The organism is Bacteroidota bacterium, from assembly GCA_025059945.1.
Taxonomy (GTDB): domain Bacteria; phylum Bacteroidota; class Rhodothermia; order JANXDC01; family JANXDC01; genus JANXDC01.
On the sequence record JANXDC010000001.1, the window covers coordinates 1 to 56,009 of the forward strand.

General features: G+C 63.5%; 51 protein-coding genes and 1 tRNA gene (1 of these 52 running past the window's edge). 28 read left to right on the forward strand and 24 right to left on the reverse strand.

Features of this window, described 5'->3' with window-relative positions; genetic code table 11:
* Window positions 1–572: 572 nt before the first annotated feature.
* Window positions 573–716, reverse strand: a complete 144-nt coding sequence (locus tag NZ993_00005; GenBank protein MCS7154182.1) for a hypothetical protein — start codon at window positions 714–716, stop codon at window positions 573–575.
* Between the two features lie 32 nt (window positions 717–748).
* Window positions 749–821: transfer RNA gene (locus NZ993_00010), tRNA-Asn, on the reverse strand.
* Window positions 822–959: 138 nt separating this feature from the next.
* Here NZ993_00010 and dcd point away from each other — a divergent pair.
* From dcd to NZ993_00025, 3 genes are all read left to right on the forward strand, one after another.
* On the forward strand, window positions 960–1,541 hold the full coding sequence (gene dcd, locus NZ993_00015) for a dCTP deaminase (GenBank protein MCS7154183.1): 582 nt from the start codon (window positions 960–962) through the stop codon (window positions 1,539–1,541).
* A gap of 65 nt (window positions 1,542–1,606) precedes the next feature.
* Window positions 1,607–2,110, forward strand: coding sequence for a low molecular weight phosphotyrosine protein phosphatase (locus tag NZ993_00020; protein MCS7154184.1), 504 nt, complete (start codon window positions 1,607–1,609; stop codon window positions 2,108–2,110).
* A 17-nt stretch (window positions 2,111–2,127) separates the two neighbouring features.
* Complete coding sequence (locus NZ993_00025) at window positions 2,128–2,973, forward strand: fructosamine kinase family protein (protein ID MCS7154185.1); 846 nt, start codon at window positions 2,128–2,130, stop codon at window positions 2,971–2,973.
* On the opposite strand, the gene NZ993_00030 is transcribed toward NZ993_00025, so the two are convergent.
* From NZ993_00030 to NZ993_00045, 4 genes are read right to left on the reverse strand one after another with little or no spacing between them, the layout of a single operon-like run.
* Entirely contained in the window at window positions 2,917–3,771 is an 855-nt protein-coding gene (locus NZ993_00030; protein ID MCS7154186.1) for an alpha/beta hydrolase, read from the reverse strand. The two genes, NZ993_00025 and NZ993_00030, sit on opposite strands and share 57 nt — an antisense overlap.
* A complete protein-coding gene (locus tag NZ993_00035; protein MCS7154187.1) occupies window positions 3,758–4,507 on the reverse strand; it encodes an HAD hydrolase-like protein in 750 nt (249 codons plus the stop codon). Before NZ993_00035 ends, NZ993_00030 begins: the two co-directional genes overlap by 14 nt.
* Entirely contained in the window at window positions 4,504–5,301 is a 798-nt protein-coding gene (locus tag NZ993_00040) for an SAM-dependent chlorinase/fluorinase (protein ID MCS7154188.1), read from the reverse strand. Before NZ993_00040 ends, NZ993_00035 begins: the two co-directional genes overlap by 4 nt.
* A gap of 55 nt (window positions 5,302–5,356) precedes the next feature.
* Window positions 5,357–7,663: a right-handed parallel beta-helix repeat-containing protein gene (locus NZ993_00045; GenBank protein MCS7154189.1), complete on the reverse strand. Its 2,307-nt coding sequence runs from the start codon at window positions 7,661–7,663 to the stop codon at window positions 5,357–5,359.
* Between the two features lie 248 nt (window positions 7,664–7,911).
* On the opposite strand from NZ993_00045, the gene NZ993_00050 reads away from it, so the two are divergent.
* On the forward strand, window positions 7,912–10,854 hold the full coding sequence (locus NZ993_00050; GenBank protein MCS7154190.1) for a M1 family metallopeptidase: 2,943 nt from the start codon (window positions 7,912–7,914) through the stop codon (window positions 10,852–10,854).
* Window positions 10,855–10,860: 6 nt separating this feature from the next.
* Here the strand turns inward: NZ993_00050 and pgeF are convergent, their stop codons facing one another.
* From pgeF to NZ993_00065, 3 genes are read right to left on the reverse strand one after another with little or no spacing between them, the layout of a single operon-like run.
* Window positions 10,861–11,607, reverse strand: a complete 747-nt coding sequence (gene pgeF / locus NZ993_00055; protein MCS7154191.1) for a peptidoglycan editing factor PgeF — start codon at window positions 11,605–11,607, stop codon at window positions 10,861–10,863.
* 2 nt (window positions 11,608–11,609) lie between these two features.
* Complete coding sequence (gene aroE, locus NZ993_00060) at window positions 11,610–12,458, reverse strand: shikimate dehydrogenase (protein MCS7154192.1); 849 nt, start codon at window positions 12,456–12,458, stop codon at window positions 11,610–11,612.
* A 14-nt stretch (window positions 12,459–12,472) separates the two neighbouring features.
* Complete coding sequence (locus NZ993_00065; GenBank protein ID MCS7154193.1) at window positions 12,473–13,864, reverse strand: tetratricopeptide repeat protein; 1,392 nt, start codon at window positions 13,862–13,864, stop codon at window positions 12,473–12,475.
* A gap of 146 nt (window positions 13,865–14,010) precedes the next feature.
* Here NZ993_00065 and NZ993_00070 point away from each other — a divergent pair, with 146 nt between their 5' ends.
* Genes NZ993_00070 through NZ993_00080 form a run of 3 tightly spaced genes read left to right on the forward strand, consistent with a single transcriptional unit; the run spans window position 14,011 to window position 17,027 of the window.
* Window positions 14,011–14,937: a cobalamin-binding protein gene (locus tag NZ993_00070; protein ID MCS7154194.1), complete on the forward strand. Its 927-nt coding sequence runs from the start codon at window positions 14,011–14,013 to the stop codon at window positions 14,935–14,937.
* 16 nt (window positions 14,938–14,953) lie between these two features.
* Window positions 14,954–15,760 carry a dienelactone hydrolase family protein gene (locus tag NZ993_00075; GenBank protein MCS7154195.1) on the forward strand — a complete coding sequence of 269 codons (807 nt, stop codon included), beginning with the start codon at window positions 14,954–14,956 and terminating at the stop codon, window positions 15,758–15,760.
* Window positions 15,761–15,782: 22 nt separating this feature from the next.
* Window positions 15,783–17,027 (forward strand): beta-lactamase family protein, encoded by a 1,245-nt coding sequence (locus NZ993_00080; GenBank protein MCS7154196.1) that lies wholly within the window; start codon window positions 15,783–15,785, stop codon window positions 17,025–17,027.
* Between the two features lie 19 nt (window positions 17,028–17,046).
* On the opposite strand, the gene NZ993_00085 is transcribed toward NZ993_00080, so the two are convergent.
* The 5 genes from NZ993_00085 to NZ993_00105 are packed head-to-tail and all read right to left on the reverse strand — an operon-like array spanning window position 17,047 to window position 21,932.
* Complete coding sequence (locus NZ993_00085) at window positions 17,047–17,715, reverse strand: ABC transporter ATP-binding protein (protein MCS7154197.1); 669 nt, start codon at window positions 17,713–17,715, stop codon at window positions 17,047–17,049.
* A 48-nt stretch (window positions 17,716–17,763) separates the two neighbouring features.
* The gene (wecB, locus tag NZ993_00090) at window positions 17,764–18,897 is read right to left on the reverse strand and encodes a UDP-N-acetylglucosamine 2-epimerase (non-hydrolyzing) (GenBank protein MCS7154198.1); all 1,134 of its coding nucleotides are present in this window, start codon (window positions 18,895–18,897) and stop codon (window positions 17,764–17,766) included.
* Window positions 18,894–19,826: a polysaccharide deacetylase family protein gene (locus NZ993_00095; GenBank protein MCS7154199.1), complete on the reverse strand. Its 933-nt coding sequence runs from the start codon at window positions 19,824–19,826 to the stop codon at window positions 18,894–18,896. Before NZ993_00095 ends, wecB begins: the two co-directional genes overlap by 4 nt.
* Window positions 19,804–21,150 (reverse strand): FAD-dependent oxidoreductase, encoded by a 1,347-nt coding sequence (locus NZ993_00100; protein ID MCS7154200.1) that lies wholly within the window; start codon window positions 21,148–21,150, stop codon window positions 19,804–19,806. Before NZ993_00100 ends, NZ993_00095 begins: the two co-directional genes overlap by 23 nt.
* Window positions 21,141–21,932 (reverse strand): glycosyltransferase family 2 protein, encoded by a 792-nt coding sequence (locus NZ993_00105; protein ID MCS7154201.1) that lies wholly within the window; start codon window positions 21,930–21,932, stop codon window positions 21,141–21,143. The genes NZ993_00100 and NZ993_00105 overlap by 10 nt, the downstream gene beginning before the upstream one ends.
* Before the next feature lie 206 nt (window positions 21,933–22,138).
* Between NZ993_00105 and gatB the strand changes: the two genes are divergently transcribed.
* From gatB to NZ993_00130, 5 genes are read left to right on the forward strand one after another with little or no spacing between them, the layout of a single operon-like run.
* Window positions 22,139–23,611: an Asp-tRNA(Asn)/Glu-tRNA(Gln) amidotransferase subunit GatB gene (gatB, locus tag NZ993_00110; GenBank protein MCS7154202.1), complete on the forward strand. Its 1,473-nt coding sequence runs from the start codon at window positions 22,139–22,141 to the stop codon at window positions 23,609–23,611.
* On the forward strand, window positions 23,608–24,972 hold the full coding sequence (locus tag NZ993_00115) for a hypothetical protein (GenBank protein MCS7154203.1): 1,365 nt from the start codon (window positions 23,608–23,610) through the stop codon (window positions 24,970–24,972). The genes gatB and NZ993_00115 overlap by 4 nt, the downstream gene beginning before the upstream one ends.
* A gap of 10 nt (window positions 24,973–24,982) precedes the next feature.
* Window positions 24,983–26,305 (forward strand): TlpA family protein disulfide reductase, encoded by a 1,323-nt coding sequence (locus NZ993_00120; GenBank protein MCS7154204.1) that lies wholly within the window; start codon window positions 24,983–24,985, stop codon window positions 26,303–26,305.
* Window positions 26,305–27,084, forward strand: a complete 780-nt coding sequence (gene tpiA, locus NZ993_00125; protein MCS7154205.1) for a triose-phosphate isomerase — start codon at window positions 26,305–26,307, stop codon at window positions 27,082–27,084. The genes NZ993_00120 and tpiA overlap by 1 nt, the downstream gene beginning before the upstream one ends.
* 7 nt (window positions 27,085–27,091) lie before the next feature.
* Entirely contained in the window at window positions 27,092–27,310 is a 219-nt protein-coding gene (locus NZ993_00130) for a Trm112 family protein (GenBank protein ID MCS7154206.1), read from the forward strand.
* 3 nt (window positions 27,311–27,313) lie between these two features.
* Here NZ993_00130 and NZ993_00135 read toward each other — a convergent pair whose 3' ends face one another.
* Window positions 27,314–28,852: a YifB family Mg chelatase-like AAA ATPase gene (locus NZ993_00135; protein ID MCS7154207.1), complete on the reverse strand. Its 1,539-nt coding sequence runs from the start codon at window positions 28,850–28,852 to the stop codon at window positions 27,314–27,316.
* Between the two features lie 108 nt (window positions 28,853–28,960).
* Window positions 28,961–29,608, reverse strand: coding sequence for a TetR family transcriptional regulator (locus NZ993_00140; GenBank protein MCS7154208.1), 648 nt, complete (start codon window positions 29,606–29,608; stop codon window positions 28,961–28,963).
* A gap of 162 nt (window positions 29,609–29,770) precedes the next feature.
* Between NZ993_00140 and greA the strand changes: the two genes are divergently transcribed.
* Together greA and mtgA are read left to right on the forward strand one after the other, a co-directional pair.
* Window positions 29,771–30,241: a transcription elongation factor GreA gene (gene greA / locus NZ993_00145; protein MCS7154209.1), complete on the forward strand. Its 471-nt coding sequence runs from the start codon at window positions 29,771–29,773 to the stop codon at window positions 30,239–30,241.
* A gap of 3 nt (window positions 30,242–30,244) precedes the next feature.
* On the forward strand, window positions 30,245–30,922 hold the full coding sequence (gene mtgA / locus NZ993_00150) for a monofunctional biosynthetic peptidoglycan transglycosylase (protein ID MCS7154210.1): 678 nt from the start codon (window positions 30,245–30,247) through the stop codon (window positions 30,920–30,922).
* Window positions 30,923–30,924: 2 nt separating this feature from the next.
* Here mtgA and NZ993_00155 read toward each other — a convergent pair whose 3' ends face one another.
* Window positions 30,925–32,019: an LptF/LptG family permease gene (locus NZ993_00155; GenBank protein MCS7154211.1), complete on the reverse strand. Its 1,095-nt coding sequence runs from the start codon at window positions 32,017–32,019 to the stop codon at window positions 30,925–30,927.
* Between the two features lie 108 nt (window positions 32,020–32,127).
* On the opposite strand from NZ993_00155, the gene NZ993_00160 reads away from it, so the two are divergent.
* Window positions 32,128–33,375, forward strand: coding sequence for a hypothetical protein (locus tag NZ993_00160; GenBank protein MCS7154212.1), 1,248 nt, complete (start codon window positions 32,128–32,130; stop codon window positions 33,373–33,375).
* 39 nt (window positions 33,376–33,414) lie between these two features.
* Here NZ993_00160 and NZ993_00165 read toward each other — a convergent pair whose 3' ends face one another.
* The gene (locus NZ993_00165; protein ID MCS7154213.1) at window positions 33,415–34,725 is read right to left on the reverse strand and encodes an MgtC/SapB family protein; all 1,311 of its coding nucleotides are present in this window, start codon (window positions 34,723–34,725) and stop codon (window positions 33,415–33,417) included.
* Window positions 34,703–35,971, reverse strand: a complete 1,269-nt coding sequence (gene lysA / locus NZ993_00170; protein MCS7154214.1) for a diaminopimelate decarboxylase — start codon at window positions 35,969–35,971, stop codon at window positions 34,703–34,705. Before lysA ends, NZ993_00165 begins: the two co-directional genes overlap by 23 nt.
* 241 nt (window positions 35,972–36,212) lie before the next feature.
* Here lysA and deoC point away from each other — a divergent pair, with 241 nt between their 5' ends.
* The 8 genes from deoC (at window position 36,213) to trmB (ending at window position 44,718) form a co-directional block, all read left to right on the forward strand.
* Window positions 36,213–36,881, forward strand: coding sequence for a deoxyribose-phosphate aldolase (gene deoC / locus NZ993_00175; GenBank protein ID MCS7154215.1), 669 nt, complete (start codon window positions 36,213–36,215; stop codon window positions 36,879–36,881).
* Window positions 36,881–37,441 (forward strand): SPOR domain-containing protein, encoded by a 561-nt coding sequence (locus NZ993_00180; protein MCS7154216.1) that lies wholly within the window; start codon window positions 36,881–36,883, stop codon window positions 37,439–37,441. The genes deoC and NZ993_00180 overlap by 1 nt, the downstream gene beginning before the upstream one ends.
* 42 nt (window positions 37,442–37,483) lie before the next feature.
* A protein-coding gene (gene prfB / locus NZ993_00185) for a peptide chain release factor 2 (protein ID MCS7154217.1) occupies window positions 37,484–38,627 on the forward strand; the annotation gives its coding sequence in 2 pieces (ribosomal slippage) (window positions 37,484–37,549 and window positions 37,551–38,627; 1,143 coding nt in all).
* A gap of 2 nt (window positions 38,628–38,629) precedes the next feature.
* Window positions 38,630–39,307 (forward strand): endonuclease V, encoded by a 678-nt coding sequence (locus tag NZ993_00190; GenBank protein MCS7154218.1) that lies wholly within the window; start codon window positions 38,630–38,632, stop codon window positions 39,305–39,307.
* Between the two features lies 1 nt (window position 39,308).
* Entirely contained in the window at window positions 39,309–40,883 is a 1,575-nt protein-coding gene (gene nadB, locus NZ993_00195) for an L-aspartate oxidase (GenBank protein ID MCS7154219.1), read from the forward strand.
* Window positions 40,884–40,959: 76 nt separating this feature from the next.
* Window positions 40,960–42,444 (forward strand): carboxypeptidase, encoded by a 1,485-nt coding sequence (locus tag NZ993_00200; GenBank protein ID MCS7154220.1) that lies wholly within the window; start codon window positions 40,960–40,962, stop codon window positions 42,442–42,444.
* Window positions 42,445–42,526: 82 nt separating this feature from the next.
* Window positions 42,527–43,936, forward strand: a complete 1,410-nt coding sequence (locus tag NZ993_00205) for a sigma-54 dependent transcriptional regulator (protein ID MCS7154221.1) — start codon at window positions 42,527–42,529, stop codon at window positions 43,934–43,936.
* 8 nt (window positions 43,937–43,944) lie between these two features.
* The gene (trmB, locus tag NZ993_00210; protein MCS7154222.1) at window positions 43,945–44,718 is read left to right on the forward strand and encodes a tRNA (guanosine(46)-N7)-methyltransferase TrmB; all 774 of its coding nucleotides are present in this window, start codon (window positions 43,945–43,947) and stop codon (window positions 44,716–44,718) included.
* Here trmB and NZ993_00215 read toward each other — a convergent pair.
* On the reverse strand, window positions 44,690–45,274 hold the full coding sequence (locus NZ993_00215) for a MarC family protein (GenBank protein MCS7154223.1): 585 nt from the start codon (window positions 45,272–45,274) through the stop codon (window positions 44,690–44,692). The genes trmB and NZ993_00215 overlap by 29 nt on opposite strands.
* A 38-nt stretch (window positions 45,275–45,312) precedes the next feature.
* Between NZ993_00215 and NZ993_00220 the strand changes: the two genes are divergently transcribed.
* The 4 genes from NZ993_00220 (at window position 45,313) to NZ993_00235 (ending at window position 50,738) form a co-directional block, all read left to right on the forward strand.
* A complete protein-coding gene (locus NZ993_00220) occupies window positions 45,313–46,968 on the forward strand; it encodes an exonuclease domain-containing protein (protein MCS7154224.1) in 1,656 nt (551 codons plus the stop codon).
* Window positions 46,969–46,999: 31 nt separating this feature from the next.
* A complete protein-coding gene (locus NZ993_00225; protein ID MCS7154225.1) occupies window positions 47,000–49,096 on the forward strand; it encodes a thiamine pyrophosphate-dependent enzyme in 2,097 nt (698 codons plus the stop codon).
* Window positions 49,096–50,082: an NAD(P)H-quinone oxidoreductase gene (locus NZ993_00230; protein ID MCS7154226.1), complete on the forward strand. Its 987-nt coding sequence runs from the start codon at window positions 49,096–49,098 to the stop codon at window positions 50,080–50,082. The genes NZ993_00225 and NZ993_00230 overlap by 1 nt, the downstream gene beginning before the upstream one ends.
* Window positions 50,083–50,189: 107 nt before the next feature.
* Window positions 50,190–50,738, forward strand: a complete 549-nt coding sequence (locus NZ993_00235) for a hypothetical protein (GenBank protein MCS7154227.1) — start codon at window positions 50,190–50,192, stop codon at window positions 50,736–50,738.
* A gap of 9 nt (window positions 50,739–50,747) precedes the next feature.
* Here the strand turns inward: NZ993_00235 and NZ993_00240 are convergent, their stop codons facing one another.
* The 4 genes from NZ993_00240 to NZ993_00255 are packed head-to-tail and all read right to left on the reverse strand — an operon-like array spanning window position 50,748 to window position 55,228.
* On the reverse strand, window positions 50,748–51,785 hold the full coding sequence (locus NZ993_00240; GenBank protein ID MCS7154228.1) for a glycosyltransferase family 2 protein: 1,038 nt from the start codon (window positions 51,783–51,785) through the stop codon (window positions 50,748–50,750).
* 40 nt (window positions 51,786–51,825) lie between these two features.
* The gene (gene glmM, locus NZ993_00245) at window positions 51,826–53,184 is read right to left on the reverse strand and encodes a phosphoglucosamine mutase (protein ID MCS7154229.1); all 1,359 of its coding nucleotides are present in this window, start codon (window positions 53,182–53,184) and stop codon (window positions 51,826–51,828) included.
* A 15-nt stretch (window positions 53,185–53,199) separates the two neighbouring features.
* Window positions 53,200–53,679: a thioredoxin family protein gene (locus tag NZ993_00250; protein ID MCS7154230.1), complete on the reverse strand. Its 480-nt coding sequence runs from the start codon at window positions 53,677–53,679 to the stop codon at window positions 53,200–53,202.
* A 4-nt stretch (window positions 53,680–53,683) separates the two neighbouring features.
* On the reverse strand, window positions 53,684–55,228 hold the full coding sequence (locus tag NZ993_00255) for an aldehyde dehydrogenase family protein (GenBank protein ID MCS7154231.1): 1,545 nt from the start codon (window positions 55,226–55,228) through the stop codon (window positions 53,684–53,686).
* A gap of 261 nt (window positions 55,229–55,489) precedes the next feature.
* On the opposite strand from NZ993_00255, the gene NZ993_00260 reads away from it, so the two are divergent.
* A protein-coding gene (locus NZ993_00260) for an FAD-binding oxidoreductase (protein ID MCS7154232.1) crosses the window boundary here: on the forward strand, window positions 55,490–56,009 show its start. Its footprint extends 713 nt past the window's final position; only the first 520 of its 1,233 coding nucleotides appear in the window; the start codon lies at window positions 55,490–55,492; its stop codon lies off the right edge, out of view.

Below are 56,009 nucleotides of genomic sequence, written 5' to 3' on the forward strand. Positions count from 1 at the left end.
CCAAATCGTGGCCCCGCGCCTCTGCATAACATTCCAATACCAAGACCACAAATCCGGCTCTAACAACCGGTGCGTTTTGTGTAGCGCCGCATGGCCGTTAAGGTAACCCGCGGTCTCCAAGGCCGTCTCTAAATCAGTACCCTGCCTTCTCCCTGGCAGGCTAGCTCTGTTATACACCAAAAAAAGCGATTCAGGGCGGTCTGTGTGGCCTATATGGCTGACTACTGTAAAATCCCCCCAATCTCTTTTCCTGTTGTACGAAGAACATGCTGGGCCCTGGGCCTAGCTCCTTACGCAGGGCAGCCTAGTTTTTTTCATCCTTAGGCCCACAAGGGGCCAAATGCAAAACGTTAAGCTGCTCAGCAAGGCCCCTGGTGAAGTTTGTTCCCCCACCCGTACCTAGGGTGTAATGCTGCGTAAGCGTGCGGTGTACAGCATGAACCTGCCTCCCTTCTTTAGGTGTGCCAGCTTAACCTGGCTAGCCGCAAATAAATTAGGCCCCCAGCAGGGGGGGCGTACAGAAAACAAATCCCTGGCCTGTGGCCAGGGGCTTTCCCGGGCTAGGCTAGCCGTTAGCCAGTTTTGCGTATGACGACGTGCGCCTCCGGCGTGGCGATGATCATACTGGAGATCTCCTGCATGCAGACCTCAAGCACGTCATTCCCGCCGCTTCGGTAAACATTCCCCTCCCTGGTCTCTAACGGCTGGTACACCACAGGGGGCCCTCGTAGGGCCCCCCCTTTGCTTGCTCCCCGGGCAGGACTCGAACCTGCAACCCAGCGGTTAACAGCCGCTTGCTCTGCCAGTTGAGCTACCGGGGAAGGACGGAGGCAAAAATAGACCCAGAGCCTCCGGGTTGTCAATATGCCCCAAACGACCGGGGGCTCTGGAGGGCCGGATTGCCGCCTTCGCCCTGAGCTTTCGATATTTGGGGGCCTCGGGTGATCTGGAGGTAAGGCGTGATCAAAAACGACCGGTGGATCCGGCAGATGGCCGAGCGCGGCATGATCGAGCCCTTCGAGCCCCGTCAGATCCGCCGCGTAGATGGCCTGCCCGTGTTGAGCTATGGGCTTTCCAGCTACGGCTACGACATCCGGCTTAGTCCCACGGAGTTTCGCGTCTTTCGCCGTATCCCAGGCCGGATCGTGGACCCCAAGAACTTCGATCCCGAACACTTGGAGCTAGCCCCTCTGCACGAAGGCCCCGAGGGCAAGTACTTTATCTTGCCCGCCAACTCTTATGGGCTGGGCGTCTCCAAGGAGCGCCTGCAAGTGCCGCCGAACGTCACCGTGCTGGCCATCGGCAAAAGCACCTACGCCCGCTGCGGGATCATCGCCAACATCACGCCTGCGGAAAGCGGCTGGCGCGGATACTTGACGCTGGAGTTCTCGAATGCAAGCTCTGCGGACTGCAAAATCTACGCAGATGAGGGCGTTGTACAGCTGATCTTTCTGGAAGGTGAGCCCTGCGAGGTCACCTACGCCGACCGGGAAGGCAAGTACCAAGATCAGCCCATGCGGGTGATCCTGCCGCGCGTGTAGGCCGGATCCTCAATTCCCAAGAAGGCGTATAGAAGCGGGTCCGCTTTAGTCTGAGGAAGCGATCGATGAACCGTCCGATTCGCGTGCTCTTCGTCTGTTTGGGCAACATCTGTCGCAGCCCTATGGCCGAAGGGATCTTTCGCAAGCTCCTTCGGGAGGTCGGCCTGGAGGGGCGCTTCGAGGTAGATTCGGCCGGCACCGGCTCGTGGCACGTCGGCGAGCCTGCGCATCCGCAGACGCGTCGCATCCTGCAGGAGCATGGGGCCGATTTTCCCCATCGAGCCCGGCAGTTCGGCCCGGAGGATCTGGAGTACTACGATCACATTTTGGTCATGGACAAAGAAAACCTGCGGAACGTGCTCTACTGGGATACGGCAGCTCAGCACGAGCACAAGGTGCGCTTGTTGCGCGCATTTGATTCCGATCCCGAAGACTACGAGGTGCCCGATCCCTGGGGCCAAGGGCGCAAGGCCTACGAACACGTATACGCGATGTTAGAGCGTTCCTGTCGGAACCTGCTCAAGGTCCTCGTGGCCCAATACGCCCTAGAACCCCTTCCGGTTCAATAGCCAAACAGGCCCTGACCGTGCTGCTTGCCGAGCTGCGGGCTTGTCTTGGGGGGACCCCGCGCCGGATGCGCCCCTTGCGAGGGGGCTGCATCCACACCGTGTTGGCCGTGGAGCTTGAGGGAAACGAGACGGTCGTGGTCAAGCAAAACGCCGATGCGCCTCCGGATCATTTTGCGGCCGAAGCCGACGGGCTGCGGCGTCTGGCCGCAACAGGCTTAGTGCGCACGCCCGAAGTGCTGGCGGTGCATCCTCGTGGGATCGTGTTGCGCTATATCGCCCCCGGTCCGGAGACGGATCATGGATGGGAGACTCTGGGTCGGTCTTTGGCCGCGCTTCACGGCGTTCGCGGCCCCGGCTTTGGGTATGAGCGCGACAACTACCTGGGGCTCTGGCCTCAAGCGAATGGGTGGACGGCCGACGGCTTGGCGTTTTTCCGGGAGCGCCGCCTGGAGCCCCTCCTGCGGACGCTGCCCTTGTCGGAGCAAGAGGCGCGGGCGGCGCGGTGGCTATTGGATCACCTGGAGGAGCTACTTGCGGGGTGCGCCGAGGAGCCCGTGCTTTTGCACGGGGATTTGTGGTCGGGCAATGTACACTTCGACGCCCACGGGCGGGCCTGGTTGCTGGATCCGGCCGTTTATTACGGCTGGCGGGAGGCGGAGTTGGCCTTCACGCGTCTTTTCGGAGGGTTCCCGGATCGGTTTTATCGCGCCTACGAAGAGGCGCATCCCCTTAAGCCGGGCTTCTCGGAGCGCATGGACCTGTACAATCTGTATCCCCTCTTGGTGCACTGGAAGCTCTTCGGCGCCTCATATCGGTCCTCGGTGCGGCTCCTGTTGCGTCGTTACGTACCCTTCGCCCTCTAACTTGATCGCCCCGAGCACAGCTCCCACGAAGGCCTCTGGCTGCTCGCGCATGGGCAGATGTCCGGCCTCGGGCACCACAATCACCCTTGCCCTGGGCAGGCGCTTGCGGATCCTGCTTGCCCAGCGCAAGGGCAGCAGCCGATCGGATGCACCCCAGAGCAGGGTTACGGGCGTTTTGAGGCGATCTGAAAGGTTGCGGCGCAGGCCCCAGCGATCCAGATCCATCCATCGGGAGGAGCGCACAAGGGCCGCCAACGTGTCCCGATGGGATCGGCGCTGTTCGGGGTCCGCATCCGGCAAAAGCAGGCGCAGGAGCAGATGGGCCATGACGGGATGCGAGAAAAAGCTCCTGAAGACCGTGCCCAGCCCGGGCACGTGGGCCAAGAGCGGAAGCTTTTCAGCGGGATGCCAGCCGGCGGGCGCGACCAGGATCAGGTGGCTGAGGCGCTGGGGATGCCAGAGGGCTTGCGCCAAGCCGATTTTTCCGCTCAGCGAGTGCGCCACAAGAGGGGCTCGTTCGATGCCCAGCGCCTCTTGAAAAGCGCATAGCAGGCTTACGTATAGCGGAAGGCTGTAGCAAATGTTCCGAGGCCGTTCGGATTCGCCGAAGCCCAAAAGATCAAGCGCATAAAGCGTATAGCCGGCCTCGGCCCAGTATGGGGCGGTCATCCGGTACAGGCGGCCGCTTGCCCCAAAGCCGTGAAGACCAACGATGGGGCGACCTTCCGGGGCTCCCGCCCGGTAGAAGCGATGGCGGAAGCCCTCAAGCCTTATCGTGAAGGCCTCAAAGTCCCGCATCCTGTGGGGTGCCGTCTAGCAGCGCAGCGAGCGCCACTTCGGGAGGTTCTAGGCGCTCGAGCACGCGCCAGGCCCCGACTTGCCGAAGCGCCTCGGCCCCGTAAGGACCCGTGGCCACGGCCAATACGCGGACCCCGTACGGAAGACCGCAGCGTACGTCGTATTCGGTGTCCCCGACTAGCAGGGTTTCTTGGGCCGTGAAGTTTCGCCGCGCATAGGCGGCGGCGCGGGCCCAAGCGATGGGCAAAAGCCGATCGCGCTCCGCATCGTCGCTGCCGAAGGCCCCTAGCAAGGGGGGGTCCGCATCGTTCGGGGTCTTCCGCTGTCGCGGAAAGTATTCTAAAAGCCCCGCCGCCGCTAACTTCAGCCGAGCGCCGGCTTCGAGGTTGCCCGTAAGCAGGCCTAAAAGCACCTCAGTACGCGCTCGCAGGCCCTCTAAAAGCGCGCGCACACCCGGCAGCACCTCTACGTGTTCGGGCCGCAGCTCCTCGGCCAGACACACAAGGTATCGCCTGAGGGCCTCCGGCAGTCCAGCCGCGATCTCTTCTTCGGGCACCCCGCCTAGACGGGCCAGGTCCCGGAAGATCTGCGGATCGGTCTTGCCCGCAAACGCGTAGCCCTGAGCGGAGATGCGACGCCCGAAGACCTCCTGCAGGATCGTTTCCACCAGGGGTCGGCTGCGGCCGCGCACGCGCAGCAGCGTTCCGTCGATGTCGAACAAAATAAGCCGCTTCATGGCTCCCAGGACACCAGAACGCGCTGGCCCACCTTAAGGTCGAAAACGCCAGCGGCTGAGCCCTCTCGGATGGCCAGTTCGATGAAGCCGGCGCTGCCCACAATGGCCAGGGCTTGTCCCGGATCGACCGCCGCGTAGGCGGGCACAAGGCCCCGGCAGCGCAGGTCTTTGGCGGTGAACACGGGCGTTCGATTTGGGGGGAGGTCTTCGGGCCGGATGTTGGTGATGAGGTTGCCGAAGCGATCGACGTGCAAGATCTGGCCCACTATGTACGCATCGCCGCGAATCGGCCGCGTCCACTGCGCCGGGGTAAGCTCCCGTATGGGGCTTCCGAGCGCTTCTAGGGGCACTCCGTTGGCCAGATGTGCAGCCACGGGGGCGAAGATATCCCGGCCGTGAAAAGTTCGGCTGACTTCGGGCCGAAACCATTCGGGTCGATCGAGCACGACGGCCTCAAAGGGCGACTCATCGAGCAGAAGCTTTAGCAGCCCGTTATCGGGGCCTACGAAGTAGTAGCCGTTGGCCCGCACGGCTACGGGACGCCGTTGGCTTCCGACGCCCGGATCGACGACAAACACGTGTATGGTCTCGGGGGGAAAGTGCGCGTAGGCATGCCGCAGCACGAAGGCTCCGTGCAGGATATCATGGGGCCGGATCTCGTGCGATAGGTCCACAAGGTGCACATCGGGGGCCCGGCATAGGATCTCCCCCTTCATCGCGCCCACGAAGTAATCGGCGGTGCCGAAGTCCGTTAACAGCGTGATAATGCGAGCCATGCGAACCCGAATGCCCATGCGCGCTTCAAGATAGGTCTCTTAAGCCTCCGGCGACAACGCGCTGCGTTCGGGCCTAGGGCCGGCCCAACCATAGAAGCGGCTGCTGTTTGCTGGGGCGACCGTCTACTAGGAGAAGCGCCAGATACCACCCTGCGGGTAGTCCTTTGGGGGAGCAGCGGATCTCATGAGCGCCCGCCTCATAGGTGCCCTCTAGGAATCGGCCCACAAGACGGCCCAGCACATCATAGAGGAGCAGCTGCACCCGGGCGGTGCGAGCCAGTTGCAGGCGCACCGTTATCGTATTTCGTGCCGGGTTGGGAAAAAAAGCCGGGTTTGGAGTTACGGCAAGCTCGCTTTGTCGGGACCAGCCCGTCGGGATGACCGAAGCAAGTTCGCGCGATTCGCTGTAAATCGATTGCCCTGGGCCCATCTCCAGACGGATCCGGTAATGGATACGCGCCCTAGCCGGCACAGGATCAAGATAACGTCCCTCGGGCTCGAAGCGTAGCCGTGCGACCGGAAAGAACGGCTCTTGATCCCGGGCGCGCTCGATAAGAAGGTGCGAGAAGCGGACGTCCGTTTGAACGCGCCAGCGTATGACGGCCGTCGTATCGTCTTGTCGGCTCACCTCCAGGGTGATCCGGCTCAAGAGGGTCGAGGTCCCCAGCACTTCGATTGCGCCCAGATCGGGCGCGGCTCCGTAGTAGGGAAGGCCTACGTCTCGACCGGCATCTAGAGCGGGGCTATTGGGGGGAGGTTCAAAGGCGCTTTGCCATTCCGATAGGCCGTTTCGTCCGACTAAGAAGGGACGCAATGCGGGATCGACATATCGGCTGTGGAGGTCTTGTCCGCTTATGGCTTGGTAGGCCTGCCAGGATAGGTCGGATTCATGCCATCGGACGACGGGGCCGCCGTCTGCGCGCCACCAGAGGTTGTAATCGGAACGAAAACCCGATCGGGCTTCGCCGTATACCTTCAGGGCCGGCGTTTGGGTCGTGCTCACGGCCAGGCAGTTCGTCAGCCGCACCGTGGTCGGGGCGTTGTCCTGGGGGATGTCGTTGACGAACCAGCCTGAGGCGAACTCCGCCATCAGAGTCGGTAGGTGCGTGTTATTACCCCAAGAGGTGCAGTGCAAATACTCCACCTCTTGCGCGTCCAGGGCCTGAAAGCCCGCCGAGAGGTTATCAAAGGCGATACAGCGTACGTATTGGATACGCCGACTAAAGCGATCCGCAAAGAACCCCCAGGCTCCGTAGCGGGTGCGCACAGCGGGGTCACGGCCGATCCCGTTGGAGAACGACACGCAGTCTGAGTACGTAACGTCCTCAACGTCCTCGAACGTCGAAAAGCCCGATTCGTCGTCGCGGAGCAGCGCGTTGTGATGCGCGATGGCGCGTTGGACTTGCACTTGGCGCGTGCGCACCAGGTTTACGCCCCCAGCTCCGCAGTGGCTCACTTCCAGGTCCTCGATAAGCACGTTTTCGGCGTTGCGGATCAAGATGCCCACGTCTTTTGCGCGCGTAACGGTAAGACGACGTAAAATAATGCCTACGTGTTTGCGGGACTCGTTTGCCTGCAGGAGCATACCCCGCATCCCCACGTCGCGGATCACCACGTCCTCGACCACTAGTCCCCGTTGCCCCTCGTAGGCCCACACAAATCCGTCGCTGTGGCTTTTCTCGATGATGAGGTTTCGAAAGGTCCAGTAGCTGGAGTGCCAGATGAGCACGGTGCCACGGTTGTCCTCATAGGCGGCTGGGCCGTTTGAGCCCCGCAGGATGAGGTTTTCGATCACGATATGGTGCCGATAGCCGCCGTCGCTGACGACGCAGTCCCGGCTGTCGTATTCGATCTGTTTGGTGTCGGGATGGCTATCGTCGAAAGTGCGCACGTACAGGTAGCCGTTCTGGTAGGCCCACTGCCCGGGTCCATTTAGCGCCCCGAGGTCGGCTCGGCGCTGCAAGGGTTGCAGGTTTTCGAAGACCTGCCGAGGCTCCCAGCCTTCCCAAGGAGGGAGCACGGGGCAGCGGTAAATCCGACCCCGGTAAAGTTGCCATCCTGTGGCCACCTCAAGGGAGGTTACGACGACCTCCCCCAGCCGACGGGCTCGAAACGTAATCGGCGCACCGGGTCTGCCGCTTCGCCGCGGAAAGAGCACCTCCCGGTATACTCCGGGTAGCAGGATGACCGTATCCCCCGGGCCGGCCACAGTGGCCGCTTTGCCAATAGTGCGAAAGGCCCGTTCCGGACTCCTGCCGTCGGCTCCGTCGTGACCCGATGGACTTACGTAATAGATTGTCTGCGCCAGCAGGGCATCCGTGGACCCCAACAGCGCCCAGACGATAAGCAGGATCCACGCGCGTGTTCGAATGCGCCTCATGGCGACGTTCTTCTAAAGACCTTCTGGTCGCTTGCCACTGCTCCCCGAGTCGTCTTTCTGCTTCGCCTCGTGGGGCTTGAGTGCCAACAAACCTGAGAGCAAAATAAAGGCCAGTCAGGGAAGAGTAAAGCCTCTAGATTCGGGGTACAGGGGGGTCGAAATCGCGTAAGTCAATAAATCGTTACACCTCAAAGCCGCGCTCGTAGCGTTTCTTCGTTGCGGGGATTCGAAATAGGGAGCCAGAACACATGCGTCGATGGCTATTGCTGTTGCCTGTTGTGCTCGTGACGGGGACCGTTGAGGGAGCCCGTCCGGAGCGATGGCAACAGCGGGTTCGCTACCAGATGGAGGTGACCCTAGATCCCGCTACGCACCGGATGCGGGGATGGCAGCGTCTGCTCTATTACAACCACAGTCCAGATACGCTCCGGCGCCTGTTTTATCACCTTTATTTCAACGCCTTTCAGCCGGGTAGCATGATGGACGTACGCAACCGTACCATAACGGATCCGGATGCGCGCCTGGAGCGCATCCGCCGCCTCAGGCCTGAGGAGTACGGCTGGCACCGGGTGCGCGAGCTCACCCAGGACGGCAGTCCGGTATCCTGGCGCCTGCGGGAGACGGTCCTAGAGGTGACGCTGAACCGTCCCCTTGCGCCGGGGGATTCGACCGTGCTTGAGATGCGCTTTGAAAGCCAAGTGCCCCTTCAGATCCGCCGCAGCGGCCGGCACAACGCCGAGGGCGTCGACTATTCCATGGCCCAATGGTACCCGAAGCTTGTCGCCTACGACGCCGAGGGATGGCATCCGGACCCTTATGTGGGCCGGGAGTTTTATGGCATCTGGGGCGATTTCGAGGTGAAGATTCGGCTTCCGGCCCACTACGTGGTCGGGGCCACGGGTGTACTCCAGAACCCCCAGGAGGTGGGACACGGCTATGCGGGCGATCCCGACATCGACGGGCGGCCCCGAAGCCCTCAGGACACGTTGACGTGGCACTTTCTGGCCCGCAACGTGCACGATTTCGCCTGGGTCGCAGACCCCGAATTTCGGCATGAAGTCGTGCAGGGCCCGGAGGGCATCCGGATTCATCTGCTCTATCTGCCCGAGGTAGCCCCGCGATGGCGCCCGATGCGCCAATGGGTGCCGCGCATTTTGGAGTTCTGCATCCGCACCTTCGGCCCGTATCCGTACCCGCAGCTTACGGTTGCTCAGGCCGGAGATGGGGGGATGGAGTATCCGAACATCGTCTTCATCACGGGCCGCCGCAGCCCGATGAGCCTGCTCGGCGTCACGGTGCACGAGATTGTGCACAATTGGTTCTACGGGCTGCTGGCCAACAACGAAAGCCGGGAGGCCTGGCTGGATGAGGGCTTTACGAGCTGGGCTACGCAGGAGGGGATCGCCTACGTGTTGGGTCTTAAGCCGGATCATACGGGTTCGTATGTGGCGTACCTGCGCACCGCCTTAAGCGGTCTGGAGGAGCCCATGGCCCTGCACAGCGATCATTTCGCCACGCATCAGGCCTATACGACGGCGGCTTACGCCAAGGGCGCCGTCATCGTGGAGCAGCTGCGTTCTGTGATCGGACCTGAGGCGCACGCGCAGCTGATGCGCCGCTACTACGAAGCCTGGCGTTTTCGACATCCCACGGCCCGCGATTTCGCCCGCCTGGCTGAGCGCGTAAGCGGCATGGAACTGGACTGGTACTTTATGCAGTGGCTTTACACGACGCGCAAGCTCGATTACGCTGTAGAGCACATGCGTCGTCGGCCGCTCCCGGACGGCCGCTGGGCTGTGGAAGTGCGGCTGCGCAACCGAGACCTGGCGCTGGCTCCGGTGGACTTGGCTTTGCGGCTGGCCGACGGTTCGATTCAGCGGGTCCACATACCCCAGCTCATCCAATGGGGGCACCGGCCCTTGGCTGCCCGAGAACGCCTGGGCGATCCTTGGCGCTGGACGGATCCCGTCTACGTGTACCGGGACACTCTGCCGGCCCGGCCCGTGCGCGTGGAGCTGGATCCTGAGCTTCGGCTGCCGGATTACAACCGGCTCAACAACGTGTGGGGTCGCCCCGGCCCGGTGCGCTGGTCCTTTCTTGAGCCCGTAGAGCCCGGTTGGAGGCACTACCACGTAGCTTGGCGTCCAGCCTTCTGGTACGCCTCGCACACGGGCCTGCGCCTGGGTCTGGATCTGGATGGGGCCTACTTGTTTGGAGATCGCGCCATAAGCGCCACGGCTTGGATCCAGTCGGGTCCCCTCCGCAAGCCGCGGCCCGGCCTAGAGGCGCAGGCGAGCGCAAGCCGGCAGTTAAGCCCCTACGCGCAAAGCGCGCTGCGCTGGGCTCGGCTCTGGGGCATAATGGAGCTGCGCTGGACGGCCCAGCTTCGGCATTCGGTCTTGCCCGGGCCGCGCAGAGGCGCCCTAGAGCTCATGCTCACCTATCAGCACGCCCCTCAGAGCCGCTTTCGGGGTCCGGGCTTTCAATGGGAACCCCGTCAAGAGCTTACGCTGGGGCTCGCCCTGCAGGAGTCGGACCGGTTCGGAGGCGGAGGCCGGCTGCAGCTAGAAGGCTCAAACTCGGGGCTGCGGGCCATGCTGTGGCGGCAATGGGTATGGCCGCTAGGCCAAGATGCGCTCATCGGAAGACTTCTTGCGGGGTCAGCCGGCTCCCGCATTGCAGCCCACAAGCGCTTCCTGCTGGGCCTGGGCACCCCTGAGGCCCAGTGGCGCAACGCGGCTTACGCGTATCTGTCGAACGCCGGCCAGCCGATCCTGCAAGATAGCTACGCGCCCGTACACGGCTACGGGCCCGTCGGGCGCGGAGCAAGCCGGTGGCAAAGCGGCACTCATGTGCTGAGCGCAAGCCTGTCCTATGTACGTTCTGCCCCTCTGGGCAGAGGGGAGCTTATCAGACCGCTTCGGCTTGAGCTTATGGGAGCCCTGGGTGCGCTATGGAATGGCTCCTGGCGCGATCGGCTTCGCTCGGCCGCGGGCTGGCAGCTAGAGGTGGCGGCCGCCCTCGGGTATCGGATCCGCGAGTTTGCCCGCTTGTCGCGATGGGTGGCTCAGTCGGAGCTGCTGCGGACGCTAGAGGTGACGGTGCGCCTGCCCCTGCTAGCCGGGCACCTCTCGGAGCCGGTTCTCAAGGTTCAGCAGCCGTACTTGGGGCTGCTGGTAGCCCCCTGGTAGGGCGCTTTAGGCGGATCGGCCTATGAGGCCCATCATGCGTCCGGTGCGCCCTTGAGCGCCGCGATGCGAAAAAAAGCGCTCCGGATCGTCCAGGGTGCAGGCGGAGGAGACCTCCAGGTGCTCTGGATCCAGCCCGAAGGCCAGGAGCGCGTCCCCCAAGAAGCGCTTCAGATCCACGTGCGCTCGTCCGTTGGGTCCAGGCAGCACAACGGACTCCGGAAAGCGAGCGGCCACTTCGGCTCCGACCTCAAAATGGCAGGCCCCGATCGCCGGGCTGATGTAGGCGCGGATCCGCTCGGCCCGAGCGCCTAGCTCTTGCATGAGCCGCAGGGTTTCGAAGAGCACCCCAGAGGCCGCTCCTCGCCAGCCGGCGTGAGCCGCGCCGATCACCCCCGCTTCGGGGTCGGCCAGCAGCACCGCCGCGCAGTCGGCCACGGTCACGCCAAGCAGCAGCCCGGGCCGGTCCGTTACAAGAGCGTCCACGCCCGGCACATGCCCGGGCTGGCGCACGAGCGCGACCCGGTTTCCGTGCACCTGTCCGGCCGTGACCCAACAAGAAAGGGGCATCGCCAGCGCCTCGGCCACACGGCGGCGGTTTTCCCAGACGCGTTCGGGTGCATCTGCTGTGTTGAGCCCCAGATTGAGCGTATCAAAGGGCGCGGGGCTTACCCCGCCGCGGCGCGTGGTGAAGGCGGCCACGTACCCGGAGAGCTCGTCAAACAAGCGGGGCCGAATGAGCGCCAGATCGGGCATCGCTACAGCAGGCCGTCGAGAGCTGAAGAGACGACCTCTAGGGGCATTTCGCGTCCGGTCCAGAGCGTATAGGAGGCCGCGGCCTGATGCACAAGCATGGCCAACCCGTCGACGATCTCCACCCCGCTGGCTGAGGCCTCCCGAAGCCAATGCGTCAGCCGGGGTCGGTAGACCAGATCAAAGGCGATCTGTCCAGGTCGGTAAGCGGAGGGATCGGTCCATGGGGAGCCGTCCTCCTGGGGGCTCATGCCCAGGGGGGTGGCGTTGACCAGCAGCTGCGCTTCCTGTACGTCCTGGCGGGCTTCCGCCCAACTGCAAACGCGCCAGCTAACGGCCGGGCCATAAGGCTCTAGGTGCGCCTTGAGCGCGCTCGCCCGTTTTAAGTTGCGCGCCACAAGCGTGATCCGGCTAACCCGGTAGGCCGTAAGGAGCCCGTATACGACCGCTCGGGCCGCGCCGCCAGAGCCGAAGACCACGGCGCCTCCACCGCTAATGCGGTCCTCGTAGGGCGCAAGGGCTCGCACGAAGCCCCATACATCCGTGTTTTCGGCCCATAGCCTGTTGCCGTCGTTTACGATCGTGTTGGCCGCGCCCACGGCCTGGACCGTATCCGAAAGAGCGTCCACCCAGGGCAGGACCGCCTCTTTATAGGGGATTGTCACATTGGCTCCGCGAAAGTCCATCGCCCAAAGCCCCAGCAGCACGGCGGGCAGCCGGGCTGGATCCGTCACATCCAGAAGCAGGTACTCATAAGGCAGCCCGTGATGCCGAAAGGCCGTGTTGTGAAGCAAAGGCGAAAGCGAGTGGTCGACCGGATGTCCGATCAGAGCGACGTAGCGGACGGCGGCCATACCGCGTCCGATCCTCAGCGGGGCTCTTCCCAGTGTCGCAGAATAGCGGGAAAGGCGCGGATCAGCTCCTCGCGCAGCGCCGGTTCTAGCTGTGCAGCCGCGCGCAGGGCTTGCAGGCTTTCTCGATACCGACCCAGGTTGTACAGAGCCCGGGCGCGTTGGTAGTGGGCCTGCGCCCATTGCGGCCGCTGCTGCAGCGCCTGTTCGAAGGCATAGAGGGCTTGATCGAAGCGGCCCGTTTCCAGCAAGGTGTCCCCGTAGTCGTACCAGGCCTCCGCGTTTTGCGCATCCAGGTCCAATAGAATCCTGTAGCTTTCTAGGGCTTGTTCTAGGCGTCCCAGGTTGTATTCGGTGTCGGCCCGCGCATACCAGTATTCGGGATTGTCGGGATCCAAGCGGGCGGCCTGGACGAAATGGCGCAGGGCGGATTTGTAATCCTCCAGGCTGTCAAAACAGAGGCCCAGGTTGTAATGCGTCTCGGCGTGTTCCGGGTTTTGGGCCAGGGCTCGCTGATAGTAGCGGATGGCGGCGTGTAGATTGCCCAGCTCTTGATGGCAGAGGCCCAGGTTAAAGAGCGCCCCGAAATCCTCTCCCTCAAGCCTAAGCACTTCTTCGAAGGCCTCTAGCGCCTCCTGGAGGCGGCCCAGCTGCAACAGCACATGGCCTCTGTTGAAGTGAGCGGCGCTGAAATGCGGTTCAATGGCTAGGGCCATTTCGTAGCTCGACAGGGCTTCCTCCAAGCGGTTGAGTTGGCCCAACACGAGGGCGCGATTATACCAGGCGTTTGCCGAGAAGGGGTGTTCTTCTAGATGGCGATCGTAGGCTTCCAGGGCGCGTTCCAGTTTGCCGAGCGCTTCGTAACAGTAGCCGAGTTCATACCACGCCTCGCGGTGCTGCGGATTGCGCTCCGCGTAGTCCTCCAGAAGCGGCAAGGCCTCCTCAAAACGCTCTTGCCGTTCCAAAACGAGCGCCAAATTGAAGGCCGCTTCCTCATCTTGGGGGCTGCGCCGTAGCACCTCGCGAAAGGCCTCCTCGGCCTCCTCAAGACGGCCCAGGCCTTCGAGCGCGATCCCGCGATGCAGATGCAAATCCAGATCTGTGGGGTTCAGATACTGAGCCTGCTCGAGGCTCTCAAGCGCCTCCTCAAATCGGCTCAAATGATTGAGGGCGATCGCGCGCCGGATCAGATGGTCTGAGCTAAAGGGGTATTGCTCGATGAGGCGATCCAGAATCCGCAGCGCCTCCTCGTAGCGCTCCTGCTCCAGGTAATAACTGGCGGCCTCTTCCAGCACCTCGGAGTCCACGTATCCCTCTGCGTCCTCTAGCAGACGCTCAAAGCGCGCCTCTGAATCCCCGTACATCGAGGACTCCGGATCGTCATCGAAGAGGTAATCAAACCAGCTCATGGAAGCCCGCGCGCTCCGAAGACGCTTCCGAAGGTACGACGTCTAAAGTTGAAGCACAAGGCGCGTGCCGGAGTCCAGAGAGTCGATGTGGGGGGATAGCTTGATAAGCCACGGGTGCGTATTTTTCCTTACGCGGAGGAAAAGCCATGCGCGCGGTTTCGCTACTGCCCAGCGCCACGGAGATCGTCTGCGCCCTGGGCCTAGGAGATCATCTAGTGGGGCGCAGCCACGAATGCGATCATCCCCCTTGGGTGCGCGCGCTTCCCGCCCTGACCTACAGCACCATCGCCGCCCCGGGCGAGCTCATCAGCCCGGCGGAGATCGACCGGCGCGTCTCGGAGGCCTTGCAAGAGGGTCGCAGCCTATATGGGCTGGATCGAGAGCGGCTCCTGGAGTTGAGACCCGATCTGATCATCACGCAGGCCCTCTGCGACGTCTGCGCCGTTTCCCTGCCCACCTTGGAGCGCGAGCTGCAGCTTCTGGCGGCCGAGCACGCTATCCGGCTTGTTTCGCTGCAGCCAGCGGATCTGGAAGGGGTCTTGGCCTCTATCCTGGAGCTAGGCGAGGCCCTGGGGGCCCTGGAGCGAGCTCAGAGCGTGGTGGCGAGTTTAAGAGCCCGCCTGCGCGTACTCAACAGAGCCCTTAAGGGCCTCACGCACCGCCCTCGCGTGGTGGCGCTCGAGTGGCTGGATCCCCCCTTCGCGCCCGGTCACTGGGTGCCCGAGCAGATCGCCCAAGCCGGCGGGCTTTGCCTGTTAGGGCAAGCCCGCCAGCCTTCGTACCGGACCTCCTGGGAGGCGATCGCGCAAGCCCAACCGGAGGTCCTCCTGCTGATGCCCTGTGGCTACGGACTGGACCAGGTCCTAGAGGAGGCCGAGGCCCTTCGGCCTCAGCTGGTCGCCTGGGGGCTAGATGCCGTGCCCGTATGGGCTCTAGAGGCCAACGCCTACTTTAGCCGTCCGGGCCCTCGGGTGGTAGACGGGGTGGAGCTTTTGGCCCAAGTGCTGCATCCCGAGCTCTTCGGAGAACCGGATCCGAGCGAAGCTCGGCGTGTGGAATACGTGTGGGCATAAATCGAAGAGGCCAGATATGCGGCGACCTTTGCTGCTTGGGACGCTGCTCTGCGGCCTGCTTTCGGCCGCTTACGGTCAGGATCCCGTTCGGGGGCGTTTGCTAGAAAGCCCGCGGCATCATGAGTGGCTTGCGGTCACATACGGCGATCGCACGGTGTACGCCTACGTGGCCTATCCGGAGCGCCCCGATCGGGCGCCCGTTGTGCTGGTGATCCACGAAAACCGGGGGCTTACGGACTGGGTGCGCTCCGTGACCGATCGGCTCGCCGAGGCGGGTTACCTGGCCGTGGCCCCGGATCTGCTCTCGGGCATGGCCCCAGGCGGAGGGCGGACCGCGGATTTTCCTCATGAGGATGCCGCTCGGGAGGCGATCTATCGCCTCCCCGGTGCGCAGGTGATGGCCGATCTGCGCGCCGTAGCCGAGCGCGCCCGTCGGCTTCCGGCCGCCGACGGGCGCCTGGCCGTCGCCGGTTTCTGCTGGGGCGGCTCGCAGGCTTTCGCCTTCGCCACCGCGTACCCAGATCTGCGCGCGGCCTTCATCTTCTACGGAACGGCACCGGAGGATTCGGCCGCTCTGAGCCGGATCCGCTGCCCCGTCTATGGCTTCTACGGCGGAGCCGATGCGCGGGTCAACGCCACGGTGCCCCGCACGGCCCGTGTGCTCAGCCAAGCCGGCGTACCGTTTGAGCCCGTCACCTACGAAGGGGCCGGACACGCCTTCATGCGCACCGGCGAGCTTCCCGGGGCCACCGAGGCCAACCGCAGGGCCTGCGAGGCCGCCTGGACGCGCTGGAAAGCGTTGCTTAGGCAGGTCTTCGAGTGATCGCCGAAAGGAGGCGCTGCCCATGAAACGGACCTGTTTGGTGCTGGGATTGCTGTGCTCGGCCGGACCCTTCGTCTGGGCGCAGCAGCCGTATTTTCCGGATCCTTGGCCGGCCCCGTGGGCCAAGCGCCCCCCAGAGTTGCTAGGGTTCGATCCGCGTAAGCTACAAGAGGCTATCGCCTTCGCCCGCGCGCAGGAATCGCGTGCTCCGCGCGATCTGGAGCTAGCCCACTACCAAAGCTTCGGCCGAGAGCCCTTTGGAAACCCCGTAGGACCCTTCGCCCCCCGAGGAGAGCAGACCGGAATCATCATTCGGGGCGGATATGTGGTGGCCGAGTGGGGGGAACCGGATCGCGTGGAGATGGCCTTCAGCGTAACCAAGAGCTTTCTGTCCACGGTGGTAGGGCTGGCTCTGGAGCGAGGGCTTATCCGGGATCTGCGGGATCCCGTCTGGCCATATGTGGGCCCCATCTGGCTTTGGGAACCCCATGCGCGCTGGGCGACGGAGCCGTTGGGTCGGATGCGATTGCTCGATCTATTCGGCACCCCCCACAACCGCAAGATCACCTGGGATCATTTGCTGCGGCAGACCAGCGATTGGGAGGGGGAGCTATGGGGCAAGCCCGATTGGGCCGATCGACCTGATCCGAACCCCGATAACTGGATCGGTCGTCCCCGGCACGAGCCGGGCAGCGTCTACGAATACAACGACGTGCGGGTAAACGTGCTCGCCCTGGCCGCCCTGCAGGTGTGGCGGCGTCCCCTGCCAGAGGTGCTCCGGGAGCTGATCATGGATCCGATCGGCGCCTCCTCCACTTGGCGCTGGTATGGCTACCAGAACTCCTGGGTTGTGCTCGATGGCCGTCTCGTGCAGTCCGTCTCCGGCGGTGGCCACTGGGGAGGGGGGATGTTTATCTCCGCTTGGGACATGGCCCGCTTCGGGTACTTGCTTTTACGCAACGGCCGTTGGCGCGATCGGCAGCTGCTTTCTCCCCGCTGGATCGCCTTAGCCCGCACGCCCACGCCGGTTCAGCCCACCTACGGGTTCATGAATTGGTTTCTGAACACAGACCGCCGTCTCTATCCCAGCGCCCCGGAGACGGCCTTCGCGCACTTGGGTAACGGCGCGAACGTGATCTACATCGACCCTGAACACGATCTGGTCGTGGTACTGCGCTGGATTCAAAGCGACCAGGTGGATGCGTTCCTTAAGCGTCTATTGGAGGCCCTTCGCGCTTCGGCGCCCGAGACGGGGCGTACGCGGTAAAGATCTGAGTCCGGCCTCATTATCGTTTGGAGTGAAGACGCGTCCGGTAGGCCTGCAAATCCAGCCGATGCGTACACCAGGAGGCCTCTTCGGCCGTGTTGGTAGCCAGGATCACGATTCGGCCCCGCAAGGCCTCCTCTTCCAGTAGCGCGCGCACCTTGCGTACACCCGATGCGTCCAAGTTCGTGGTGGGCTCATCCAGCAGCAGTACCCACGGCTCCGCCACAAGCGCCGCCGCCAGCCGGGCTCGTTGTTTCATACCGGAGGAGAAGAAACGCAACGGTTCATGCCAACGCGCCGCGGGCAACTCGACACGTCGCAAGGCCGCTTCTAGTTGCTCTCGGCAGGGCCGCACGCCCCGCAGCGCAAGCACCCAGTACAGGTTCTCAAAGGCGGAGAATTCCTCGTACAAATTCGCATACGGCGCCACTAGCCCCACCCAGGACGAGATGGCCGGCCCCGTAACAGAACGCTCCGCATGCACGTAGCGCACCCGTCCTCTTGTGGGTTCCAGCAGGCCTCCGAGGATCTTCAGCAGCGTGGATTTGCCAACGCCATTGGGGCCTAGAACACCCCAAATCTGGCCCGATTCGCAGCTGATTGTCACGCCGTCGAAGATAGGCCGCAGCCCAAAGCTGTGCCCCACCTCGTGGGCCAGCAGCCGGTGTTCCATAGCGCAGGCAAACATAGCGCTTGCCGGCTTCCGGGCGCAACGACCCGGCCCAGGCGCCCGCGCTCAGGCTGAAAGCGCCACGCTGCTGCGCTCAGAGTGCAGTTCAAGGCCGTACAGGTAAGCCGCCAACGCGCGCACGATGCGCTCCGAGGCCCTTCCGTCCCCGTATGCCAAACAGCGGCGGGACATGGCGCGATGCTGGGCGGGATCGGTGAGCAGCCTTTCGGTCCAGGCGATGATCTTGCGTGGGCTTGTCCCCACAAGCTGCGCCACACCGGCCTGCACGCCCTCGGGCCGCTCGGTCGCGTGGCGCAGCACCAGGATGGGTTTGCCCAGATAGGCGGCCTCTTCCTGTAGCCCTCCGGAGTCCGTCAACACCACGTGGGCTTGATCGAGCAGGCGCACCATCTCAACATAAGAGACGGCCGGGCGAAGGTCGACGTTGGGCAGTCTCTCCAGCCAAGGACGGAGCGCCTGCTGCACGATGGGGTTGGGATGCAGGGGCACAACAAAGCGCACATGCGCATGCCTTCTGGCCAGCCAGCGCAGGGCGCGTCCGATGCGACGCAATCCGTCGCCCCAGTTTTCGCGCCGGTGCGCGGTTACAAGTACCAGCGGTTCTTCGGGACGCTCTACCGGACCCAGGTGCCGACGCACCCAACGGAGCGCGTCGATGGCCGTGTTGCCCGTTAACCAGATTCGGTTTTCCGGCACCCCCTCCCGGATGAGGTTCAGAACCGCCTGTTGCGTAGGAGCAAAGTGCAACGTGCTGACCTCGGCCAGCAGCCGACGGTTGACCTCCTCGGGAAAGGGCTCCCACCGGTTGTAAGTGCGCAGCCCCGCCTCTATATGCGCCACAGGGATACCCTCATAGAAGGCGGCCAGGCCGGCCAGGGCCGCCGTGGTCGTATCCCCCTGCACAAGGAGCATGTCGGGCTCAAGTCGCCGAAACAGCCGGGCTAGCCTATGCATCATCTCGCCGCCGAATGCGGCCAAGCCCGCATCGCGCCGCCTGGGCTTTAGCTCGTATGTGATCCGGATCCCAAACAGGGGAAGCAGCGGAGCCACCAGGTCCTGATGTTGGCCGCTAAAGCAGACGATGGGCTCAAGCTGCGGATGTCGCGCCAGGGCCTGGATTACGGGGCCGAGCTTGATGACCTCCGGTCGGGTTCCCAAGATGACCAACACGCGCTTCACGTGACGACCTCCCTCTGTAGCTGCTCCCGCATCCGGATGAGCTGAAGCAGGGGAAGCTCCCCAAGCGGTATGAGCCGGTAAGCTCCGAGCTCGTGCTCCAGCACCCTACGGGCCTCCCGGAGTTTGTAGCCGAGCGGCAGGCGCATGCCGGGATGAACGAGCAACCGCTTGTCTATGGGATCTACGTCGGCGCCCAGGAAGTCGACGGCGTGCAAGACGTACGTCACGTAACCAACCCGATCCAGGCTGCGCCGCATCCACGACCATATGCTTCGGGGCAACACCCAGCGCAAGGTGTGGTAGAAGGGGATCCGAAGCGGGGTCAATACCGTGATGGGGAGTTCAAGAAAGCTTCCCCGCTCGGTGTGCACCAGATACGGGGCGCGCCTGCCGAAGACTTGTTCCCAAAGCGGATGCCACCCCTCAAAGGCGCGCTCCCGCTCCCGGCCCCGGCGGCGGATTTCCAGACGCGCGGCCACAAGCAGGGGCGAAGGATAGGCCGTGGCGTCATACCAGTAGCCGGCCTCCGCGATGCACGCCAGTATGCTGTCGGTCAAATACCAGGATGGGCTTCGAAAACCCACCACCGATCGGCCGGTGAGCTGCTCCAGTACGGAGCGGGCGTAAACGATCTCGTCATATAGGTGCGCCTCGCCTAGGCGATGTATGCCCGCCGGATGCGTCAGAGAATGGCAGGCCACTTCGTGGCCCTCGGCCACGATCTGACGAATTAGGTCCGGATAGCGAAGCGCCTCCTCTACCACCACGAAGAACGTAGCCCGAGCCCCAAGCGCCCGAAACAGCTTCAGCATGCGGGGCAGAGCCTGCTCGTATACCAGGCCGTCGTCTCCGGGGACTCGATAACCGTAGCCTTGCAGATGGGTGGCTATGCTGTCTACGTCAACACTAAGCCCGGCGCACGGCTTCATGTTCTTCCCTCATCGTTTGTGGGGCCTTTAGAGCTAGATCTTGCACCATCCAGCGGGCCACTTCTTCCACCTGAGCCACCATGGCGTTCCAGGACGGGGGGTTGGGGTAGACTTGAGCCGGGGTGGCCAGATACAGCAGACCAGGCAGAAGCACGCCAGAGGGTTTTGTTTCGGCGTAACCCAGTGTGTAGTTGGGTTCCACGAAGGAGGTGCGGAAAAGCCGCATTTCCTCAAGATCCGCTTCCCGCAGATCAGGAAAGAGCGCCCTTAGATCCGCCCAGTAGCGTTCGCGCAGTTGCTCGTCTCCCAAGTGGAACCATTCATCGGAGGCAGGAAGGTAGTTCATGAGGTAGACCAGGTGACGACCGCCTAGCTCTTCGGGTCGGCGCACGTGGGTGGATTGCACGATGCCTTGAAAGCGCACGCCAGAACGCACCACGGGCATCCAGTAGTGGGGGATCAGGGAGCGCTTAAGGATTAAGACCGCGTTCACCACGCCCATGTGGGGGATTTCGGGCAGCTTGAGCAGGTTGGCCAACCTGGGCGAATTCTGTATGATCCGTCGGGCCACCGGATATGGCACAGCCAAGAGCGCCGCATCAAAGCGGTGCGTTTCCGTAGGGGTGTCCACGGAGAGGCTCCCATCCGGATGCACCCACAGCCGTTGCACGGGCTGGTTGAACCGGATCTTAGCTCCTATTCGGTGAAGGTGCACAAGCAGGTGCCGCGTGATGACCTCGTAGCTCCCTCGGATGTAGCCTTTGACCTCCCGGCCAGAGGCCTTCTCGCGCCGAAAGCGGTGCACGTACCAGGCAGCCGGCACTTGCGGGGCGTACTCGGCCCCAAACTTGGCCTCAAGAAGCGGACGATACAGCAAAGCCGTCGCGCGCTTTCCGAAGAGGCGCTCCAACCAGCTCAGCGCCGGCACCGTCTCCAGGGCCTGCGTGCAAGTCCCAAGGCGCATGTACAGAGCGCCCAGGCCAACGCGGATCCGATCGATAACTCGGAGCGGGCCAAACCGAAGCAGGTCCCGGGGCGTGTTCAGCGGATACATGCGGCGCTCGACCATAAAGCCCATTGAGACCTCCGACCAGTACACCCGATCGGCTAGTCCGAGTTCTTCGAGCAATCCCAAGAGCGCCGCATCGCTGGGGATCATGCAGTGGTAGAAACGCTCTACGGGCACACCCCGGAAGGTGAAGTGGGCGCCCAGCCCGCCCGCGGCCGGGGCGCGTTCGAAGACCGTAACTTCATGTCCGTGCTGCAGCAGACGGTATGCGCCCGTAAGCCCGGAGATGCCGGCTCCGATTACAGCTACCCGCATAGTGCCATCCTCTCAATTTCAGTCCAGAACAGGGGAAACCCGCCGATTGTCCGCCCCGCCCAGTTCAGGGGCCAACGGGCGCTCTGCCAAAGCAGGCGGCCGTATTCTCGGATCGCGCGCAGCAGCCGCATCTTGCTCGAACCCGGCTTGCGGTCGTAACGCAGTTCCAGAGGCACCTCCACTACGCGCGGCTCTAAGGGACGCAGCTTGAGCAATAGCTCCGTGGCGCAGGCAAACCCCGCCGATTCCATGAGCCGATCGCCCCACAGCCGGTAGGCCCCGTGGATCAGCCGAGCCCGATAGGCGCGAAATCCGCACGTGTAGTCCCGAACGCCCGGTATAGGGGCGAAGACGGAGAAAAGCCACCGGGCGGCATAGCTTAAGGCCCGTCGACACCAGGGCACGCCGGTGCTGCGGGAGCCGGAGCGGTACCGGGAGGCGATGACGAGCTCCGCCCCCTCTTGCAGGGCCTTGCGCATGGTCTTGAGCGCAGCCGGATCGTGCGTGTCGTCGGCGTCCATGGTCAGGATCACGTCCTCCGGCTCGGTGACGCGGGCCAGGTACCCGAAGCCGGTCCGCAACGCTTCCCCTAGCCCTCGGTTCTCCGGATGCTCCAACACCACCACGCCTGCAAAGGAGCGGGCCACCTCGCCGGTGCGGTCCGTGGAGCCGTCGTTGACCACGACGATCCGAAGATCGGGATCCGCCTCCAGCAAACGGGGGATGAGCCGCCTGAGCGCGGCCTCCTCGTTGTAAGCGGGTAGCAGCACGAACGTCGCCATCGTCAAAACACCTCGGGTTGGATTCGGGGGATTTGGCCGACAAACCCGGTGCCAATGCGCCGGTGGCCTCAAAAACGCGGCTGCAAAGGCCGTGACCTGGGCTTGGTTCTCAGATTGAAACTCGCTTCTGAGACGCTTCAGGAGGCGGTTTGCTAGCCCGGAGGCGACGGTGCTATTTTACAGGGTCACACGACCAGCGTTCTGCCATGTATCCGCATCCGGATTACGAGGCGATCATCGGCCTAGAGGTGCATGCGCAGCTGCTGACCGAAAGCAAGCTCTTCTGCGCCTGTTCAACCGCATTTGGGGAGGCGCCCAACGCGAACGTCTGCCCGATCTGCTTGGGGCATCCGGGTGTGCTGCCGGTGCTCAATGAGCGTGCTGTCGAATTCGCCCTGCGTATGGGGCTTGCCACCCATTGTCGGATCGCCGCCCGCTCCTGGTTTGCCCGAAAAAACTACTTCTACCCCGATCTTCCGAAGGGCTATCAGATCTCCCAGTACGAGACCCCGCTGTGCTCAGACGGCTACGTGGAGATCGAGTGGGAAAACGGACAGCGCAAGCGGGTCGGCATCCTTCGTATCCATTTGGAGGAGGACGCGGGCAAGAGCCTGCACGATCAGGATCCGTATCATACACTTGTGGACCTAAACCGTTGCGGGGTGCCGCTTATCGAGATCGTAAGCGCGCCGGATCTGCGCTCCCCTCAGGAGGCCGTCGCCTACCTGGTTGCGCTTCGCCAGCTGGTGCGCTACCTCGGCATCTGTGACGGCAACATGGAGGAGGGCAGCTTGCGCTGCGACGCCAACGTTTCGGTCCGCCGTCGGGGCTCAGAGCGGCTCGGCACCAAGACCGAGATCAAAAACATGAACTCGTTTCGCTTCGTCGAGCGGGCCTTAGCCTACGAGATTGAGCGGCAAATTGGGCTCTTGGAGCGCGGCCTGCCCGTGGTGCAGCAGACGCTTCTGTGGGATCCGGTTCGGATGGAAACCCGCCCCATGCGGACCAAGGAGCAGGCCCACGATTACCGGTATTTTCCCGAGCCCGATCTGGTGCCGATTTGCGTAACGGAGGCGCTCTTAGAGCGCGTCCGCCAGGCGCTGCCCGAGATGCCAGAGGCCCGCCGGCAGCGCTTCATCGAGCAGTACGGACTGCCGGAATACGACGCCCGGATCCTAACCGAGACCCGCGAGTTGGCCGATTACTACGAGGCCGTTGTAGCCCACACGCAGCACTACAAGGCCGCCAGCAACTGGGTTATGACCCAGGTGCTGCGCGTGCTCAATGAGCGCTCCATCTCCGTTCGGGACTTTCCCGTTCCGCCCGCCCACTTGGCCGCCTTGATCCGGCTGCGGGATCAGGATCTTATTTCCAGCTCCGCTGCCCAACGCATCTTCGAAGTGATGTGCGACGATCCCCGAGATCCAGAAACCCTAGCCCGCGAGCTGAATCTGTTGCAGGTCTCCGACGATGCGGCCATTGAACCCCTAGTGGAGGCGGTCTTGGCCGAGCATCCGGCCGAGGTGGAAGCTTACCTGCGGGGTAAGGTGGGGTTGTTGGGCTTTTTCGTCGGACAGGTCATGCGGGCCAGTCAGGGCAAGGCCAATCCCCAACGCACCCGGGAGCTTGTGCTCCAGAAGCTTCGGTTGCGCGCGGAGGCCAACGGGGCGAACGCATGAGGGTCGGTCCTGCGCTGGGCGTGTTGCTGTGTTACACCCCGTTACTGTGGGCGCAGCCCGAAGGCGGCTCCTTCTGGGTGCCTTTCCGGGGGCAGATCACGATCGATACAACCGTAGATCAGACGCGCAACTACTGGGGCATCCAATTGTGGGTCGTGCGGCCGGATTCGGCTCGCTGGGATACCTTGGCCTATGCGGTTACGGACTCAGCGGGTCGTTTCAGCGTGCTCATCCGGGCCCCCCAGAAGGGGCGCTATCCACTCTGGATTGGCCGATACAACCGGGTGCTCGTACAAGACGGCCTTGTGCTCGCCCCCGGGGACACGATTGAGCTGCGGGCTGTACTGCCCCAATATCAGAGCACGCGCCGCCTGCGATCGCGCGAAAACACGGCTTGGGTGGCTCTGGAAAACACGCGCCTGCAATACAACCAGCTTGTACTCGAGGCCCTGCGGGATAGCGCCGAAAAATCGGAGGCCCGCCTGCAGGGGACCGTGGAGTTGTACGCTGGCATCCTCTGGAGCATCCGCCAGCAATATCCGGGCACCATGGCTGCCCTAGCGGCCACGGCCGAGGCGCTTCGCATCCTGGCGGGATGGAACGACCACAGGTTGCGCCAATGGGCCGAGACGATCCCCCCCGAGGCTCCCGAATACGCATTTGCCTTGGAGGCCGCCTGGGGGGCGGAACTGCGCTTGCGCGGTCTAGAAGCGGCGCGTCGCTACCTGGAGGAACGTCTGGACCGCGTATCGGCCATCCGGGATCAGGCCAATTTGCACCTGCTGCTTGTGCGCGCCCTGGCCGATAGCCATCGCGTTGAGGAGGCACGCCGGCTTGTGCGTGCTTTCTACAATCGCTATCCCCAAGAGGAGGCCGCGCTCGAATGGCTTAAGCAGCTGGAATACGAGCTAGATCACCTGCAGCCAGGCCAGGCCGCCCCGCCCGTAGAAGGGGTTGACCGCGAGGGCCGCCCTGTGCGTTGGGATGAGCTCAGAGGCCGATATATAGTGCTGGAGTTCTGGCATACCCAAGCGCTGGGGTATCTGAACGACCTGCCCTGGATTGATTCCCTGCTCCAACGTTATCCGGAGCGGCTGCGTTGGATCAGCGTGGGCCTGGACGCGGATTCGCTGGACTATGCGGCCGTCTTCGAGGGCCGCGCTCTGCGCTGGTCTCATCTCTATGAGGGGCAAGACGGCCGGGGTCCGTTAGCGCGGGCCTACAACGTGCGCGCCCCGATCACCCGATTTCTGATCGATCCCCAAGGACGCCTGCTGGCCCGCTTTGAGGGGGCGGGTCTGGAGGCGCTGCGCCGCCGTCTGGAGGCGCTGCTGGGTGGCGCTGTTCGTGCACCAAAATAGGAAAAGCGCAGTGCGCAGCTACTGGTTGCTTTTGCCGATCCTGATTGCGGCCTGCGGGCGGCCTCGTATCTCTCCCGTGATCGAAGGCCGTTTTGTGGGCGCCCTGCCCGGACAAGCCTTCGATGTGACGCTGGTGCGCTTTGACCCGGATCGCCAAGACCTGGATACCCTGGCCCAGACACGCACGGACACCACCCAGCACCATTTCCGAATGGCGCTTAGAGGGCTCGCGCCAGACCGCTACGTGTTGCTGTTCTCTTACGGGCCGGCCTTGGTGGCCAACACCTGGGTGATCTTGAAGCGCGACGAAACGGTGCGGCTCGAAATCCGTGTGCCCGAGTTTACGGTGCGCGCCGTAGGCTCCCCCGAAAATGAGGCCTGGCAACAGCTCATGGGGCTGGTCGCGCTCGCCCAGCAAAGCCTATCCCAGAAGACCCAGACCGATACGACCGGCGGGATGGAGCTCAAACAAGAAGCCCTCGCGCAGCGCCGGGCTTTCCTCTCCTTCGCCCAGGAGCACGCGCGCCTGGAAGCCGCTCGGGATGCGCGCTTGTACGCCGTCATGGTGCTATACCCGGCTCTGCCGGATTCCTTCCTGGAGGTGGCCCGGCGAGAGCTCGACCCGAACCACCCCAGCTACGGGGCCGCGCTCGAAAACGTACGCCTGGTGCTAACGGAGCGAAAACCCCCTCGGGAGGCGCTCGCCTACTGGAAGTCCCTGCGCGAGCGCGTGGCCAAAGCGCGCTACACCGCCTCCAAGGCCGCCGTGGAATACCATCTGGCCTCTCTTTACGCCGGAGCGGGGCAGCTGGACTCGGCCAGAGGCGTGCTGCGCGGGCTTGTGGAGCGTTATCCCCAGACGCGTTGGGCTAAAACAGCTCAGGACATCCTCTATGAACTGGATTTTCTGACCGAGGGCGCTCAGGCGCCGGATTTTACGGCCACCGATATCGAGGGCCGATCCGTGTCGCTGCGCCAATTTCGCGGTAAGGTGGTGCTCCTGGACTTTTGGGCCACCTGGTGTCAGCCCTGTTTGGAGGAGCTTCCTAACGTCAAAGCCCTTTGGCGCCGGTATCGGGACAGGGGGTTTGTGATCATCGGCGTATCTCTGGACGAGGACGTGCGGGCTTGGAAGCGCTTCGTACGAGAGCAGCAGCTGGACTGGGTTCATATCGGCGATGGCTCTGGCTGGCGGCATGCGCTTGTGCAGCAGTACCGCGTACAGGCGATCCCCGCTACGTTCTTGCTTGATCGGCAAGGCAAGATCATCGCGCGCAACCTGCGCGGGCCGGACCTGGAACGCGCCGTAGCCCAAGCTCTGGAGGGATCCTGATGCGCACGCCTCTTGTGGCGGCAAACTGGAAGATGCACACCGTGCGCGAGGAGGCCCTCCGACTGGGCGCCGCCATCGTAGAGGGTCTGCGCGCGATCCCCAGCATAGTGGAGGTGGTGCTCTGTCCTCCGTTTGTGTTTCTGGAAGCGCTTCGCCCCGTCTTGGCGGGCTCCGCCGTGCAACTGGGGGCGCAGAACGTGCACCCAGAACCCCAAGGCGCCTTTACGGGTGAGGTCTCCGCGCCCATGCTGCGCAGCGTGGGCTGCGCATATGTCATCGTGGGCCACTCGGAGCGGCGGCGCTACTTTAGGGAAACCGATTCGGAGATCGGCCGTAAGGTGCGCGCTGCTTTGCAGGCGGATCTGAGGCCCATTTTGTGCGTGGGCGAGGAGCTTGCGGAGCGTCGCTCGGGTCGGGCGCAGGCGGTCGTAGAGGGCCAACTAGAAGGCGCGCTCGCGGCTCTATCCGATGAGGCCCTCGATAGGCTTGTGATCGCTTATGAGCCCGTCTGGGCTATCGGCACCGGGCAAAACGCCACCCCAGAGGAGGCCCAAGAAATGCACGCCCATATACGAGCCTGGGCGCGTGCCCGATGGGGGGATGTGGCGGCAAGCGGCCTGCGCATCCTGTATGGGGGCAGCCTGAGGCCCGAAAACGCTCTTGAACTGTTTCGGCAGCCGGATATCGACGGGGGGCTTGTGGGGGGGGCGAGCCTAGAAGCCGCCGCCTTTCTGCGCATCGTGCAGGCGGCCGTTACCGCCTCCGTTTCGGTCCATTAGAGGGGCTATGCTGCCCGCCGAGCTGCTCGAGCTTTTGCGCTGTCCGGCCTGTGCGCGCCACACGGGAGGAAGACTATATTACCACCGCAATGCGTGGCTGATCTGCTGGGATTGTGCGCGCAAATACCCGGTGCGCGACGGGATCGCCATAATGCTCCTGGAGGAGGGTGAGCGCTGGCGTGCGCTGCTTCCTGAAGAGCTTCCCGTGCCGCCCCCTGAGTCCTAGAGCCTATCGAAAGTATCGGTCCCGATCTAGGCTGCGGTATTGGATGGCCTCGGCCAGGTGGACGGGCTGGATTCTTTCGTCTCCGTCCAAATCGGCGATCGTGCGGGCCACCTTGAGGATGCGATCATACGCTCGCGCCGAGAGCCCGAGCCGGGCGATGGCTTGTTTCATGAGCGCCTCGCCCTCGGCTGTAAGCGGGCAGAAGCGGCGTACCAAACGCGTGTCCATGTGCGCGTTGGCGTACACCCCCGCCGTGTCCCGAAAGCGCTCCAGTTGCCGGAGCCGCGCCGCCATGACGCGCTCTCGGATGGCCGCCGAGGACTCTCCATCGATCCGCGAGGCCAAATCGCTATAAGGCACCGGGCTCACCTCGATGTGAATGTCCAGTCGGTCCAGGAGCGGACCCGAAAGTTTGGCCAAGTAGCGTTGAACCTGGCTTGGGGTGCAGGTGCAGTCTTTATATGGATTGCCCAGATGCCCGCATGGACAGGGGTTCATCGCCGCCACGAGCATGAAGTTTGCCGGATACGTAACGGCGGTTCGAGCTCGGCTTAAGGTGATCCTGCGCTCCTCTAAGGGCTGGCGGAGCAGCTCGAGCACGGAGCGGGGGAACTCCGGCAGCTCGTCTAGGAACAACACCCCGTTGTGCGCCAACGATATCTCCCCTGGCATGGGCGTAGAGCCTCCGCCGACAAGCCCGGCGTCCGAGATCGTATGGTGCGGGGCCCGAAAAGGCCGCACGCCGATCAGCGCTGTTCCGGCGGGCAGCTTGCCCGCAATCGAATGAATCTTGGTGGTCTCAAGGGCTTCCTCTAGCGTAAGCGGGGGTAAAATCGTGGGCAGACGTTGGGCCAATAGGGTTTTTCCCGAGCCCGGGGGGCCGACCATGAGCACGTTATGCCCCCCAGCGGCGGCGATCTCCAGCGCTCGCTTGACGGCGTGCTGCCCCCGCACGTCGGCGAAGTCGGGCCCTTCGTGCTGCGCCTCTTGAAAAAGCCTCTGTACGTCCACGTGCACAGGTTCCAGCAAGCGCTCTCCGCGTAGATGGGCCAGCACCTGCTGAAGGTGCCGGGCGGCCAGGACCGATACGCCCTCAACCACGGCCGCCTCGGCCGCGTTTTGGGCTGGAACGATGAGCCGTTGCCCAGACCCTTGACGCGCCAGAACAGCTACCGGCAGCACCCCCCGAACGGGCCGCAGCTCGCCATCCAGAGAAAGCTCCCCCAGGAGCACGTGATCCGCTAAGACCTCCGGCGGCACAAGCCCGTCAGCCGCCAGAATGCCCACGGCAACCGGCAGATCAAAAGCCGAGCCCTCCTTGCGCAGATCCGCAGGGGCCAGGTTGATGACCACATGCCGCCTGGGAAAGCCAAAGCCGCTGTTTTTGATCGCCGCCCGCACCCGTTCTCGGCTTTCCTTTACTGCATTATCCGGAAGCCCCACGACAGTCATGCCGGGTTGCCCGGCCGCAAGGTGCACCTCTACCTGCACGGGCACGGCTTCAATGCCGTATACGGCCCCGCTGCGCACTCTGGCGTACATGCTCTTGATCCTCCCTTTCAGGGGAAAAGGACCGGGGCGGGTGCCGCGGCGTTACGACCCTCCCTACCGTGACGTACCCCAGGCTCAGACCTTGATCAGAGGGGATTGCTAGCAGCCATATGGACTACCCCGAGCTCCCGGAGGATGCAGCATGGCCTTAAGCGTATCCCAGAGGTGTCGGTGCAAGCGCGCTCGAAAAGCCTCGGGATACGGCTCAAGGGAACCCGGCTCCCATCCAAACAGAGCCGAGGCCATGGGTCTGTTGACCAGGGGCATGAGCAAGGCGCCCATGACGGTAAGCCAGACGAGGTCCGGGTCTACGGGATGAAATCGTCCCCTGTGAACGCCTTCGCTCAGGATCGCATACAGAGGCTCTCGCAGGGGTTCAATAAGCTGAACCAACGCTTCGGTCAATTCGGGGCGTTGGCGTAAGGCGAGCTCCCGAAACACGAGCCGGACCAGCAGATGATGATCGTAGAAGGCCCGCATGTAAGCCTCCAGCACGACCCGGAGCCGATCCCAGAGATCCATGGGCTCCGCTCTGCTGGCGGCCCATAAGGTGGCGCGCAACGCCGTGGAGCGCTGAGCCAGCAGAGCGGCTAGTAGGTTCACCTTGGATCCGAAATAGTAGTGCACCAAAGCGGGGTTAACGCCAGCCCGCTCGCCGATCGCCCGCACGGAGGTGGCATCAAAGCCGTATTCGCCAAAAAGCTCTTCGGCCGCTTTAAGCAACCGCTCCCGCGTCGCGCTGCTCATGGCCTTATATTAAGCATCTGTTCGCTTGACAGGCTAAATCAGCTCTTGTTTGGCCATCCCCTCCCGGTGTAATTTTGTCCACGTACAGCTAGCACCAGCCCTGCCGAGGGCAGGCTGGTGCGCTTTTATTTGTCCACTTCAATGGAGAAACACGCAAAGGCCATGAGCAAGCCGGTATATTTGACTCGTGAAGGCTACGAAAAACTGAAACAAGAGCTGCAGGAGCTGCGCACCAAAGGGCGTCAGGAGATCGCGCAGCGCATTGCGGAGGCGCGCTCCTATGGGGATCTGAGCGAGAACTCTGAGTACGACGCGGCCAAGGAGGCCCAGAGCCACCTGGAGATGCGCATCGCCAAGCTGGAGGAAACGCTGGCCAACGCGCGCATCATCGAGGAGGCGGATCTACCCAGAGATCGGGTCTACATCCTGAGCCGCGTGCGCATCCGCAACCGGCAAAACGGGCAGGAGCTTGAGGTTACGTTGGTTTCGCCCGAGGAGGCGGATTTCAAAGCCAATAAACTATCTGTGACCTCTCCCATCGGCAAGGAGCTGCTGGGCAAACGCGTGGGCGAAGTGGCCGTTGTGCGAGCTCCGGCGGGCACGATCGAGTACGAGATCCTACACATCGAATAACATATGACCCCGGTATGGGGGCGTCTGTGGCGCCGCGCGTTAGGTTTGCTCGCGCTCGGAACGCCCTTGATTGTGCTATCTGGCATGGCCTCTCTTACGGTCTTGGAGCCGGCCGAGACCGCCCTTATGGCGCAGCGCCGCTGCGAGGCCCGGCTGAAGGGCCGAACGGACTACCGGATCCGGTATACGTTTCTGCCGCTTTCGGCCATGTCCCGGCACCTGCCCCGGGCCGCCATAGCCGGTGAAGACGGCCGTTTCTACGCACATTGGGGCATCGACTGGGAGGCGCTGCGGGAGGCCTATGAGCGCAACGTGCGCCGGGGTCGGATCGTGCGGGGGGGCAGCACGATCACGCAGCAGCTGGTCAAAAACCTCTATCTGTGGCCGGATCGCAGCTACGTGCGCAAGGCGTTGGAGCTCCTTTTGGCTCCGACCCTGGAGGTGTTCCTTTCTAAGAACCGGATCCTGGAGCTATATCTGAACATCGTCGAGATGGGCGATGGGCTATTTGGGGTCGAGCAAGGGGCGCGCCGCTACTACGGTATCTCGGCTGCCCGTGTGAGCCGTGAACAAGCCGCCCGCCTGATCGCCATTTTGCCCGCCCCGCATCGGCGCAACCCACATCGGATGCATCAGCTCTCGGCGCTCATCCTACACCGCATGGCCCAACGAGGCTGGTAGGCCTACCGATAGCGCCACAGGAGCCCCAGCCCGAGCAGCGCGAAGCAGAAGTGGGGCGCCCAGACCACAAGCAGCGGATGTAGCTCCCCCTCGTATCCGAACGGCTCAAAAAGCTTAATCAGGCCCATGTAGGCGAAACTCAGCAGCAGTCCGGCCGTTAAGGCCAGGGCCATGCCGCCTCGTCTGCGCACGGAGGCCAGGGGAAAGCCCAGCAGGATCACGACAAAGTTTGCGATCGGATAGGCGAATTTAGCGTAGTAGTCCACGCGCGGCCGATCGATGTGGCTAGCTCCGGTGCGCTCCAGAAGCTCCAGATATGAGCGGGCCTCGGAAATCGTCATCTGTTCCACGTCGCGTTCGTCGCGCGCCAGATCCCGTGGGGAGAGCGCCAGCGTGGTATCCCAGCTGCGGCGTTCGTGGAGTACGACGCCCTCCGGGAGGAAGCGCTGCTCGTAGACCTCTTCAAAACGCCAGCGCCGCAGCGAGTCGACCCAGTGCATGCGGGCGGCGTCGATGCGGCGCACCAGAGCGCCAAACGGCCGATCGAACTCCTGCAGCACGACGCTATAGCCGATCCGCTCCTGCCGGTCGAAATACCCGATGCCCAGAAAACTCGTGGGGCCGTTCTGACGAAAGACGTTGCTGGCCTCTATCAGGCGGCCTTCGCGCATGAAGTAACGGTTCTCGAAGGCGATGCGGGTACGATTGGCCCGGGGCACGACCCATCCGTTGAAGAACTCCATGAAGAGCACAACGCTCAGGCCCAAGACCGCATACGGCCGCAGCATGCGGCCCGGGCTCACCCCCGCGGCGCGAAAGGCGATCAGCTCGGAGCGCTGAGCCAGGCGGCTGCTCACAAAGAGCGTGGCTACGAAGACCGCAGCAGGGCTGACAAGCTTGATCATCTCCGGGAGATAGGCGGCGTAGTACTGACCCAAAACGACCCGCCACGGGATGGCCCGATCGTAGAAATCATCCATGTGCTCGACAAAGTCCAAAAGCACAAAGACCGCCACGAAAGCCCCCATCAAGAACCAGTACACAGCCAGGAGCTGACGGCCCAGGTATCGATCCAGCAGTTTTAGCCGGCTCTTCATATCTGGCGAACGGGAAGATATGGCCTCGCGTCGGACATAGAAACCTTGCTTTTCTAGAAGCTGCGGTCTATCATAAGATCGCGTCTAGCGGGAACCGGAGGTGCGCCGATGGCTTGGACCAAGGCATTGGCTCTAGCACGCTGGCAAGAGCGCTTTACCGCGCAGTGGATCGTCAGCCCCCGAGCCGATCTGCTCTGGTTTATAGGGGGAGCGCTGGCCGGATATGGGCTGTTGTACCTGCATGCCGGCCTGCATTTAGACATGATCACGGTATGGTTCCTCTGGGTGCTCCTACTGGACAGCCCCCACTTTTTCGGCACGTATTCTCGGACGTACTTCGACAAAGAGGAATGGCAGCGCCGCAAGGCCCTCCTGTTGGGTAGCCTGCTGTGGTTCCTGGTAGGCCCCGCCGTATTAGGCCTTTCCTATGTGGGCTACCGGTTGGGCTGGGAGGGTTATCGGATACCCTTTCTCGCCTTTTTGGTGTTTTTCAACCTTTGGGCCTACTGGCATGTGGTCCGGCAGCATTACGGAATCCTGAGCCTGTACCGACGCAAGAACGGGGAGACAGGTCTAACGGATCTGCGCATCGATCAGGCGCTGCTCTATGGGGGGCTGCTTGCCCCGTTTGTCGCCTTCGCCATTCGGCACCCGCAGGCCAGGGCTGCGCTTGGACTTCCGGAGCGTTTTCCGGAATATCCGGCCCTGTCAGGTTCAGGGCTCGAGGGCCGTCTGAGCGCGCTGTGGGAGCTGGATTATTGGCGCGCCCTACACTGGGAGCACTTCGTCGTGGCCGTCGCTTGGGCCGCGTGGCTGACCGTGATCGCGGCTTTCTTGTTGCGGCAGCTGCAGCGTTGGCGCGCCGGACTGCCCCTAAACGGGCCCAAGCTGCTTTTTCTGCTCGCCCTGATCCCGCTCTATAGCTACATCGGCTTTAGCTCCGTGGCCTTGACGGCCCCGCTGCTGGCCTTTAGCGCCTTTGTAACGATCTATCACGACATCCAGTATCACGCGATCGTGTGGTTTCATCACCGCAATCGCTACCACCGACCCGGCGTGGACCCCAAGCGCTTCGGGCTGGCCGCCAAGATCAGTCGGAGCTTCCTCACCTACATGGCCTGCGGAATCGCCATGGCGGCCGTGTTCCGCCTGCTGGGGTGCGCTCTTGAGGTGCATCCGGGCTGCGGCCCGCTTGTGCTCACTAGCCAGCATGCGCTCTTCGGGGCCTTCAGCACCCGGGAACTGGTGCTCGCCTTTTTAATCGGTTTTCCCATGCATCACTACTTTCTGGACCAGTACATCTGGCGCCCCTCGCGCGATGAGACGCTCAGGCGGGACCTCAAGCTAGAGACATAGCCGCGCCGCAAGGAAGAACCTATCGCGCGCGCCCCGAGCCTAAAAGGCCCAGCTCAGCAGGAGGCCCAGGGCCGCGATAGCGCCCAAAATAGGCGCTGTCTGGCGCTTTAAACTCACGGAGCCCAAAGCCAACACCAGGGCTAGCTTAGCGAGCGTGTTGGTCACGGCGGCGATGATAATCGCTGTGCGGGCGGTTTCAGCCGAGATAGAGCCGGTGCGGAACAGGTTGGTTACGCTTAGCGTGATGGCGTCCAAGTCCGCGATCCCGCTCAGCACGCTCGCAAGCAGCAGGCCCTGATCACCGTAGTAGGTCTGCGCGGCCTTGGTGAGCACGAGCACGGCAGCGTAAAGCAGGGCGAACTGAAACGCCGGCCACAGCCGAGCCGGGTTGCGCACGGTCAACGGGGTTGCGGCTTGGGCCTCCTGCCGGGCTCGGCGTCGCGCACGAAGGACCGGGCCCAGGCCGACCAGCATACCCACGGCAAACAGGCTGAGCAGAGCCGGGGCCATCGCTCTAAGCAGGGGCGCGTAAACAACCCCTATGACGACAAGCAGGCGAACGAAAAGAATCGAGCAGGCCAGGCCTATACCCAAAGCCAGCGCGTGGGCTAGCTCGGGCTGTTCTCGGCTGCGGTGGGTGAAGGCCAACGTGACGGCCGTGCTCGAGACCAGCCCCCCCAGAAGTCCGCTCAGACCCAGGCCGCGCTCCGGACCGATTGTCCGCACCAGCACATATCCAGCAAACCCTATCCCCGCGATAAGCACCGCCATAAGCCCGATCTGCTGCGGGTTGAGCACGCCAAAGGGCCCGTAAGATCGATCGGGCAGCACCGGCAACACGACCAAGGCCACGACGGCAAAGCGCAGCCCGGCGATCAGGTCCACCTCTTCAAGTGACCCGGCTATGTGCTGGGCCGGTCTTTTGATGGCCAGCACCGCGGTCACAAGCACGGCGGCCGATACGGCCACGCCGCGCAACCCCAAACCCACAAGCGAGCCGATGAGAAAGGCGGCCAGCATGGCCGCCTCGGTTGTGGCCCCCACGTCTGCATCGGCCTCTTGGCCCCTTCGGGAGGCCATTACGTAGCCGGCAGCCGTCAACAGGGCCACGGCGCCCAAAACGATCCCGTAGCTGCCCGGAAGCGATCGGTTCAACAGGACCGCCAGCGCGCCCATAAGGCTTAAGAGCATAAACGTCCGAAGTCCAGCTGGCCATAAAGAGGCTATCGTGCGCCCCTGATGCCGCAGCATGGAAAACTCCCGCTCTATACCCATGAGCGCACCCAGCAGCAGCGCCAGCACAAGATCCCAGAGGGCGCTTACCTGCTCAGGGCTCCAGCTCGGCAGCATCGCAGCCCTCCGGTTTGAAGGCCGTATCGCGCAAGATGGCCGCTACGAGCGCCTCTCGACTGGGGCGGGGGCGAATGCATCGGAACCGGCCCTCAGCGGTGAAGAGCACCTCAGCCGGGAACTCGCGCAAATTGTACGTGGAGGCCATCGATAGCCCGTAGGCTCCCGCGTCGAGGATCGCCAAAACGTCTCCGATGCGGACCTCGGGCATCGGCCGATCGTGCGCGAAAACGTCGCCCGATTCGCACAGGTTGCCCGTCACCGTGTAGACGTTCAGGGGCCCCTCGGGGTTGGAGAGGTTTACGATATGATGATAGCTGCCGTAGAGCACAGGCCGGATGAGATGATGAAAGCCGCTATCCGTGCCCACGTATCGGCGCTTTCCTACGCGCTTAAGTGCCGTTACGCGCACCAACAGCAAACCCGCCTCGGCCACCACGTAACGGCCCGGCTCGAAATAAAAACGCAGGGGGCGTCCCGAGCGGGCGAGGAACTCCTTTAAGGGGCCTATGAGGTGGCGCTCGGCTTCGGCCCAATCCAGCGGCCGCTCATCGGGTCGGTAGGGGATGGGCAGCCCCCCGCCAAAGTCGAGCCACTGCAGATCCGGGAAATGCGGGGCGAGCTCCAGCAAGATCCGCATGGCCTCCCCGAAGGCGCGCAGATCGGGGATTCCGGAGCCAATATGTTGATGCAGCCCTACGATGCGCAGCCCGCCGGCTTGGGCGATCTCCTGAGCCTGAGGCAGGTCCTCAAGCGGGATGCCGAACTTGGCGTTTTCTCCGGCTGTGACCACATATGCGTGATGGCCGGCTCCGCGTGCGGGGTTGATGCGCAGGGCGACCGAGCGGCCCGGATACCGGGCCGCAAAGCGCTCCAGGCGGCTTAGCTCGCCGATGTTCAACAGAAGGCCCCGCGCCACGGCCTCCTGCATTTCGGCATCGGAGAGCATATTCGGGGTAAACAACACCTCCTCCGGACCCACCCCCAAGGCCCGCTGCAGAAGCTCCACCTCTCCCAGGGAGACGGCGTCAAAGCCGAAGCCCTCCCGGCGGATGATGCGCAGCAGATGCGGATTGTAGTTAGCCTTGAGCGCATATAGCAGCCGATGGGGCAGGGCCGAGAAGACCTCGCGCAGCTGCCGACATCGGGCGCGGATCGTGGCCTCATCGTATACGTACAAAGGCGTACCCCAGAGCTCGGCCGCCTCCAGAAGTCGATCGGGCGCTATGGGGGGGTGAGCGGACATCGCTCCTGACCGCGGCGGAAAATAGCCAGGCTTCCGGAGCTCGATCAAATGCCGTTGCGCATTTGGCGCCGTCCGGGCTATTCTTACAAGCGGACCTCCGCTTTCAGCGCGCCTCACGTTCTGTCCAGGCCAGTTTATAGGCGGCGGGCGTCGTCACGGGGCCGAAGGCGCCGGCTTGAAGATCTTTCGGAGAACTAGCCTCATGGAGCCAACAAGCGCCCCAGAGCGAGCAGAAGTCCTGATGCGGCTTGCCCGCATGATCGATCATACCCTGCTTAAGCCGGAGGCCACCCGGGAGCACATCCGGCGGCTTTGCGCCGAGGCCCGACTGTACGGCTTCGCCTCGGTCTGCGTAAACCCCTGCTACGTGGCCCTGGCGGCCGAGGAGCTAGCCGGCAGCTCGGTGAAGGTCTGCACCGTGGTGGGGTTCCCCCTGGGCGCCAACCGGACCTCGGTCAAAGTGCGGGAGGCCCTGCAGGCCATCGAGGACGGCGCGGCGGAGTTGGACATGGTCCAGAACGTCGGCCTGCTTAAGTCCGGAGCCTATGAGGAGGTAGAGGCCGACATACGGGCCGTCGTTGAGGCCGCGCATGCTGAGGGAGCGCTCCTGAAAGTGATCATCGAGACGGCCCTGCTCACGGATGAGGAGAAGGTGACCGCATGCCTGCTGGCCCGCAACGCGGGGGCTGATTTCGTTAAGACCTCTACCGGTTGGGCTTCCGGGGGTGCGACCCCAGAGGACGTGGCCTTGATGCGCCGCGTCGTGGGGCCTCAAATGGGCGTGAAGGCTTCTGGAGGGGTGCGCACCTGGCAACAAGCCGAGGCCCTGATCCGCTCAGGGGCCGATCGGATCGGAACCAGCGCCTCGGTGCAGATTCTTCAGGGACTTGAAGGGAAAGAGGCGTACTGATGCACGGGCCGGCTTTATCGCGATGCACCGGACTTCACCTAGCGGCCGCGTTTTGCGTTGGACTAGCGGGATGTGCCGCCCCTCGGCCTGTGGGGAAGCCGCAAGAGGCTGAATCGGTCCGCCTGCGCGCCTTGGAGACCTTTGATCCCACCCCGTATCGGGAGTCCTGGGATTCGCTCCGAGCAGGGCCCGTGTCGCATGATCTTCCCGCTGAACTGGAGGACGTGAATCGACCCGGTCGCGCTCCGGTTCGCCGCGCTCCCAGCGGCACTCCGCGACCGGAGCCGCCTCCGGCGCCCGCTCGCACGGTGCGCCCGGTGTATCGGGATGGCTATCGGATTCAGATCTTCTCGAGCGCCAACCGCTTTGAAGCCGAACAGAAGCGCATCGAGGCGCTGCAGCAGCTGCCCTACCCCGTCTATGTGGTCTTTCAAGCCCCGTACTACCGCGTGCACGTGGGCGATTTTCTTTCGCGCAGCGCAGCCCAGCGCGCCTTAAGCGAAGTCCGCACTCGCTATCCTTCGGCCTGGATCGTGCCCGATCGGGTGCGCTTGCCATAGTGTGCGTATCTTTGCCCTTCGAAGACGCAGTGGGACATCATTATGGCGATCTCTCAGGAAGCCGTACGCGAGCTGTTGCAGAGGGTAGAAGCCCTCCGGGGGTATCTTTGACATCGAGCGCCGTCGGGAGCGCCTTCTGGGCCTGGAGGCGCAGACTCAAGAGCCGGACTTTTGGCAGGATCCTCGGCGCGCCCAGGCCGTCATGAAGCAGATCAAAGACGAAAAAAGCTGGCTGGAGGCTTGGGAGGCCCTATATCGGCAAGGGCGCGATCTGGAGACGCTGCTGGAGCTGGCCCAAGAAGTGGGCGCTGAGACCGTAGAGGCCGAGCTGGAGGCCGAGGCGCGCCGGCTGGAACGGGCCGTCGAGGAGCTGGAACTCCGCCAGATGCTGCGAGACGAAGACGACCGGCGCAACGCCATCCTGACGATTCATCCCGGCGCGGGGGGCACGGAGTCGCAAGACTGGGCGGAGATGCTGCTGCGCATGTACACGCGCTGGGCTGAGCGGCGGGGCTACGAGGCGCACATAGTCGATTACCAAGAGGGCGAAGTGGCGGGGATCAAAAGCGCCACGCTGGAGGTCGTAGGCCCGTACGCCTACGGATTTCTCAAGGCCGAATCCGGCGTGCATCGGCTGGTGCGCGTCTCACCCTTCGACGCAAGCGGCCGTCGGCACACCTCCTTCGCCTCCGTTTTCGTCTATCCAGAAGTCGACGAGACGATTCAGGTCGAGATCGATCCGGCCCGCCTGGAGCTGGAAACGTATCGCTCCAGCGGCAAAGGCGGGCAGAACGTCAACAAGGTCGAGACGGCCGTTCGGCTCATCTATCTGCACCCCCGCCCGGATGGCGGCTTTGAGCGGATCGTAGTCGAATGCCAACAGGAGCGCTCCCAGCATCAGAACCGCGAAAAGGCCATGCGGATGCTGCGAAGCCGGATCTATCAACTGGAGCGCCAGTGGCGCGAACAAGAGCGCGCTAAGCTCGAAAGCACTAAAAAGAAGATCGAGTGGGGCAGCCAGATCCGCTCCTACGTATTCATGCCCTATACGCTCGTTAAGGACCACCGCACCGGCTACGAGACGAGCAACGTAGAGGCCGTCATGGACGGGGAGGTCGACCCCTTTATTCGGGCTTATCTGCTCCAGGAGGCTCGCGAGGCGGCCGGCGCTCAGGGATCCGGCTAGGCATGTCACTGGCGCCCTTACATCCCTGGCCCGAGGACGCAGAGGAAGCGCTGCGCTGGCAGCGTCGCCTAGCTAAGCGGGTGCGGCCCGAAGGCGATCCGGGCCCGGTGCGCTACGTGCTCGGATGCGACGTGGCCTATGGCCGGGGGCGCGCCTATGCGGTGGCGCTGCTATTTGACCTCCTTACAGGCCAACAGATGGCCAGCGCCTGGGCGCAAGGGGAGGTGCGCTTTCCGTATGTGCCGGGGTTGCTGAGCTTCCGAGAGCTTCCCCTGCTGCTAGAGGCCTTCGAGCGCCTCCGGGGACCGGAGCCTGAGCTCATTCTTTGCGATGGGCAGGGTATTGCGCATCCCCGTCAAATGGGGCTGGCCGCGCATCTGGGCTTGTGGTTGGATCGACCTACAATCGGGGTGGCCAAATCGCGCCTTTGGGGCTGGCATGAGCCGGTTCCGGAGGAGGCTCTCCGTTTTAGGCCTCTTTGGGCCAAGGGGCGCCTGTTGGGCTATGCCCTGCGCACCCGCCATCGGGGCCGGCTCGTTTACGTATCGCCCGGACACCGCATCGGCCCCGAAGCCGCGCTCCGCCTGGTGCTTGCGCTGCTGGATGGGCATCGGCTGCCGTATCCTATTCGGCTGGCCGATCGGGCCGCGCGGGCGCTCGCACGCCAAGGGCGACGTTAGCATGAACCGCTTCGATGTGCTTGTAGTGGGCAGCGGTATCGGAGGCCTGAGCTATGCGCTCAAGGTGGCCGATCGCGCCAGCGTAGCCGTCGTCACCAAAGAGTCGGCCGAATCGAGCACGCATTACGCGCAGGGCGGAATAGCCGTCGTCTGGGATCCGGCCGACTCGTTTGCCGCTCACGTGCAAGACACGCTTCGGGCGGGGGCCGGCCTATGCCGGCCAGAGGTGGTTGAGATGGTCGTGCGCGAGGGTCCGGAGCGCATCCGGGAGCTTCTCGAATGGGGGGTGCCCTTTACACGCCGAGACGGCGACCTGGACCTGCATCAGGAGGGCGGGCATTCGCATCCGCGCATCGTGCACGTGCGCGACCAGACCGGACGGGCTCTTCAGGAGGTGCTCTTGGAGCGGGCTCGGGCGCATCCGAACGTCCACCTCTTTGATCATCATATGGCCGTGGAGCTCATCACCCGAGCTGAGTCCGGACAAGGCGCCTGCTACGGGGCCTATGTGCTGGAGTCCAGCACGGGTCGAGTGCATGCGTTTCTGGCCCGCCTCACAGTGCTGGCCACCGGTGGCGCGGGGCGCGTATACTTATACACCAGCAACCCGCCGGTCGCCACCGGAGACGGATTGGCAATGGCCTACCGGGCCGGGGCCCGCCTGGCCAACTTGGAGTTCATCCAGTTTCACCCCACGACGCTGTATCATCCCGAAGCGGATGGGTTTCTATTGTCCGAGGCGCTGCGCGGCTATGGGGCTTATTTGCGTACGGCTGATGGAGAGCGCTTCATGCTGCGCTACGATGAGCGAGCCGAATTGGCCCCTCGGGATGTAGTGGCGCGTGCCATCGAGCTTGAGCGCGAACGCCGAAATCAGCCGTGCGTGTACCTGGACGTGACACACAAGCCGGCCTCGGAGGTTCGCGAGCGCTTTCCGTACCTCTACCAGACGTGCCTGCGCTACGGAATCGACATAACGCGTCAGTGGATTCCCGTGGTGCCGGCCGCCCATTACGTGTGCGGCGGGGTGGTAGTAGACCTCTGGGGGCGCACGACGCTACCGCGCCTGTATGCGATCGGAGAGGTCTCCCATACCGGGCTACATGGAGCCAACCGATTGGCAAGCAACGCGCTTCTGGAGGCGCTCGTCTACGCCCATCGCGCTGCTCAGGCCACGCTGGCCGAGTTGCGGATGTTTGCGCTTCCGCGCCAGGTCCCGGACTGGGAGGGCCCCGTCGGCGCGGAGCCCGAGCAGGGCTTGCCTCTTGTAGAGCGTCGCGAACGGCTGCGCCAAACGATGAGCGAATGCGTGGGCCTTGTGCGCAGCCCGAAGCGGCTGGAGCGCGCACGGCGCCGTGTGCGGCGGCTGCTAAAAGAGCTGGAGGCTCTATCCGGAAGCGCCCGACCCTCGGTTGCCCTGCTAGAGCTGCGCAACCTGACGCAGACGGCTTATCTTATCATCCGAGCGGCCTTATGGCGCCGTGAGAGCCGAGGCCTGCACTACAGAACGGACTATCCCGAGCCGGATCCCCGATTTCTGCGAGATACGATCCTGGAGGCTGCAAAGATCTGGTAACAAACCCCTCATGGCGTTGTTCGGAGGCTAGCGGGGGTCTATTTTCCATCGCCTCACAGCAAGGGGGTTCCGTCCTATGTTGCGCGTAGGAGCTTTCGGCTTTGTGCTTCTTGGGCTTCTGTCCGCATCGGTTCCGACGCAGGCCCAGCGCCGTCTTTCGCCGGATACCCTGATTGTTCAGCAGCGCACCGCCCTCATCCAAGGTCAGCGCATCCCGTACCGCGCGGTGGCCGGCACGCAGCCCGTCTGGAACCGGGCCGGCCGGCCGATCGCCTATGTGTTCTACGTCTATTATGAGCGCACGGATGTGCCCAATCGGGCTGAACGGCCGCTTCTGATCTCCTTTAACGGCGGGCCGGGTTCGGCCTCCGTCTGGATGCATATCGGCTATACGGGCCCGCGCCGGGTGCGGATTGACTCCGAAGGTTTCCCCGTGCAACCCTACGGCATAGAGGACAATCCGCACGCGATCCTGGACGTGGCCGACATCCTGTACGTGGACCCCGTTAACACGGGCTTTTCGCGGGCGCTGTCCGATACGGTGAACCTGCGCCAGTTTTTCGGGGTCAACGAGGACGTGGCCTATCTGGCGGATTGGATCGCACACTGGGTCAGCCGAAACGGCCGATGGGCTTCGCCCAAGTTCCTGATCGGGGAAAGCTACGGCACCACGCGCGTCTCGGGCCTGGCCGGCGTCCTTCAAGAGCGGCACTGGATGTATCTGAATGGCGTCATCCTGGTCTCTCCAACCGGGCTGGGCATCCCCCGAGACGGCCCCGTTGGGCAGGCGCTGCTGCTCCCTTATTACGCGGCCGCTGCGTACTATCATCGGCGTTTGAGTCCGGATCTGCAGAGCCGCAGCCTGGAGGCCCTCCTGGCCGAAGTAGAGGCCTTTGCGATCGATACTTACTTGCCTGCCCTGGCCCGGGGCGGGTTCCTTGAGCCGGAGCGTCGGCGTGAAGTCGCCCGTCAAGTCGCCCGCTACTCGGGTCTTGCCGAGACGGTCGTGCTCGCCTATAACCTAGCCGTTCCCCGAAACGTTTTCTGGAAGGAGCTGCTGCGCGATCAAGCGCTGACCATAGGCCGGTTGGATTCCCGCTATCGGGGGCTTGATCGACAAGCGGCGGGCGAGCAGTTTGACCATGATCCCGCGCTGTCGGCCTGGAATCACGCTTTTACGCCGGCCATCAACCAATATCTGCGCGCAGAGCTCGGCGTGCGCACGGATTTGGAGTATTGGATCTTCGGCCCTGTGCAGCCTTGGAATCGACAGGGGGATCAGACCGGCGAACAGCTCCGCCGCGCTATGGCCCAAAACCCATATTTGCAGGTGCTCTTCCAGGTGGGCTACTTCGATGGGGGCACGGACTACTTCTCGGCCAAGTACACGATGTGGCAATTGGACCCTAGTGGCAAGCTGCGCGACCGGTTTGTGTTCAAGGGCTACCCCAGCGGGCACATGATGTATCTGCGCGACGAGGACCTTAAGCGCGCCAACGACGATCTGCGCGCCTTTATCCGGCAGGCCGTCGAGGCCGCCCGCAAACCGGCCCGCTACTAGGGGCCTCGATTTTTGCTTTTGGGGGCGTATGCCCTAAGTTTGCACCTGTTCCAAGCTGGAACAAAGCTGAGGAACGGGTCCTATGCCCGCATCTGCGCACATCCTCATCGCCGAAGACGACCCGCAGGTGCGCCTGCCTCTACAGCGGTTTCTGGAGAACCAGGGCTTTTGGGTCGAAGCCGTAGGTACAGGTGAAGACGCCATCGAGCACATCGCCTCGGGCCGATACGATTTGGTGATCACGGATCTGCGCATGGGGGAGACAGGGGGGCTGGAGGTGCTCGAATACGCCCGCCGGCAGCCCACCCCGCCGGAGGTGATCGTGATCACGAAATACGCCACCGTGGGCACGGCCGTCAACGCCATGCGGTTGGGCGCTTTCGATTATCTGGTCAAGCCCATTCGGCATGAGGAGCTTCTGCTCATTATCGAGAAGGCCCTGGAAAAGCGCCGCCTCATGATAGAGGTGCAGAACCTGCGCCGGCAGGTGCAGCACCGCTTCAGCTTCGAGAACATCATCGCCTATTCGGAGGCCATGCTGGCCGTAATCAAGAAGGCCAAGCGCGTGGCGCTTACCAATGCTACGCTCCTGATCGAGGGCGAATCCGGAACAGGCAAGGAGCTGCTGGCCAAGGCCATTCATCAGCACAGCCGTCGCGCCGCAGGTCCTTATGTGGCGATCAACTGCGGAGCCTTGCCGGAGTCGCTTCTGGAAAGCGAGCTTTTCGGCTACAAAAAGGGCGCCTTTACCGGGGCTGTCTCCGACAAACCCGGGCTGATTGAGGAGGCCAACGGCGGCACGCTGTTTTTGGATGAGATCGGGGAGATGCCCCTGTCTGTGCAGGTGAAGCTTCTGCGCGTGCTGCAGGAGGGGGAAATCCGCCGTGTGGGCGATGTGCAGCTGCGCCGGGTAGATGTGCGCGTGATCGCGGCCACGAACCGCGATCTGGGTCGGCTCGTAGAACAGGGTCGGTTCCGCGAGGATCTGTACTACCGGCTCAACGTGATTCCGATCCGTATTCCGCCTTTGCGGGAGCGCAAGGAGGACATCCCGCCCCTGGTCAAGCATTTCCTGGCCAAGTTTTCCGAAGAGCTCCGACACCCGGTCAAGGAGATCACGCCGGAGGCCATGGAGGCCCTGCTGCGTTATGATTGGCCGGGCAACGTGCGGGAGCTGGAGAACACGATCGAACGCTGCGTGATTCTGTCGCATGACGACGTGATCGGGCCAGAGGATCTGCCGGAGTGGGCCCGGAGAGAGCAGCCGGCTCCTCCTATGGCTGCGGAAGCTGCCCATGACGGTCAGGCTGTGAGCTGGGGGCAGATCTGCCCAGAGTGGACGCTTGCGGAACTGGAACGCTGGTACATCTTGGAGACGTTGCGTCGTTACGCATACAACCAATCGCAGGCCGCCCGGCATTTGGGGATCGGACGCAACACGCTCTGGAAGAAGCTTAAGCAATACGGGATCCGCATCCATAGAACCGTCTGAAAGGCCCCATGGCTCACCTCGTAGAACCCGAAGTTGGACTCCCCTACACGCCGGACTGGACCCACGCCGAAGTCCCTTTTCCATGGGAGCGGTGGTTCGGACGCGTGGCGCCTCTGCGTGTGGAGATCGGCTTCGGAAACGGGGAGTTCCTAGCGGCCATGACCGCTCGCCACCCGGATCGCAACTGGGTCGGAATCGAAATTTCGCGCATCAGCGTGCACAAGGCCGATAAGAGGCTATCGGCGCACGCCCTTGAACATGTGCGGCTTTTGCACGGGGACGCGCGCTTGTTTCTGCTCATAGGGTTCGCCCCGCAAACGGTAGAGACGGTCTATTTCAACTGCCCCGATCCCTGGTTCAAAAAGCGCCATCACAAACACCGCCTCTTACAGCCCGAGATGGTGCAGCTGCTGGCCAACCGGCTATCACCGGAAGGCGAGCTCTGGGTGGTGACGGATACGGTGGAATTTCGCGACCACCTGCTGGAGGTCCTGCCCAGCTCCGCCGTGTTCGCTCCTGCTGCAGAAGGTCTGTACGCGGAGACCCTACCCGAGGCCTATCCTCTTACCAAATACATGCGTCAGGGCATAGCCGAAGGCCGCAGGTTGTATTTTTTCCGCTGGCGGAAGGTTGGACATCCGGAGGTGGATCCGGCCGTTTACGCGGGGCGATTTTACCTCAAGGAGTCCTTAGCGCGCTACGCAGAGCCCGTGCGGCTGCGCATCCTGGAGCAGCTCCGCCGGGCCTGGGCGTTTAAGGAGCCGGCCGCAACATACCCGTGATCCCACTACGGATCATGGACACGGCGATGGCCGAAAGAAACAGGCTTGCGATCTTGCCAAAGGCCTTGGCGCCGGCTTCTCCCGTAACGCGTCGGATGTGTCCGCCGAAGAGCAAAATCAATCCGGACAGCACAAGGTTGGCCACCAAAGCCAGAAGCGTGATGAGGTAGCCGTACTGGGAGACGAGCACTAGGATCGTTGTAATCGCCGCCGGCCCTACGGTAAGCGGGATACCAATGGGCACCACCCCAGCGGAGGCGTCCCGACGGCGGCGCTCCTCGACGGAAAACAAAACGTCGTAGATCCCCAGCACCAACAGGATAAGCCCGCCCGCCACGCGCAGATCATGAAGCGTAATGCCTAGAAAGCGGAAGACGAATTGGCCGGCAAATAGAATCAGCAGCGCAAGCCCAAAAGCGGCCGAGAGCGCCTGGTACACAAGGCGTCTACGCTCGGTCGGTGAGAGCCCCTCGGTCAGACCCAGATATATCGGAAGCACGCCTAGCGTGTTCAAGGCGACGAAGAGGGGAATGAAGGCCTCAAGAAAAGCCCGCATGGGTCGGCTTCTAAGTGTGTGCGGCGAAGGTAATCCTTATGAGGCGCTTTGAGCAACGAACCGAACCGGAGCTAGCTTCGCTCTATGAGCCGCAGCGTTTCTGGAATCGGCCCGTGGTGATTCTGGATTGCGAAAGCACGGGTGTCCGAGTCGAACGCGACCGGATCATCGAGCTCGCCCTCTGGCGCATAGATCCGGAGGGGAGGCAAGAGCGCTTCGCGAGCCTCCTCAACCCTGAGACGTGGTTACCCCCTCACATTGCGGCCCTTACGGGCATCCGGCCAGCCGAGCTTTGGCGGGCTCCGCGTTTTCAGGACCTATGGCCAAAGTTGCATCCTTTACTTGAGGGGGCCGTGCTGGTGGGCCATAACGTCCGCTTCGATGTGCGCCTTTTGCAGGCCGAGCTGCGTCGGCTGGGGGTTGCATGGAAGCCTGGGCCGACCCTGTGCACCCTGCGGCTAGCGCGTCGGCTGCTCCCGGGCCTTCCGAGCCGCTCGCTGGACGCTTTGGCGAAGTATTTGGGCCTAGAACCTCGTCTGCGGCACCGGGCCATGCCCGATGTAGAGCTGACCAAACAGATTCTGGATTTTCTCGCGCATCAGGCTGCCCAGCAAGAGGGGTTGCGCTCGCTTGCGGAGCTGCTCTCCTGGCAGTACGCGAGCAAGTACCTGCGCACGCAGGTCCCTAGTTTGCGCGCGCTGGAGCCCGTGCTGCGCCAGGTGCCCAAGACCCCTGGCATATACCGTTTCTACGGTTCAGACGGGCAGCTACTCTATGTGGGCAAAGCCGCATGCCTACGCAAGCGGGTGCAAAGCCACTTCACGGCCTTGGACAGCAAGCCCGTACACCTGCAGGGCCTCATAAAACGTGTAAGCGCCATTGAGTGGCAGGAGGCGCGCTGCGAGCTGGAGGCCCTGCTTATGGAGGCTTGGGAGATCGCACGATATCGACCGCCCTTCAACCGACAGGGTGCGCGTCCTGCGCGCGGGTTTTTCGTTCGCCTAGCTCCTCCTGGTGAGCGGTTTGCGGTGCACTGGACTTTTGACGTCGACCCAGAGGATTCGGGCCACTACTATGGGCCCTTTCGACGTCGAGATTGGGCCGCTCGGGTAGTCGACCTGGTTCGGGAGCACATCTCAGGCTTGCCTGAAGAGAAGCGCTGGGCGGTCGCACGGCGTTTTTTATCTCAAGCTTCCAATGGCATCTTGGAGGCGGTGCGGGTCCGCATGCTACGGGCAGCAGAAGAAGAGGATTTCGAAGAGGCCATCGCGTGGCGGGAGCTATGGAGCGAACTACGCCGCGTGCTCGGTTGGATGCCCGAAGGGCCCGCTTCCCTGGAGTCGGGCAATACGTTAGGACGCGAGCACGCGGGTCGCTCAGTGCGGCTGTGGCTGGTGCGCGGCGGATCCTGGATGGGCGTGCGCGATTTTCCGGCCTCGATCTCCCCGTCGATCCTGGCCGAGGCCCTGGCTCGATGGTGGGCCGAAGCCGTCGTGGAATGGCCCCCTGGGGTTAAGCGCGCGCCCCGTTGGTGGCGCATTCGTGAGCGGCGGCTGCTGTTGCGCTGGATAGCGCTTCATGGAACGCGGGATCGCGTGTTTGCCTTGGGCCCAGAGCCTGATTGGCTGGAGGCCGCCCGGTGGGCTCTATCGGACTTGCCCCCCATCTTGCCGCCCAAGCAGAGTCCGTTGTAGCTTGCCCTGCGTCAAGCAGGCGGAACCGCTCATGAAAGCCGAACAAGCCGGGCTTGCGGCCACAGCATGGTCGCAAGGGATCCGCTGGGAGGAAGTGGCGCGGTTATTTCTGCTCTCTCGGGCTCTGGATCGAATCGAGGAGCAGGAGCTCGTGCCCCAGCGCCTGGTGACGTATCAGTTCTCGGCCCGAGGCCATGAGCTGGTGCAGATCCTCCTGGGCTTGGCCTTGCGCCATCCCCACGACGGGGCGGCCGTCTATTACCGCTCGCGCCCCTTTATGCTCTCCGTCGGGCTGACGCCAGTTGAGGCGCTGCGGGCCACGATGGGCAGGTCCCAAAGCCCCTCTGAGGGCCGCGACATCGGGGTGGTCTTCAACATGCCTCCTAGGCTCGGAGTAACGGTCCTGCCCATGAGCGGCGACGTGGGCGCTCAGTTCACCCCGGCTGTGGGATGGGCACAGGCCATTCGGTACCGGACCGAGGTGCTGGGGCACGCCGACTGGAACGGGGCCATAGCGGCCGCCTTGGCCGGAGATGCGGCCTGCGCCACAGGCGGGTTCTGGGCCGCGCTGACGATCGCCACCACGCTTCGGTTGCCCATGTTATTTTTCATCGAGGACAACGGCTACGGCATCTCCGTGCCCGCCGCGCTGCAAATCCCCGGAGGTAACATCGCCCAAGCCCTACGGGCCTTTCCTCAGCTAAAGGTTTTCGACGCCGACGGCACAGATCCTCAGGAGGCCGCTCAGACGATCCAGGAGGCCGTGGGCCTGTTGCGGGAGGGCGAAGGCCCGGTATTGGCGCGCTTTTCCGTACCGCGCCTGTGCGGGCATTCCGTTACGGATAACCAAGCCTACAAATCCCCCGAAGAACGAGCCCAAGAAGAGGCCCGAGACCCACTGCGCAGGTTGCGGCAATGGATGGCGCGCACGGCGGGATGGGACGAGGCGCACTGGGCGGAGGAGGAAGAGGCCGCCGAGCGCCGGGTGCGGCAGGCGCTTGCAGAGGCCCTGCGGACGCCGGAGCCGGATCCTCAGACGGTGACCCGGTTCGTATACCATGAACCGGCGCATCCGCAGCAGGTGGGGGGGCTGCTTCCGGAAGGTTGGCGTCCGGAACCCACAGAGCCGGAGCCGCGGCCCTCGGATCGAACGCGGATCAACATGGGGGAGGCGATCCGGCGCACGTTGCGCTCGGAACTATCCCGCAATCCCCGAATGCTCGTTTTCGGCGAGGATGTGGGCCTAAAGGGGGGCGTGCACGGCGTCACCTTGGATCTTCAGCGGGAATTCGGTCCGGCGCGCGTTTTCGATACTTCCCTCAATGAAGAGGGCATCATAGGGCGCGCTTTGGGTATGGCCCTGGCCGGCCTGCTGCCGGTTCCGGAGATCCAGTTTCGCAAGTACGCCGATCCAGCCACCGAGCAGCTCAACGACATAGGGACGATCCGGTGGCGCACGGCCGGCCGCTTTGCCGCGCCGATGGTGGTGCGCATCCCCGTTGGACATGGCCGCCGCACCGGAGATCCCTGGCACAGTGTCTCCGGGGAGGCCGTTTTCGCGCACACCCCCGGCTGGGTGATCCTGTATCCCTCGGATGCCGAGGAGGCCGTGGGGCTGCTGCGCTCGGCGCTGCGGGGCAACGATCCGGTTTTGTTCTTGGAACACCGGGCCCTACTGGACGCCCCGGAAGCCCGGCGCCCCTATCCGGGGGACGATTACGGGATCCCCATCGGACGGGCGAGGCGGGTTCGGTCGGGTTCGGCCCTTACCGTGGTCAGTTGGGGTGAGGCCCTGCATCGGGTTCTGGCCGCCATAGAGGGGCTTGAGGAGCAAGCCATTGAGGTGTTGGACCTGCGCACGGTGCATCCCTGGGATCGGGAGACGGTCTTTGCTTCCGTGCGCAAAACAGGTCGCCTTCTGGTGGTGCACGAGGATACGCGCACCTGCGGGATCGGGGCCGAAATGCTGGCGGCGGTCTGCGAGGAGCTCTTCGAGTACCTCGATGCGCCCGTAGCGCGCTTGGCTGTCCCCGACGTGCCGGTCCCGTACAACCGGGGCCTTATGGAGGCTGTCTTGCCCTCGGTGGAGCGCATCCGCCAAAACATAGAGCGGCTCCTGCGCTACTGATGCGAGCCGTTTGGATAGAACGCTTCGCGGGCCCGGAGGGTCTGTTGTTGCGTGAGGGCCTAGCTCCTCCGGAGCCAGGCCCTGAGCAGATCTTGGTGCGCGTACACGCCTCAGCCCTCAACCGAGCCGATCTGCTCCAGACCTGGGGTCGGTATCCGCCCCCTGAGGGGACCCCGGAGCGCATCCCGGGCCTGGAATGCGCAGGCGAGGTTGTGGCAACGGGCCCCGGGGTGCGACGCTGGCGAGCCGGGGATCGCGTTATGGCTCTGCTTGCCGGCGGAGGGCAGGCCGAGTACGCCGTTGCGCATGAGGCGCTCGCCTGGCCCGTTCCCGAGGGCATGTCTTGGGCGGAGGCGGCGGCCATACCGGAGGCCTTCATCACGGCTTGGGACGCGCTGGTTCGACAAGCTCGGCTGCGTCTGGGCCAGAGTGTGCTGATTCATGCTGTGGGAAGCGGTGTGGGTCTGGCCGCGCTGCAAATCGCGCGCTTGGCGGGGGCTCGTTCGGTCTACGGTACGGCCTCGGCGCCCAAGCTTGAACGCGCCCGCTCTTGGGGGCTCACCGAGGGATGGGATTATCGGAGCGTGGATTTTGTGCAGGCTCTGCGCGAGCGCGAGCCCGAGGGCGTCTCCGTGGTGCTCGATTGCATTGGGGGGCCGTACTGGATGCGCAACCTGGAGGTACTCCAGCCGAAAGGCCATCTGGTCTTGCTGGGCACGCTCGGCGGGGCCCACCTGCCCCAGGAGGCCACATTGGGCCCGCTTATAACGAAACGCCTGCGCCTGATCGGCACGGTGCTGCGCACACGTCCCCTCTGGGAGAAGATCGCGGTGGCTGAGGCCTTCCGTCAGGAGCTTTGGCCCCTGCTGGCCGACGGACGGTTGCGGCCCACTGTGGATCGCGCTTTTGCCGCCCTCGAGGTCCAGGCGGCCTATCGGTACATGGCGGCCAATGCCAATTTCGGCAAAATCGTGCTGCTCTGGTAGGAGCGCTCTTGTGAGCAGGCTTGTCGGCTTTTTATCTTTGCCAAGGAAAGCGAAGAAATCGCGGGGAGGGAAGAGGATCTAACGCTCAAAAAAGGGAGGAGCTCACGATGCGACCCGTTTCCGGGCTGCTTCTAGTCGGCGTTCTGATGCTGGTTGGGCCCTTAGGCTGCGATTTGCTCGGCAATCTTTCGCGCGTGGGCACCACGTATACTATTGAATTCGAAGTGCCCCCGGTGCAGCCCAATAGCAACTTTTCGGCTACGCAGCAGGCCAACTTTAAGGCCAAGCTCGACAGCATCATGCGGGCGAACAACATCTCGGATTCTGACCTCAATAACGCCCGTGTGGACTCAATCCGGTTCACGATCCTGAGCCCTTCGAACGGCACCTTTGACTTCGTGCAATCCATCTCGATCTGGCTCTCCTCTCCAAGCCTAGGGGAGCAGCAGGTGCTGGGCGCTGGACCGGGATCGATCTCGCCGGGCCGCAATTCCGTGGTCTTGCCCGCACTGCCCACGGCAGACATCCTGGCCTACATCCGCGGAGGCCCCTTTACGGCGCGCGCCGAAGGTCGTTCCACTAGCACGGGCACTAGCACGACGTATCGAATCCAGGCCGTGCTGTATACGAACATCTCCTTCGATGTCTTCCCGTAGATCGCGCGCCTAGGAGACCGACCAGCCCAGATCGGCGAAACGGCGACGCCGAAAGACGTAGTAGGCTAGCGCGATAGAGCCGGGATACACAGTCGGGGGGTCACCCCAGCGGACGCGCTCGGCTAGCAGCCGCTTTCGTTGCGCTTTTAGTTCCCGTCGCCGGGCCCAGGCCTCTAGGTAGGCTCGCCCTACGGCGGCGGCCCAATCCGGACGTCCGCGTACCAGATACAGAAGAGCTGCCGCCAGATCCAGCCCTATGCGCACCAAAAGCCGCCTCCACAGGTGACGGGGGGGCAAGTTGCGGTAGAGCATATATAGGCCGTTGCGGTGGTTGTAGTAGAGCTTGCGCGCATCCCCATAGGCCAGGGATCCCCCTCCGACGTGGTAGACCACGCTTTGGGGAATGGCCCGGACGCGATAGCCCAGGTTCTGCAGGCGCCAGCAGAAATCGATCTCCTCTTGATGCAGGACGAAGCTCGGCTCAAAGCCGCCGAGGCGCTCGGCCAGCGCGCGGCGCACCACCAAGGCCGCCCCGGAGGCCCAGAAGATGTCCGCCGGCTGATTGTATTGGCCCCGGTCTTCCTCTAGCGTGTCGAACATGCGGCCCCGCGCGAACGGATATCCATAGCGGTCCAAATACCCCCCGGCCGCTCCGGCGTATTCAAACCGGCCTCGGGCGTGATAATCCAAGACTTTAGGTTGTACGGCCCCGAGCGTCGGATCCTGCTCCAACGACGAAATAAGAGGCTGTAGCCAGTAGGGGGTGACCTCCACGTCGTTGTTCAGAAAGGCCACGTAAAGGCCCGTGGCGTGCCGAAGCCCCTCGTTGGCCCCCTCGCAGAAGCCCCGGTTTTCGCCTAGCCGCATGACCCGTACGCTCGGATAGTGCAGGCTGACCCATTCCGCCGAGCCATCCGTGGAGCCGTTGTCGACCAGCAGAACCTCTTGATCCGGATACGCCGCGCCCAGAACGCTGGGAAGGCAGCGTTCCAGCCAGTGCCGTGCGTTCCAGCTGGGGATGACGACGCTTACGCGGGGCCAGCTCATTCAGGCCGTCCGAGCATAAGGTGATAGACAAGGTGGGCGCTCATGTCGAGACGGCTTCGGCCCAACGTCGGACCTCTTGCGCCAGCGCCTCGGCCTCCGAGCGCGTGCGGGCCTCCACATGCAGGCGCGCGATGGGCTCGGTGTTCGAGGCGCGCAGGTGGATCCAGCAATCCGGCAGGATCACCTTTAGCCCGTCGCGCGTATCGAACTCCGCCCGTCCCGCATAGGCTTGTTGAATCGCCTCAAAGAGCCGCTCCAGGGCTGGCCGAGGGAGTCCTTCGAGGCGGTCTTTTATCATTTCGTATCGGGGAAGATGCGCGCGAAGGCCCGATAGGCTAAGTCCGGTCTCCGCCAGCAGCCCCAAGATCAGCGCCAGACCTGTTAGGGCATCCCGCCCCTCGTGGATCTCAGGCAGGATCACCCCTCCGTTGCCCTCCCCGCCCAAAACGGCCCCTACGAGCCGAATGCCCTCTATGACGTGCCGCTCGCCTACGGGGGTGCGGTAGACCAGCTGACCATGCTGGGCCGCTACGTCTTCAAGGGCGCGCGTTGTGGAGAGATTGGCCACAAGCGGGCCGGGCCGATGCCGGAGCACAAAAGCGGCTGCGGCTACCAGTGTGTACTCTTCTCCGAAGTAGACGCCGTCCTCCTGTACAAGGGCAAGTCGATCGGCATCGGGGTCCACCGCCACCCCCAGGTCCGCCCGCATCCTCAAGACCGCGTCCATGAGCTCGCCAAGGTGTTCGGGCAAAGGCTCTGGGGGATGGGGGAAGGGCTCCTGAGGGTTGCAGTGCAGCGGGATCACCTCGCAGCCCAGCCGATCCAGCAGGCGGGGTAGGGCGAGGCTTCCGGCTCCGTTGACGGCGTCGAGCACGATCCGAAAGTGCCGGGCTCGGATCGCCCCCAGGGGCAGATACGGCAGGGCAAGAATGCGTTCGATGTGCTGCTCTAGGTGGCTTTTGTCCTTTCTGTAGCCGCCGAGCTCGCGATAGGGGACGTAGCGAAGCCTTCCAGATCGGGCCAGCTCAAGTACGCTGCGGCCGTCCTGGGCGCTCAAGGCGGCTCCGTCGGGCCCGAGCATTTTGAGCGCGTTCCACTCTGGGGGGTTATGGCTGGCCGTGATCACAAGGCCGCCTCGGGCGCTCTCGGCGCGCACGGCCACGCCCACGGTGGGCGTGGGGGCTACGCCGATGTCCACCACCTCGCAACCGACGCATTGCAGGGTGGAGGCTACAATGCGGGCTGCCGGAACGCTTGTGGGCCGCGTGTCGCGCCCGAGCACAACTTTGCCGCGCTCGCACCAAGCCCCGAAGGCGGCCGCATATCGGACCAGATCCTCTGGAGTAAGCTCCAGCCCGAAAACCCCGCGGATGCCCGAAACGGAGATCATGAGCGCCATGGTCGGAATGCCGCCTTAACGTCGCCAAGTATCGCGCGCATCGCGCAGCAGCTGCTCGAAGATCTCAAAGCGCAATTCGCCGTAGTTGAAGGCGTACCGGAGCTCGCCGGAGCGGAAAATCCACGTTGTGGGCACCCAAGTGACGGGCAGGCCCATGAAGCGCTGCTGGCGTTGGGAGCGCTCCGAGGGGCCAGGTATGTGCAGGAGCCGAAAGTTAGGTTGTTCGCCTACGGCGTAGCGCGTCAGCAAGGCGCGGCCGTCGTCTGCGTCGCTCCAGATCGTCACAAAAAAGAACCGGACCTGCGGGTGCGCCTCGATGATCCGGTACCAGCCCTGACGCAGCTCGGCCTGGCTATTGGGGCACCAGGGGGCCCAAAAGTGCACAACCGTGATCGCCGTATCCTGTACGGCCCGATACAGGATGCGCTCCACAGGATGCCATACCGCCGTATCAGGGCTCGCCCAGAGGAGCGAAGCTACAAGGGCCGCAAGCATCGGGCTAACTTTCCAAGCCAAGTCTTTCCGTGTCGATCTGGGCGCGCTGCAGGCGGCCTGAGTAGTCGATGTAAACCGTTTTGGTCTCCGTGTAGAAATCGAAGACCTCCCACCCCCCCTCTCGATGTCCGTTGCCGGTCTGCTTGACCCCGCCAAAGGGCAGGTGGGCCTCGGCTCCGATTGTGGGGGCGTTCACGTACGTGATGCCCGCCTCGATCTCCCGGATCGCGTAGAAGGCGTCCTGTAGGTTGCGCGTGTAGATCGAAGAGGAAAGCCCGTATCGGGTGCCGTTCAGGACCTGAATGGCCTCCTGAAGCGAACGGACCCGAATGACGCTAAGAACGGGGCCGAAGATCTCCTCTTGCGCGATGCGCATCTCGGGCCGCACCTCTGCAAAGATCGTCGGCTGATAGAACCACCCCTTCTGCAAGGGGCCCTCTGCGGCCGGAGCGCCTCCGCAGAGAAGCCGCGCCCCCTCTTCGATACCGATCTTCACGTAACGGTCCACGGTCTCGCGCTGGGCCCGGCTGACCAGGGGCCCCACGTCCGTGTCGGGGTCCAGGCCGTTGCCCAGCCGAAGCCGCAGGGTGCGCTCAAGAAGCCTCTCCAGAAACAGATCGTATACGGCCTCGTGCAGAATAAGCCGGCTTGTGGCCGTGCATCGCTGTCCGGTGGTGCCGAAGGCGCCCCAGAGCACGCCGTCGAGGGCCAAATCCAAGTCGGCGTCCGGCATGACGATGACGGCGTTTTTGCCCCCCAGCTCCAAAGAGACGCGTTTTAACCCATCAGCGGCCATGCGGCAGATCTGCACCCCTACCTCTGTGGAGCCCGTAAAGCTGATAAGCGCCACATCGGGGTGACGCACAATGGCCGCGCCCACTCCAGAGCCTGTGCCATGCACGAGATTAAGCACGCCGGGCGGAAGGCCGGCTTCTTCCAAGATCTCCACAAGCGTGGTGGCCGTCTTGGGGGTAAGCTGAGCGGGCTTGAAGACCACCGTGTTGCCGCAGACGAGCGCCGGAAAGATCTTCCAGGTCGGGATGGCCAGAGGGAAGTTCCATGGGGTGATGATGCCGGCCACGCCCACGGGCATCCGGATGGTCATGTTGAACTTGCTGGGTAGCTCGCTCGGAACCGTATGCCCGAAAAGCCGCCTTCCCTCGGAAGCCGCATAGTAGGCCGTGTCGATGCCCTCCTGAACATCTCCGCGCGTCTCCAACAGGATCTTGCCCATTTCGCGCGTCATCTCCCGGGCGATCTCCTCCTTGCGGGCCTGTAGGATATCGCCGGCCCGCCGGATGATCTCCCCCCGCTTCGGAGCCGGTACCTTACGCCATCGCTCGAAGGCCGCCCGGGCGGCCTCTACGGCTTCTTGCACGTCCTCCTCGGTGGAAAGCGGAAAGAGACCAATTAGATCGTCCCAGTCGGCCGGGTTGCGATTCTCAAACCACTGGCCGCTGCGGCTGGGCTTCCAACGTCCGTTGATGTAATTGTAGTGCTCTCGGGGCGGATCTAAAACCTGCGCGCTCTGCGTCTGGGGTCGTTCCATGCGAGGTTCCTCTCTAGAGCTCGTTATGCCAAAAAATAGCGGCCCACCGGAGAGCGGCGCAAACGGTTGTCTGAAACCCCTCCGCTTGTGAATATTCCGCTCTATAAACCAAAAGGGGCGCCGGCGGTTCAGGCCTGACGCCCCTGAGGAGGTACAACACATGCGCTTGGATGTGCTATCCCTTATACAGCAAATGCTGTGCCCGATGTTCCCAGATCGTGCATTGCTTGCTTTTTGCGTTTCTAGCGCAGAGAGTTAGCCGTGGAGAGCCTGCCGTATTGGTTTCGCGGCCAGAACCCGATCCGCGGGGAGGGGGAAATTCCTGCCGCGGCCGACCTGGTCATCATTGGAGCCGGTATCACGGGAGCTTCCGTGGCCTGGTGGGCGAGCCGAGCCCGGTTGGGTTCGGTTTGGATCTTGGAGGAACGTCCCGCTCCCGCGACGGGCGCTTCTGGCCGCAACGCGGGCTTTAACCTAGCCGGCACCGTAACGCCGTATCCAGAGCTCATCAGGCGCTTCGGACGGGAGGCCGCGCGCGCGATCTGGGCTTACACGCTAGAGAACAACCGAGCGGTGCGCGCAACGCTTGAGGAGCTGGGCTATGATGTGGAACTGGTGCGCTCCGGAAGCCTCCTTTTGGCCGCCTCCGAGGCTGAGCGAGCTGATCAGCTGTTGGCAGCTGCTCTGTTAAGAGAAGATGGTTTTCCCGTCGAAAGCCTGGAGCACGATGATGTGGCGCGCCTGTGGGGCTTTCCCGTGCCTGATCGGTTTTGGGGGGCGC

Bases quoted from the DNA above. Each gene is read 5' to 3' on its own strand.
- deoC (MCS7154215.1), top strand. From the start codon at position 36,213: ATGCGGCTTGCCCGCATGATCGATCATACCCTGCTTAAGCCGGAGGCC.
- NZ993_00075 (MCS7154195.1), top strand. From the start codon at position 14,954: ATGCGGCGACCTTTGCTGCTTGGGACGCTGCTCTGCGGCCTGCTTTCG.
- gatB (MCS7154202.1), top strand. From the start codon at position 22,139: ATGTATCCGCATCCGGATTACGAGGCGATCATCGGCCTAGAGGTGCAT.
- NZ993_00030 (MCS7154186.1), bottom strand. From the start codon at position 3,771: ATGCGGGACTTTGAGGCCTTCACGATAAGGCTTGAGGGCTTCCGCCAT.
- NZ993_00200 (MCS7154220.1), top strand. From the start codon at position 40,960: ATGTTGCGCGTAGGAGCTTTCGGCTTTGTGCTTCTTGGGCTTCTGTCC.
- mtgA (MCS7154210.1), top strand. From the start codon at position 30,245: ATGACCCCGGTATGGGGGCGTCTGTGGCGCCGCGCGTTAGGTTTGCTC.
- NZ993_00160 (MCS7154212.1), top strand. From the start codon at position 32,128: ATGGCTTGGACCAAGGCATTGGCTCTAGCACGCTGGCAAGAGCGCTTT.
- NZ993_00045 (MCS7154189.1), bottom strand. From the start codon at position 7,663: ATGAGGCGCATTCGAACACGCGCGTGGATCCTGCTTATCGTCTGGGCG.
- NZ993_00020 (MCS7154184.1), top strand. From the start codon at position 1,607: ATGAACCGTCCGATTCGCGTGCTCTTCGTCTGTTTGGGCAACATCTGT.
- nadB (MCS7154219.1), top strand. From the start codon at position 39,309: ATGAACCGCTTCGATGTGCTTGTAGTGGGCAGCGGTATCGGAGGCCTG.
- NZ993_00065 (MCS7154193.1), bottom strand. From the start codon at position 13,864: ATGAGCTGGTTTGATTACCTCTTCGATGACGATCCGGAGTCCTCGATG.
- NZ993_00135 (MCS7154207.1), bottom strand. From the start codon at position 28,852: ATGTACGCCAGAGTGCGCAGCGGGGCCGTATACGGCATTGAAGCCGTG.
- NZ993_00100 (MCS7154200.1), bottom strand. From the start codon at position 21,150: ATGCGGGTAGCTGTAATCGGAGCCGGCATCTCCGGGCTTACGGGCGCA.
- aroE (MCS7154192.1), bottom strand. From the start codon at position 12,458: ATGGCCGCCGTCCGCTACGTCGCTCTGATCGGACATCCGGTCGACCAC.
- NZ993_00085 (MCS7154197.1), bottom strand. From the start codon at position 17,715: ATGTTTGCCTGCGCTATGGAACACCGGCTGCTGGCCCACGAGGTGGGG.
- NZ993_00225 (MCS7154225.1), top strand. From the start codon at position 47,000: ATGAAAGCCGAACAAGCCGGGCTTGCGGCCACAGCATGGTCGCAAGGG.
- NZ993_00215 (MCS7154223.1), bottom strand. From the start codon at position 45,274: ATGCGGGCTTTTCTTGAGGCCTTCATTCCCCTCTTCGTCGCCTTGAAC.
- trmB (MCS7154222.1), top strand. From the start codon at position 43,945: ATGGCTCACCTCGTAGAACCCGAAGTTGGACTCCCCTACACGCCGGAC.
- NZ993_00035 (MCS7154187.1), bottom strand. From the start codon at position 4,507: ATGAAGCGGCTTATTTTGTTCGACATCGACGGAACGCTGCTGCGCGTG.
- NZ993_00105 (MCS7154201.1), bottom strand. From the start codon at position 21,932: ATGGCGACGTTCGTGCTGCTACCCGCTTACAACGAGGAGGCCGCGCTC.
- NZ993_00205 (MCS7154221.1), top strand. From the start codon at position 42,527: ATGCCCGCATCTGCGCACATCCTCATCGCCGAAGACGACCCGCAGGTG.
- NZ993_00255 (MCS7154231.1), bottom strand. From the start codon at position 55,228: ATGGAACGACCCCAGACGCAGAGCGCGCAGGTTTTAGATCCGCCCCGA.
- NZ993_00220 (MCS7154224.1), top strand. From the start codon at position 45,313: ATGAGGCGCTTTGAGCAACGAACCGAACCGGAGCTAGCTTCGCTCTAT.
- tpiA (MCS7154205.1), top strand. From the start codon at position 26,305: ATGCGCACGCCTCTTGTGGCGGCAAACTGGAAGATGCACACCGTGCGC.
- pgeF (MCS7154191.1), bottom strand. From the start codon at position 11,607: ATGCCCGATCTGGCGCTCATTCGGCCCCGCTTGTTTGACGAGCTCTCC.
- NZ993_00190 (MCS7154218.1), top strand. From the start codon at position 38,630: ATGTCACTGGCGCCCTTACATCCCTGGCCCGAGGACGCAGAGGAAGCG.
- NZ993_00050 (MCS7154190.1), top strand. From the start codon at position 7,912: ATGCGTCGATGGCTATTGCTGTTGCCTGTTGTGCTCGTGACGGGGACC.
- NZ993_00095 (MCS7154199.1), bottom strand. From the start codon at position 19,826: ATGAAGCCGTGCGCCGGGCTTAGTGTTGACGTAGACAGCATAGCCACC.
- NZ993_00115 (MCS7154203.1), top strand. From the start codon at position 23,608: ATGAGGGTCGGTCCTGCGCTGGGCGTGTTGCTGTGTTACACCCCGTTA.
- NZ993_00130 (MCS7154206.1), top strand. From the start codon at position 27,092: ATGCTGCCCGCCGAGCTGCTCGAGCTTTTGCGCTGTCCGGCCTGTGCG.
- greA (MCS7154209.1), top strand. From the start codon at position 29,771: ATGAGCAAGCCGGTATATTTGACTCGTGAAGGCTACGAAAAACTGAAA.
- NZ993_00040 (MCS7154188.1), bottom strand. From the start codon at position 5,301: ATGGGCATTCGGGTTCGCATGGCTCGCATTATCACGCTGTTAACGGAC.
- NZ993_00230 (MCS7154226.1), top strand. From the start codon at position 49,096: ATGCGAGCCGTTTGGATAGAACGCTTCGCGGGCCCGGAGGGTCTGTTG.
- NZ993_00180 (MCS7154216.1), top strand. From the start codon at position 36,881: ATGCACGGGCCGGCTTTATCGCGATGCACCGGACTTCACCTAGCGGCC.
- NZ993_00165 (MCS7154213.1), bottom strand. From the start codon at position 34,725: ATGCTGCCGAGCTGGAGCCCTGAGCAGGTAAGCGCCCTCTGGGATCTT.
- NZ993_00070 (MCS7154194.1), top strand. From the start codon at position 14,011: ATGCGCGCGGTTTCGCTACTGCCCAGCGCCACGGAGATCGTCTGCGCC.
- NZ993_00155 (MCS7154211.1), bottom strand. From the start codon at position 32,019: ATGAAGAGCCGGCTAAAACTGCTGGATCGATACCTGGGCCGTCAGCTC.
- lysA (MCS7154214.1), bottom strand. From the start codon at position 35,971: ATGTCCGCTCACCCCCCCATAGCGCCCGATCGACTTCTGGAGGCGGCC.
- NZ993_00080 (MCS7154196.1), top strand. From the start codon at position 15,783: ATGAAACGGACCTGTTTGGTGCTGGGATTGCTGTGCTCGGCCGGACCC.
- NZ993_00140 (MCS7154208.1), bottom strand. From the start codon at position 29,608: ATGAGCAGCGCGACGCGGGAGCGGTTGCTTAAAGCGGCCGAAGAGCTT.
- NZ993_00235 (MCS7154227.1), top strand. From the start codon at position 50,190: ATGCGACCCGTTTCCGGGCTGCTTCTAGTCGGCGTTCTGATGCTGGTT.
- NZ993_00240 (MCS7154228.1), bottom strand. From the start codon at position 51,785: ATGAGCTGGCCCCGCGTAAGCGTCGTCATCCCCAGCTGGAACGCACGG.
- glmM (MCS7154229.1), bottom strand. From the start codon at position 53,184: ATGGCGCTCATGATCTCCGTTTCGGGCATCCGCGGGGTTTTCGGGCTG.
- NZ993_00250 (MCS7154230.1), bottom strand. From the start codon at position 53,679: ATGCTTGCGGCCCTTGTAGCTTCGCTCCTCTGGGCGAGCCCTGATACG.